General features: G+C 55.4%; 48 protein-coding genes and 1 pseudogene (1 of these 49 cut by a window edge). 34 read left to right on the plus strand and 15 right to left on the minus strand.

The features are described 5' to 3' along the window. The first annotated feature begins 85 nt into the window (after positions 1–85). From QMG90_RS08265 to QMG90_RS08295, 7 genes are all read left to right on the plus strand, one after another. Complete coding sequence (locus QMG90_RS08265) at positions 86–1,471, plus strand: efflux transporter outer membrane subunit (RefSeq protein ID WP_283283347.1); 1,386 nt, start codon at positions 86–88, stop codon at positions 1,469–1,471. A gap of 31 nt (positions 1,472–1,502) precedes the next feature. Beyond that, positions 1,503–1,862, plus strand: a complete 360-nt coding sequence (gene cusF / locus QMG90_RS08270; protein ID WP_283283348.1) for a cation efflux system protein CusF — start codon at positions 1,503–1,505, stop codon at positions 1,860–1,862. A gap of 66 nt (positions 1,863–1,928) precedes the next feature. Beyond that, positions 1,929–3,179 carry an efflux RND transporter periplasmic adaptor subunit gene (locus QMG90_RS08275; protein ID WP_283283349.1) on the plus strand — a complete coding sequence of 417 codons (1,251 nt, stop codon included), beginning with the start codon at positions 1,929–1,931 and terminating at the stop codon, positions 3,177–3,179. 10 nt (positions 3,180–3,189) lie between these two features. Continuing rightward, positions 3,190–6,357: a Cu(+)/Ag(+) efflux RND transporter permease subunit SilA gene (silA, locus tag QMG90_RS08280; RefSeq protein WP_283283350.1), complete on the plus strand. Its 3,168-nt coding sequence runs from the start codon at positions 3,190–3,192 to the stop codon at positions 6,355–6,357. Between the two features lie 188 nt (positions 6,358–6,545). Beyond that, positions 6,546–7,175 carry a MipA/OmpV family protein gene (locus QMG90_RS08285; RefSeq protein ID WP_430381676.1) on the plus strand — a complete coding sequence of 210 codons (630 nt, stop codon included), beginning with the start codon at positions 6,546–6,548 and terminating at the stop codon, positions 7,173–7,175. Next, on the plus strand, positions 7,175–7,861 hold the full coding sequence (locus QMG90_RS08290; RefSeq protein WP_283283352.1) for a response regulator transcription factor: 687 nt from the start codon (positions 7,175–7,177) through the stop codon (positions 7,859–7,861). Before QMG90_RS08285 ends, QMG90_RS08290 begins: the two co-directional genes overlap by 1 nt. Beyond that, complete coding sequence (locus QMG90_RS08295) at positions 7,830–9,191, plus strand: sensor histidine kinase (protein WP_283283353.1); 1,362 nt, start codon at positions 7,830–7,832, stop codon at positions 9,189–9,191. Before QMG90_RS08290 ends, QMG90_RS08295 begins: the two co-directional genes overlap by 32 nt. A 10-nt stretch (positions 9,192–9,201) precedes the next feature. Here QMG90_RS08295 and setB read toward each other — a convergent pair whose 3' ends face one another. Beyond that, complete coding sequence (setB, locus tag QMG90_RS08300; RefSeq protein WP_283283354.1) at positions 9,202–10,383, minus strand: sugar efflux transporter SetB; 1,182 nt, start codon at positions 10,381–10,383, stop codon at positions 9,202–9,204. 372 nt (positions 10,384–10,755) lie between these two features. Between setB and fruB the strand changes: the two genes are divergently transcribed. The 3 genes from fruB to fruA are packed head-to-tail and all read left to right on the plus strand — an operon-like array spanning position 10,756 to position 14,523. Next, the gene (fruB, locus tag QMG90_RS08305) at positions 10,756–11,886 is read left to right on the plus strand and encodes a fused PTS fructose transporter subunit IIA/HPr protein (RefSeq protein WP_283283355.1); all 1,131 of its coding nucleotides are present in this window, start codon (positions 10,756–10,758) and stop codon (positions 11,884–11,886) included. Continuing rightward, positions 11,886–12,824, plus strand: coding sequence for a 1-phosphofructokinase (gene fruK / locus QMG90_RS08310; RefSeq protein ID WP_283283356.1), 939 nt, complete (start codon positions 11,886–11,888; stop codon positions 12,822–12,824). The genes fruB and fruK overlap by 1 nt, the downstream gene beginning before the upstream one ends. A 16-nt stretch (positions 12,825–12,840) precedes the next feature. Continuing rightward, positions 12,841–14,523 (plus strand): PTS fructose transporter subunit IIBC, encoded by a 1,683-nt coding sequence (gene fruA / locus QMG90_RS08315; RefSeq protein WP_283283357.1) that lies wholly within the window; start codon positions 12,841–12,843, stop codon positions 14,521–14,523. 72 nt (positions 14,524–14,595) lie between these two features. Here fruA and nfo read toward each other — a convergent pair whose 3' ends face one another. Beyond that, positions 14,596–15,453 carry a deoxyribonuclease IV gene (gene nfo, locus QMG90_RS08320; RefSeq protein ID WP_283283358.1) on the minus strand — a complete coding sequence of 286 codons (858 nt, stop codon included), beginning with the start codon at positions 15,451–15,453 and terminating at the stop codon, positions 14,596–14,598. Positions 15,454–15,525: 72 nt separating this feature from the next. Continuing rightward, the gene (locus tag QMG90_RS08325) at positions 15,526–16,575 is read right to left on the minus strand and encodes a YeiH family protein (RefSeq protein WP_283283359.1); all 1,050 of its coding nucleotides are present in this window, start codon (positions 16,573–16,575) and stop codon (positions 15,526–15,528) included. Positions 16,576–16,677: 102 nt separating this feature from the next. Between QMG90_RS08325 and yieE the strand changes: the two genes are divergently transcribed. From yieE to cirA, 3 genes are all read left to right on the plus strand, one after another. Further along, the gene (yieE, locus tag QMG90_RS08330) at positions 16,678–17,544 is read left to right on the plus strand and encodes a DNA-binding transcriptional regulator YeiE (protein ID WP_283283360.1); all 867 of its coding nucleotides are present in this window, start codon (positions 16,678–16,680) and stop codon (positions 17,542–17,544) included. A 147-nt stretch (positions 17,545–17,691) separates the two neighbouring features. Beyond that, the gene (locus tag QMG90_RS08335; protein ID WP_283283361.1) at positions 17,692–19,161 is read left to right on the plus strand and encodes an amino acid permease; all 1,470 of its coding nucleotides are present in this window, start codon (positions 17,692–17,694) and stop codon (positions 19,159–19,161) included. 229 nt (positions 19,162–19,390) lie between these two features. Continuing rightward, positions 19,391–21,367, plus strand: coding sequence for a catecholate siderophore receptor CirA (cirA, locus tag QMG90_RS08340; RefSeq protein WP_283283362.1), 1,977 nt, complete (start codon positions 19,391–19,393; stop codon positions 21,365–21,367). A 39-nt stretch (positions 21,368–21,406) separates the two neighbouring features. On the opposite strand, the gene fghA is transcribed toward cirA, so the two are convergent. Then, positions 21,407–22,243 carry an S-formylglutathione hydrolase gene (gene fghA, locus QMG90_RS08345; protein ID WP_283283363.1) on the minus strand — a complete coding sequence of 279 codons (837 nt, stop codon included), beginning with the start codon at positions 22,241–22,243 and terminating at the stop codon, positions 21,407–21,409. Between the two features lie 139 nt (positions 22,244–22,382). Here fghA and QMG90_RS08350 point away from each other — a divergent pair. The 8 genes and pseudogenes from QMG90_RS08350 to QMG90_RS08385 all read left to right on the plus strand — a co-directional run. After that, a pseudogene (locus QMG90_RS08350) lies at positions 22,383–23,529 on the plus strand (YbfB/YjiJ family MFS transporter); the annotation flags it as partial. 103 nt (positions 23,530–23,632) lie between these two features. Next, positions 23,633–24,301, plus strand: coding sequence for a GTP cyclohydrolase I FolE (gene folE / locus QMG90_RS08355; RefSeq protein ID WP_283283365.1), 669 nt, complete (start codon positions 23,633–23,635; stop codon positions 24,299–24,301). Positions 24,302–24,316: 15 nt separating this feature from the next. Then, on the plus strand, positions 24,317–25,474 hold the full coding sequence (gene yeiB / locus QMG90_RS08360) for a DUF418 domain-containing protein YeiB (RefSeq protein WP_283283366.1): 1,158 nt from the start codon (positions 24,317–24,319) through the stop codon (positions 25,472–25,474). Between the two features lie 158 nt (positions 25,475–25,632). Further along, complete coding sequence (gene galS, locus QMG90_RS08365; RefSeq protein WP_283283367.1) at positions 25,633–26,658, plus strand: HTH-type transcriptional regulator GalS; 1,026 nt, start codon at positions 25,633–25,635, stop codon at positions 26,656–26,658. 285 nt (positions 26,659–26,943) lie between these two features. Next, complete coding sequence (gene mglB, locus QMG90_RS08370) at positions 26,944–27,939, plus strand: galactose/glucose ABC transporter substrate-binding protein MglB (RefSeq protein WP_283283368.1); 996 nt, start codon at positions 26,944–26,946, stop codon at positions 27,937–27,939. 99 nt (positions 27,940–28,038) lie between these two features. After that, positions 28,039–29,559, plus strand: coding sequence for a galactose/methyl galactoside ABC transporter ATP-binding protein MglA (gene mglA / locus QMG90_RS08375; RefSeq protein WP_283283369.1), 1,521 nt, complete (start codon positions 28,039–28,041; stop codon positions 29,557–29,559). 15 nt (positions 29,560–29,574) lie between these two features. Next, complete coding sequence (mglC, locus tag QMG90_RS08380; RefSeq protein ID WP_283283370.1) at positions 29,575–30,585, plus strand: galactose/methyl galactoside ABC transporter permease MglC; 1,011 nt, start codon at positions 29,575–29,577, stop codon at positions 30,583–30,585. 193 nt (positions 30,586–30,778) lie between these two features. Continuing rightward, positions 30,779–33,784 carry a hypothetical protein gene (locus QMG90_RS08385; RefSeq protein WP_283283371.1) on the plus strand — a complete coding sequence of 1,002 codons (3,006 nt, stop codon included), beginning with the start codon at positions 30,779–30,781 and terminating at the stop codon, positions 33,782–33,784. Between the two features lie 14 nt (positions 33,785–33,798). Here QMG90_RS08385 and QMG90_RS08390 read toward each other — a convergent pair whose 3' ends face one another. The 5 genes from QMG90_RS08390 to QMG90_RS08410 form a co-directional block, all read right to left on the minus strand. Beyond that, positions 33,799–34,716, minus strand: coding sequence for an SIR2 family protein (locus QMG90_RS08390; protein ID WP_283283372.1), 918 nt, complete (start codon positions 34,714–34,716; stop codon positions 33,799–33,801). Then, positions 34,716–35,438 (minus strand): outer membrane permeability protein SanA, encoded by a 723-nt coding sequence (gene sanA, locus QMG90_RS08395; RefSeq protein WP_283283373.1) that lies wholly within the window; start codon positions 35,436–35,438, stop codon positions 34,716–34,718. Before sanA ends, QMG90_RS08390 begins: the two co-directional genes overlap by 1 nt. Positions 35,439–35,563: 125 nt before the next feature. Next, a complete protein-coding gene (gene cdd / locus QMG90_RS08400; protein ID WP_283283374.1) occupies positions 35,564–36,448 on the minus strand; it encodes a cytidine deaminase in 885 nt (294 codons plus the stop codon). Between the two features lie 128 nt (positions 36,449–36,576). Further along, entirely contained in the window at positions 36,577–37,272 is a 696-nt protein-coding gene (locus tag QMG90_RS08405; RefSeq protein WP_283283375.1) for a CidB/LrgB family autolysis modulator, read from the minus strand. Further along, positions 37,269–37,667, minus strand: coding sequence for a CidA/LrgA family protein (locus QMG90_RS08410; RefSeq protein WP_283283376.1), 399 nt, complete (start codon positions 37,665–37,667; stop codon positions 37,269–37,271). The genes QMG90_RS08405 and QMG90_RS08410 overlap by 4 nt, the downstream gene beginning before the upstream one ends. 232 nt (positions 37,668–37,899) lie before the next feature. Here QMG90_RS08410 and dusC point away from each other — a divergent pair, with 232 nt between their 5' ends. Then, entirely contained in the window at positions 37,900–38,847 is a 948-nt protein-coding gene (gene dusC, locus QMG90_RS08415) for a tRNA dihydrouridine(16) synthase DusC (protein WP_283283377.1), read from the plus strand. Here the strand turns inward: dusC and QMG90_RS08420 are convergent. Further along, positions 38,844–39,422, minus strand: a complete 579-nt coding sequence (locus QMG90_RS08420) for a DedA family protein (RefSeq protein ID WP_283283378.1) — start codon at positions 39,420–39,422, stop codon at positions 38,844–38,846. The two genes, dusC and QMG90_RS08420, sit on opposite strands and share 4 nt — an antisense overlap. Positions 39,423–39,598: 176 nt before the next feature. Here QMG90_RS08420 and QMG90_RS08425 point away from each other — a divergent pair, with 176 nt between their 5' ends. Continuing rightward, positions 39,599–40,186: a Yip1 family protein gene (locus tag QMG90_RS08425; protein ID WP_283283379.1), complete on the plus strand. Its 588-nt coding sequence runs from the start codon at positions 39,599–39,601 to the stop codon at positions 40,184–40,186. A 163-nt stretch (positions 40,187–40,349) separates the two neighbouring features. After that, entirely contained in the window at positions 40,350–41,294 is a 945-nt protein-coding gene (gene pbpG / locus QMG90_RS08430) for a D-alanyl-D-alanine endopeptidase (RefSeq protein ID WP_283283380.1), read from the plus strand. Between the two features lie 2 nt (positions 41,295–41,296). Here the strand turns inward: pbpG and dld are convergent, their stop codons facing one another. Beyond that, the gene (gene dld / locus QMG90_RS08435) at positions 41,297–43,033 is read right to left on the minus strand and encodes a D-lactate dehydrogenase (RefSeq protein WP_283283381.1); all 1,737 of its coding nucleotides are present in this window, start codon (positions 43,031–43,033) and stop codon (positions 41,297–41,299) included. Between the two features lie 199 nt (positions 43,034–43,232). On the opposite strand from dld, the gene bglX reads away from it, so the two are divergent. The 7 genes from bglX (at position 43,233) to QMG90_RS08470 (ending at position 52,217) form a co-directional block, all read left to right on the plus strand. After that, the gene (gene bglX / locus QMG90_RS08440) at positions 43,233–45,530 is read left to right on the plus strand and encodes a beta-glucosidase BglX (RefSeq protein ID WP_283283382.1); all 2,298 of its coding nucleotides are present in this window, start codon (positions 43,233–43,235) and stop codon (positions 45,528–45,530) included. Positions 45,531–45,698: 168 nt separating this feature from the next. Beyond that, positions 45,699–47,684 (plus strand): Hcp family type VI secretion system effector, encoded by a 1,986-nt coding sequence (locus QMG90_RS08445; protein WP_283283383.1) that lies wholly within the window; start codon positions 45,699–45,701, stop codon positions 47,682–47,684. After that, on the plus strand, positions 47,681–48,361 hold the full coding sequence (locus QMG90_RS08450; protein WP_283283384.1) for a DUF2931 family protein: 681 nt from the start codon (positions 47,681–47,683) through the stop codon (positions 48,359–48,361). The genes QMG90_RS08445 and QMG90_RS08450 overlap by 4 nt, the downstream gene beginning before the upstream one ends. 112 nt (positions 48,362–48,473) lie before the next feature. Beyond that, positions 48,474–49,391 (plus strand): glycine betaine ABC transporter substrate-binding protein OsmF, encoded by a 918-nt coding sequence (osmF, locus tag QMG90_RS08455; protein WP_283283385.1) that lies wholly within the window; start codon positions 48,474–48,476, stop codon positions 49,389–49,391. 7 nt (positions 49,392–49,398) lie between these two features. After that, positions 49,399–50,556, plus strand: a complete 1,158-nt coding sequence (locus QMG90_RS08460; protein ID WP_283283386.1) for an ABC transporter permease — start codon at positions 49,399–49,401, stop codon at positions 50,554–50,556. Beyond that, a complete protein-coding gene (locus QMG90_RS08465) occupies positions 50,549–51,496 on the plus strand; it encodes an ABC transporter ATP-binding protein (RefSeq protein WP_283283387.1) in 948 nt (315 codons plus the stop codon). The genes QMG90_RS08460 and QMG90_RS08465 overlap by 8 nt, the downstream gene beginning before the upstream one ends. Beyond that, positions 51,480–52,217: an ABC transporter permease gene (locus tag QMG90_RS08470; protein ID WP_283283388.1), complete on the plus strand. Its 738-nt coding sequence runs from the start codon at positions 51,480–51,482 to the stop codon at positions 52,215–52,217. The genes QMG90_RS08465 and QMG90_RS08470 overlap by 17 nt, the downstream gene beginning before the upstream one ends. Here QMG90_RS08470 and QMG90_RS08475 read toward each other — a convergent pair. Both QMG90_RS08475 and mlrA read right to left on the minus strand, forming a co-directional pair. Next, positions 52,192–52,305, minus strand: a complete 114-nt coding sequence (locus tag QMG90_RS08475) for a protein YohO (protein ID WP_072170975.1) — start codon at positions 52,303–52,305, stop codon at positions 52,192–52,194. The genes QMG90_RS08470 and QMG90_RS08475 overlap by 26 nt on opposite strands. Positions 52,306–52,379: 74 nt before the next feature. Next, on the minus strand, positions 52,380–53,111 hold the full coding sequence (gene mlrA / locus QMG90_RS08480) for an HTH-type transcriptional regulator MlrA (protein WP_283283389.1): 732 nt from the start codon (positions 53,109–53,111) through the stop codon (positions 52,380–52,382). A gap of 226 nt (positions 53,112–53,337) precedes the next feature. On the opposite strand from mlrA, the gene QMG90_RS08485 reads away from it, so the two are divergent. The 3 genes from QMG90_RS08485 (at position 53,338) to QMG90_RS08495 (ending at position 56,308) form a co-directional block, all read left to right on the plus strand. Next, positions 53,338–55,026 carry a sensor histidine kinase gene (locus QMG90_RS08485; RefSeq protein WP_038154761.1) on the plus strand — a complete coding sequence of 563 codons (1,689 nt, stop codon included), beginning with the start codon at positions 53,338–53,340 and terminating at the stop codon, positions 55,024–55,026. Beyond that, positions 55,020–55,739 carry a two-component system response regulator BtsR gene (gene btsR, locus QMG90_RS08490; protein WP_283283390.1) on the plus strand — a complete coding sequence of 240 codons (720 nt, stop codon included), beginning with the start codon at positions 55,020–55,022 and terminating at the stop codon, positions 55,737–55,739. Before QMG90_RS08485 ends, btsR begins: the two co-directional genes overlap by 7 nt. Positions 55,740–55,843: 104 nt before the next feature. After that, positions 55,844–56,308: a YehS family protein gene (locus tag QMG90_RS08495; protein WP_283283391.1), complete on the plus strand. Its 465-nt coding sequence runs from the start codon at positions 55,844–55,846 to the stop codon at positions 56,306–56,308. A 40-nt stretch (positions 56,309–56,348) separates the two neighbouring features. Here the strand turns inward: QMG90_RS08495 and artJ are convergent, their stop codons facing one another. Together artJ and artM are read right to left on the minus strand one after the other, a co-directional pair. Further along, positions 56,349–57,080, minus strand: coding sequence for an arginine ABC transporter substrate-binding protein ArtJ (artJ, locus tag QMG90_RS08500; RefSeq protein ID WP_283283392.1), 732 nt, complete (start codon positions 57,078–57,080; stop codon positions 56,349–56,351). 192 nt (positions 57,081–57,272) lie between these two features. Then, positions 57,273–57,671: the 3' portion of an arginine ABC transporter permease ArtM gene (artM, locus tag QMG90_RS08505; protein WP_283283393.1), read on the minus strand. Its footprint extends 270 nt past the window's final position; only the last 399 of its 669 coding nucleotides appear in the window; its start codon lies beyond the right edge, outside the window; it ends in the stop codon at positions 57,273–57,275.

Genomic DNA, 57,671 nt, shown 5'->3' on the forward strand with positions numbered 1-57,671 from the left:
ACAATATTGTCATCATCCCGTCACCTGCCAAACAGAGTGCTTTCGTTACAGTACCGCTATCCATCATCCGGCAAGTGTTTGCGTTATGTTCCGATTAAAACGACTGAGCATCAGCACTATTTTCTTTCTGGCGGGCTGCGTCTCTCTGGCCCCGGACTATCAGCGTCCGCCATCGCCGGTACCACAACAATTTTCCCTGTCACATCATGGGTTGGTGCCGTCCGTTAATGGTTACCAGCAGACCGGATGGCGCACCTTCTTTGCGGATCCTGAAGTCGCCGGGCTTATCACGGAGGCGCTGAATAATAACCGGGATCTGCGGATGGCGACCCTGAAAGTGCAGGAAGCGCGGGCGCAATATAACGTCACGGATGCTGACCGCTATCCGCAACTGAACGCCGCGTCAGAAATAACTTACAGCGGCGGGCTGAAAAGTGACAAGCCAACCACACAGCAGTATGAAGCCGGCATGGATCTCAGCTTTGAGCTGGATTTTTTCGGCAAGCTGAAAAATATGAGCGACGCCGACAGGCAGAATTTTTTCGCCAGCGAGGAAGCCCGGCGTTCGGTGCAGCTCCTGCTTGTCTCGAGCGTGTCACAGAGCTATTTCAACCAGCAACTGGCTTATGCGCAGCTTAGCATTGCCAGGGAAACGCTCAGCAATTATGAGCAGTCCTACGGCTTTGTTGAGCAGCAGCTGGTGACGGGCAGCACCACTGTGCTGGCCCTCGAGCAGGCCCGTGGGCTGATTGAAAGCACCCGGGCAGATATCGCCAGAAGAGAAGGTGAGCTGGCGCAGGCGAATAATGCGCTGCAACTGGTGCTGGGTACTTACCGCGCCGCCCCGAAAAGCAGTCCTGATAAAGAAAAAGATGTGAATCCGGTGACGCTGCCGCCAGACCTGTCATCAGATATTTTATTGCAGCGTCCGGATATTATGGAGGCGGAATATCAGTTAAGGGCGGCAAATGCCAATATTGGCGCCGCGCGGGCGGCGTTTTTCCCGTCCATCTCTCTGACCAGCGGGCTGTCCACCGGCAGTACTGAGCTCTCAAATCTGTTTAGCGCGGCAGGTGGAATGTGGAATTTTATCCCGAAAATAGACATCCCTATTTTTAATGCCGGGCGTAACGAAGCCAATCTGAAACTGGCAGAGATCCGCCAGCAGCAATCTGTCGTTAATTACGAGCAAAAAATTCAAACGGCATTCAAAGAGGTGTCCGATGCCCTGGCGCTGCGCGCGAGCATTAGCCAGCAGATCGCGGCGCAACAACGCTATCTCGACTCTCTCAACATCACCCTCCAGCGCGCCCGCGGGTTATATGCGAGCGGGGCGGTCAGTTATATCGAAGTGCTTGATGCAGAGCGTTCTTTATTCTCAACCCGTCAGGCCATTCTGGACCTTAACTATTCACAACAGGTGAATGAAATTAATCTCTTCACCGCCCTGGGTGGCGGCTGGACAGAATAGTCTTCACAACTCAGATAAACAGGAAAAAAGTATGCGTAATTCAATTAATGCCGTTTTATTCGCCACGCTTTCCGTTATTTTCTCCGCTGGTGTTCAGGCGGCGGAACATCAGCATGAAAATATGAATATGGAGATGACACATGACAGCGCCGCAGAGCAGCTTGTCCAGGGAACTGGTGTGGTGAAAGCCATTGATTACGACACGAAGAAAGTCACTATTGACCATGAAGCGATCCCCGCGATTGGCTGGCCCGCGATGACCATGCGCTTCACCTTTACCGACGCAGACAGCAGCATCCGCAATTTAAAACCGGGCAGTCATGTGAACTTCTCTTTTGTACAACAAGGGAATATCTCGTTACTGAAAAGTATTGAAGAAACCCATTCCTGATTAACGACGAATTATTAATTATTCCGCCGGGTAACCCAGGGGATTAAATCATTAAGCGGGAATTTTATGGCTTCTTTAAAGATAAAGTATGCTGCAACAATCATTGGCAGCCTGATACTGGGCGGAGTGGTCTCCGTTGGCGCCTACCACTATGTCACTTCTGCACAAAAACCGGAGACCTCATCTGCGGAGCGCAAAGTGCTGTTCTGGTATGACCCAATGAAGCCGGATACTAAATTCGATAAGCCGGGGAAATCCCCGTTTATGGATATGGATTTAATCCCTAAATATGCCGATGAAGAGAGCGAAAAAAGCGACCACGGAATTCGTATTGATCCAACCCAGGTGCAGAATCTGGGGCTGAAAACAGAAAAAGTCGTCAAAGGGCACCTGAATTATTCGCAGACCATTCCGGCAAACGTCAGTTTTAACGAATACCAGTTTGTTATTGTTCAGGCGCGTTCAGACGGCTTTGTCGAAAAAGTCTATCCGCTGACTATCGGCGACAAGGTGAAAAAAGGCACACCGCTGATTGATATCACTATCCCGGAATGGGTCGAAGCACAGAGCGAATACCTTTTATTATCCAGTACCAACGGGTCGGCCACCCAGCTTAAAGGCGTGCTTGAGCGTCTTCGCCTGGCCGGTATGCCTGAAAAGGATATCCAGCGCTTGCGCTCGAGCCGCAGTATTCAGACCCGTTTTACCATCACCGCACCGATCGACGGCGTTATTACTGCCTTTGATCTGCGCAGCGGAATGAACATTTCAAAAGATAAAGTCGTTGCCCAGATCCAGGGGATGGATCCGGTCTGGATCAGCGCGGCGGTACCGGAATCTATTGCTTATCTGCTCAAAGACACCTCGCAGTTTGAAATATCGGTACCGGCTTATCCGGATAAAACGTTCAACGTTGAAAAATGGAACATTCTGCCGAGTGTGGATCAAACCACCCGTACGTTGCAGGTGCGTCTGCAGGTGACCAACCAGGATGAGCTGCTGAAACCCGGGATGAATGCGTATCTGAAACTCAATACCCGGAGTCAGGAAATGCTGCTGATCCCCTCCCAGGCGGTGATTGATACCGGCACTGAACAGCGCGTGATGACTGTCGATAGCAACGGTCGGTTTGTGCCGAAAGTGATCCACGTTCTGCATGAGTCGCAACGGCAGGCAGGAATAGGCGCCGGGCTGAACGAGGGAGATTCCGTGGTGGTCAGCGGCCTGTTTCTTATTGACTCCGAAGCCAATATCACCGGCGCGCTGGAACGGATGCGTCATGCGGAAAACGCGGCTAACGCGCATTCCGGTCACTAAGGAGACGACGATGATTGAATGGATTATCCGGCGCTCCGTGGCCAACCGCTTCCTGGTCATCATGGGCGCTCTGTTTCTAAGTGTCTGGGGAACCTGGACGATTATCAATACGCCAGTGGATGCGCTGCCCGATCTCTCTGACGTTCAGGTCATTATCAAAACCAGTTATCCCGGCCAGGCGCCGCGAATTGTGGAAGACCAGGTCACCTATCCGCTCACTACGACCATGCTGTCGGTGCCGGGCGCAAAGACGGTACGCGGGTTTTCTCAGTTTGGTGACTCCTATGTGTATGTCATTTTTGAAGACGGTACTGATCTGTACTGGGCGCGCTCGCGCGTACTGGAATACCTGAATCAGGTGCAGGGAAAACTACCGGCAGGCGTCAGCTCTGAAATAGGGCCTGATGCGACCGGGGTGGGCTGGATTTTTGAATATGCGCTGGTGGACCGCAGCGGCAAACACGACCTTGCAGAGCTTCGCTCGCTTCAGGACTGGTTTCTGAAATTTGAACTGAAAACCATCCCTAACGTCGCCGAAGTGGCGTCCGTCGGCGGTGTGGTTAAACAGTATCAGATCCAGGTGAATCCGATGAAACTGGCCCAGTACGGTGTCAGTCTGCCGGAAGTGAAGCAGGCGCTGGCGTCCTCAAACCAGGAAGCAGGCGGGTCGTCCGTTGAAATTGCTGAAGCCGAATATATGGTTCGTGCCAGCGGTTATCTGCAGACCATCGATGACTTCAATAATATCGTCCTGAAAACCGGGGAGAACGGTGTGCCGGTATATCTCCGTGACGTTGCCCGTGTGCAAACGGGGCCGGAAATGCGCCGGGGTATCGCGGAGTTTAATGGTGAAGGGGAAGTGGCTGGCGGCGTCGTGATCCTGCGCTCAGGCAAAAATGCCCGCGAGGTGATCACGGCGGTTAAAGAGAAACTGGAAACCCTGAAAAGCAGCCTGCCGGAGGGGGTGGAGGTTGTCACCACCTACGATCGCAGCCAGTTAATCGATCGCGCCATTGATAACCTGAGCCATAAGCTGCTGGAAGAGTTTATCGTGGTGGCTATCGTTTGTGCCCTGTTTCTCTGGCATGTCCGCTCGGCACTGGTCGCCATTATTTCCCTGCCGCTGGGTCTGTGTATTGCCTTCATCGTGATGCATTTTCAGGGACTGAACGCCAATATCATGTCGCTCGGCGGGATTGCCATTGCGGTGGGGGCGATGGTGGATGCCGCCATTGTGATGATAGAAAATGCCCACAAACGGCTGGAAGAGTGGGACCATCATCATCCCGGAGAGCAGATCGACAACGCCACTCGCTGGAAGGTGATCACCGATGCGTCGGTGGAGGTCGGGCCTGCGCTGTTTATCAGCCTGCTGATTATCACGCTGTCGTTTATCCCTATCTTTACCCTTGAAGGGCAGGAAGGGCGCCTGTTTGGCCCACTGGCCTTCACCAAAACCTATTCCATGGCCGGGGCCGCCGCGCTGGCGATCATCGTTATTCCTATCCTGATGGGCTTCTGGATCCGCGGGAAAATTCCGGCGGAGACCAGCAATCCGCTGAACCGCTTTTTGATACACATTTATCACCCGTTATTGCTCAAAGTGCTTCACTGGCCGAAGACCACGCTGCTGGTCGCCGCCTTATCCATCTTCACGGTCATCTGGCCGCTGAGCCGGGTTGGCGGGGAGTTTCTGCCCAAAATCAACGAGGGGGATCTGTTGTATATGCCTTCGACGTTACCCGGCATTTCACCCGGGCAGGCGTCGGTGCTGTTGCAGACCACCGACAAGCTGATCAAAACCGTCCCGGAAGTGGCAACGGTGTTTGGCAAAACCGGTAAAGCAGAAACGGCAACGGATTCCGCGCCACTCGAAATGGTCGAAACGACAATCCAGCTGAAGCCAGAAGATCAGTGGCGTCCGGGGATGACGATTGACAAGATCATTGAAGAGCTTGATGCGACGGTCCGTTTACCTGGTCTGGCAAATCTCTGGGTTCCGCCAATTCGTAACCGCATTGATATGTTATCTACCGGGATCAAGAGCCCGATTGGCATTAAGGTTTCCGGGACGGTGCTGTCCGATGTTGATGTCACGGCACAGCGCATCGAGACGGTGGCAAAAACGGTGCCTGGCGTGGTTTCTGCCCTCGCGGAACGTCTGGAAGGCGGGCGATACATTGATGTGGATATCAACCGGGAAAAAGCCTCCCGTTATGGCATGACGGTCGGTGATGTACAGCTGTTTGTGTCGTCGGCTATCGGTGGCGCCATGGTCGGGGAAACGGTGGAAGGTGTTGCGCGTTACCCGATCAACATCCGCTATCCGCAGGACTACCGTAACAGCCCGCAAGCGCTGAAGCAGATGCCGATCCTTACGCCCATGAAGCAGCAGATCACCCTCGGTGATGTTGCCGATGTGAAGGTGGTGTCCGGGCCGACCATGCTGAAAACCGAAAACGCGCGTCCGGCCAGCTGGATTTACATTGATGCCCGGGGCCGCGACATGGTGTCCGTAGTCAACGACCTCAAAACGGCGATCAGTCAACAGGTCAAGCTGAAACCCGGTACCAGTGTGGCCTTCTCCGGTCAGTTTGAATTACTGGAGCATGCCAACAAAAAACTGAAACTGATGGTGCCGATGACGGTGATGATCATTTTCATTCTGCTTTACCTTGCGTTCCGCCGCGTTGACGAAGCACTGCTTATTCTGATGAGCCTGCCGTTTGCGCTGGTGGGCGGCATATGGTTCCTCTACTGGCAGGGTTTTCATATGTCCGTGGCCACGGGGACCGGGTTTATTGCGCTGGCAGGTGTCGCGGCGGAGTTCGGTGTCGTGATGCTGATGTATCTTCGTCATGCCATCGAAGCACAACCGGCATTGTCCCGCGAGGATTCCTTCACGCCGGAAGGGCTTGATGACGCGCTTTATCAGGGGGCGGTATTGCGCGTGCGGCCAAAAGCCATGACGGTTGCGGTGATCATCGCCGGTCTGTTACCCATTCTGTGGGGAACCGGCGCAGGCTCGGAAGTGATGAGCCGGATTGCGGCACCGATGATCGGCGGAATGATTACCGCGCCGCTACTCTCGCTGTTTATTATTCCTGCCGCCTACAAGCTCATATGGTTGCGCAGACATCACGCTACAATTCGGAAAATGCCAGTAAGTACCCGGTAAGATTCGCCCCCGGATAATCGTGATTTCTTGATTATCCGGGGAATAATGACATGCCATATCGCCTGCAGGCCGGACGGATCACCGTCGCGGCTATCGCCAGCGCTTTGACGCTGGCCTCTTCTTCTGCTTTTGCCGCTGAATGGGGAATCGGCGCTGGCGTTGCCAGTACGCAAAAGCCTTACAAAGGGATGTCGCGTGATACCACGCCGTTGCCGCTGCTCTATTTTGATAATCAGTACCTGCACTTTTTCGGCACCGAAGCAGAAATAAAATTGCCTGGCGTCACGTTCAATGAAACTCAGCGGCTGAATATTGGTCTTATCGGCAGATATGACGGCTCAGGATATGAGGCTGACGACGCCGGTATTCTCGACGGCATGGCGAAGCGTAAAGGCGGTTTCTGGGGCGGCGCAAAAATGGAGTGGCAAAACCCCTGGGTCACGCTGAATGCCGACTGGACGCATGATCTCTCCGGCAACAGCAAGGGGCAGCGCGTTAAACTGGGCGCTGAACGACGCTGGCAGTGGGGCGACGTATCCCTGACGCCGCGCGTTGTCGCCAGCTGGCATGATAAAAAATATATCGACTATTACTATGGCGTGCGTGCGGACGAAGCCCGCGACTGGCGACCCGCTTATCAGGGGAAATCATCGTTGAGTGCGGAACTCGGCCTGCTGAGTATTTACCGCTTCAGCGCCCACCATTCTTTGATGCTTGATCTGGAAATCACGCCGCTCTCCTCTGAAGTGAAAGAGAGCCCGCTGGTGGACCGTTCACGCGAAGATCGCATTTTTCTGGGGTATATGTACCGTTTCTGATGGGCAGAATACTGTTAATTGAAGATCACGGGCATCTGGCGAGGCTGGTGGTGAAAGGGCTGACCAGCGCCGGAATTTCTGTCGATACTGTCGGCAGCCGGGAAGCGGCATTAAGCGCGTTGCAGATGGTGTCCTACCAGGCGCTGGTGCTGGATCGCGGTCTGCCGGACGGCGACGGGCTGCTTTTACTTCAGCAACTGCGTCAGTGCAATATCACCGTGCCCTGTCTGTTCCTCACCGCTCGTGACGCCCTGCACGATCGGGTTGAAGGACTGGAAGCGGGAGCCGACGATTATCTACCCAAACCCTTTGCCATGGCGGAGCTGGTGGCTCGCGTACGGGCGTTGCTGCGCCGTCCCGTTGTCAGCCAGACGCTTGAACCCACTTTCGGCGACATCACGCTACTGCCCGACTCGGGTGTAATGCGCTGCCGCGATGAGAGCATTACCCTCGCGCCGGCAGAAATGCAGATTATGCTAACGCTCATCCACAAGCAGGGCGGCGTGGTGCGCCGTAGCGCGATGGAGGGCGCTGGCTGGGGACTGAGCGACCCGGTGACGCCAAACGCGCTGGATGTCGCCCTGCACCGGTTGCGTCGCAAACTGGCGGCCATTGGATCCGGTCTGCATATCGTTAACCAGAGAGGGCAGGGCTATGCGCTGCGTAAAAGCGATACCGATAAATAGCCTGTCGCTTCGCATCCTGCTGGCTTACGTGGTCGGTACGTTGCTGAGTATCGGCTTGCTGGTGGCGTTTGGTGCCATTGTGAAAGAGCGCCTGCCGGGCATGGCGCTGCCCGAACGCACCCAGCTACTGGCGGAGCGGCTACAGTTCGACGCGCAGGGTAACCCGACGGGATTTATCGACAGCGACGATCATCCATTGTGGATCTACGACAGTCTGCGCCAGGAAACCGCCTGGCGGGTGCTGGACGACAAGCGTCGGGTGGTCCTGCTTTCCCCGGGCGCAACGACCTGGCCGGATCAGGACGCGATAAGGCAACAACCCGAACAACGTTTTGAATTTACCCGCGATGACGTGCTTTACGACGGGGCGAGAGAAATGCAACTGCACGATGGTCGCTCGTGGTTTGTCGAACTGGCGGTCAGCTCACGAATGGTCGATTTTCTGCATCTGAGCTTTGCGCTGCACTTTATTCGTCTGGGGGTGATCGCGTTTAGTCTGGTGCTGCTGGTGACCTTTGCCGCCTGCGTCTGCCTGAGTCTGAAATATGCGTTGCGACCACTGCGGAAGATTTCGCAGGCCGCCACGCAAATCTCTCCCCGTTCCCTCAGCAACCGGCTTGAGACAGAACATGTTCCTGCCGAACTGATCCCGCTCATCGCCAGTTTTAATCAGGCGCTCGGCAGGCTGGAAAAAAGTTTTCGCAGCCAACAGGATTTTCTCGCCACTGCTGCCCATGAGCTGAAAACGCCACTGACGCTGTTACGTGCTGAAGTGGAGCTGATGGAGGCGCGCGCGGGGGTGCGCGAGCCGTTGCTGATGCAGGTGTCGCATCTGGCGCGTCAGGTTCAGCAACTGTTACTGCTGGCCGAAGCGAGCGAGCCGTTGAGTTACCGGTTTAGCGATGTGAACGCCGGTGACGTGGTGCGCGATGCCGCCGGTTATCTGCAACGCATCGCTGATGACGCCAGCGTCAGACTCACCATTCACGGCGACGATGAGGTGGCTAAATGGCACGCCGATCGCGGGGCGCTCTTTACGCTACTGAAAAACCTGATTGAAAACGCTATTCAGCATGCGCCGGTGGGCACGATCGTCAGCGTTGATGTGCGGGCAGAGAGCCTGAGCGTGCGCGACCAGGGCGCCGGGGTTGAACCCGAAGAGATCCCGCATCTGTTTGAGCGTTTCTGGCGCGGGGCGCATCGCCGGGATACCGGTGCAGGTCTGGGGCTGGCGATTTGCCAGGAGATTTGTACGGCGCACGGCTGGACGTTGACTGCCTGTAACGGTCTGACGGGGCTGACCGTCACCGTTTACCGTATTAAGAATTAGCGGGACTGGCTTAAACGTCCTTAATGCGCAGCAAACAGCTCATTGTCAGCATGCACATGCCGAGCGCAATCCAGAACACCGTATGGTAGTTCCAGATTTCCGCGACAACCCCGGCGAGCGAGCCCGCAATAATCCAGCCCACGCGGGTGGTATTGGTATACAACGTGGTCGCCGACCCCGCCTGACCCGGCATCAGATCCTGAAAATAGAGCATGCCGATCCCCGCCAGAATGCCGATGTAAATCGCGTTCAGTAACTGCATTCCCAGCAGCAACACCGGCGTGTGCACCGTCAGCATGCCGACGTAAAACAGCAAACCTGCCACTGCGGCAATGCGCATTAAAAAACGCTTGCCGAAGCGTTTCGCATAGTAACCGGCGATCAGCATCGTCGGGATTTCCAGCCCGGCGGCGGTGCCCATCATCAGCCCCGCCAGTTTTTCCGGCAGATGTAATTCGTCAATGATAAACAGCGGCATGTTGATGATGTACAGGCTGTTGGTGCCCCACATCAGCGTGCAAATCACAAACAGCAGCAGGGCGTCCCGGCGATTGCGGCGTGGCGCTTCGATATGGCTGGTGACCGTTTTTGGCTCTTTGCGCATGCTCGGCAGAAAAAACCACACGATGGTCGCACAGGCGACAAAAGCAACGGCAGCGCAAAGGTACATCATTGTAAAGCCAAACCCCATCGCCAGCGCGTAGGCCAGCGGCGGACCGATAACCCATGCCAGCGAGACCTGCGCACGTAAGATCGAGCTGAACATCACCGCTTCGCGACCAGTGTGGTCGGCATGCTCGCGGGCAAGGGCAAACATTTGCGGGTTGGCAGTGGAGCCGAAGCTACTCAGAAAGACGCCGATAAACAGCAGAATAAAATAGTTGCGGTTCCAGGCGAACAGTACGCAGGCCAGCACACCTAGCAGACAGCAGAAGACGATCAGTGATTTGCGATCCCCTTTGCGGTCGGAACGACCAGCGAGAAACTGGCTGACCAGGATGCCAATCACCGCGCTGCCGGTAAAGAAAAAGCCTACCATCGCCGGTCGGACGTGCACCTCATTGGTCAGAAACAGGCTCAGCGTCGGCGTCTGTAAGGCACCGGCAATACCGGTCAAAAAGGCAACGAGCAGAAATGAGGACGACGTAATATCAAAACCACGGCGGGTAGCGGCAGCAGAACTGTTTTGCATGTTTCTCGATCGACAAAAAAAGGGGACGCGCGAGTGTACGTCGGTAGTCAGAAAATAAACAGTCGCTTAAATCAAATTCCGCACGAAAAAATCAAAAAGCCATTTCACTTCGCATTTGCGATAAAGCTGAACGCTGCTGAAGTGTCTGCAAAAAGGTTCGTTCAGCGTCAGCAAATGTAGCGCTGAGGCTAACGAAATGTGCTGTACATCTAACTTCTGCGATCAATTTTTCAGCTTTCCTTGCAGCTGCCTGCAGAAAGGCACACACTCCTTGAAACGTTTCAGCGTCATCTGACGGATGTCTGTAGGCACAGATGGCGCTTTTTTCTCATGCAAGCTGAAACGATTCAATCTCAGCAGGAGAGGAGAACCATGTTCCAGTTATCTGTTCAGGATATTCATCCCGGCAAGCAGGCGGGAAGTAAAGAAGAGGCTATTCGCCAGGTAGCGTCCGCACTGGTCGCAGCGGGCAACGTCGCTGACGGTTATGTCAACGGCATGCTGGCGCGTGAACAGCAGACCTCCACGTTTCTTGGCAACGGGATTGCGATCCCACACGGCACCACCGATACGCGCGACCAGGTACTGAAAACCGGTGTGCAGGTTTACCAGTTTCCGCAGGGCGTGACCTGGGGTGATGATCAGGTGGCGTACATTGCCATCGGCATTGCCGCCAGTTCCGACGAACACCTCGGTCTGTTACGTCAGTTGACCCATATTCTCAGCGACGACAACGTGGCTGAACAGCTGAAAACCGCTACCACTGCCGAAGAGCTGCGTGCGCTGCTGATGGGTGAAAAACAGGACGAAGGGCTGAAGCTTGATAACGACACGCTGACCCTGGACGTCATTGCCAGCGATCTGGTGACGCTACAGGCGCTGAACGCCGGTCGTCTGAAAGAAGCTGGTGCGGTAGATACCGCCTTTGTCTCCCGTGCGGTGAGCGATCGACCGCTGAACCTCGGGCAGGGGATCTGGCTGAACGACAGTGCTGAAGGCAACCTGAAAAGTGCGGTAGCGGTAAGCCGCGCGGCAACCGAATTCAGTGTCGAAGGGCAACCGGCGGCGCTGCTGGTGACGGTGGCGATGGCTGATGAACAACCGGTCGCGGTGCTGAACCGTCTGAGCAACCTGCTGGTGGATAACAAGGCTGAACGCCTGCTGAACGCGGACGCCGCCACCTTGCTGGCATTGCTGACCAGCGATGAGGCGATAGCTGACGATGTACTGAGTGCGGAATTTGTGGTGCGCAATGAGCATGGCTTGCATGCGCGCCCAGGGACGATGCTGGTGAATACCATTAAACAATTTAATAGCGAAATTACTGTCGCCAATCTGGATGGCAGTGGCAAACCGGCTAATGGCCGCAGTCTGATGAAAGTGGTTGCCCTTGGTGTGAAAAAAGGCCACCGCCTGCGTTTCACCGCCCAGGGTGACGATGCGAAACAGGCGCTGGAGGCGATTGGCGAGGCCATCGCGTCTGGTCTTGGGGAGGGCGCGTAATGAGCAGGCGTGTTGCTACCATTACCCTGAACCCGGCCTATGACCTGGTGGGTTTTACCCCGGATATTGAACGTGGCGAAGTGAACCTGGTGCGGACCACCGGCCTGCATGCCGCAGGAAAAGGCATTAACGTCGCAAAAGTGCTGAAAGATTTGGGCATCGACGTGACCGTTGGCGGCTTCCTCGGCAAAGACAACCAGGACGGGTTTCAGCAGTTGTTCAGCGAGCTGGGCATCGCCAACCGTTTTCAGGTGGTGCAGGGCCGTACGCGTATTAACGTCAAGCTGACGGAAAAAGACGGTGAAGTGACCGACTTTAACTTCTCTGGTTTTGACGTCACCCCGGCGGACTGGGAACGTTTTGTTAATGATTCCCTGAGCTGGCTGGGTCAGTTCGACATGGTGTGCGTCAGCGGCAGTCTGCCAGCCGGCGTCAGCCCGGAAGCGTTCACCGACTGGATGACGCGTCTGCGCAGCCAGTGCCCGTGCATTATCTTCGACAGCAGCCGTGAAGCGCTGGTCGCTGGTCTGAAAGCCGCGCCATGGCTGGTCAAACCGAACCGCCGTGAGCTGGAAATCTGGGCGGGTCGTAAGCTGCCGGAAATGAAAGATGTTATCGAGGCGGCCCATGCGCTGCGCGAGCAGGGTATCGCTCACGTGGTGATTTCATTGGGCGCAGAAGGGGCGTTGTGGGTAAACGCCTCTGGCGAATGGATCGCGAAACCGCCGTCTGTTGAGGTGGTGAGTACCGTTGGTGCAGGGGATTCCATGGTCGGCGGTCTGATTTATGGGCTGCTGATGCGTGAATCCAGTGAACATACCCTGCGTCTGGCTACCGCCGTCGCAGCACTGGCGGTGAGTCAGAGTAATGTTGGCATTACCGATCGTACCCAGTTAGCCGCGATGATGGCGCGAGTTGACTTACAACCCTTTAATTAACAGCAGGAGAGGCATAATGAAAACGCTGCTGATTATTGATGCCGGACTTGGACAGGCCCGCGCTTACATGGCGAAGACCCTGTTGAGTGCGGCGGCGCAAAAAGCACACCTCGAAATAACGGATAACCCCAACGACGCCGAACTGGTGATCGTGCTGGGAAGCGCGCTGCCGCAAGACAGCGCGCTCAACGGAAAACAGGTCTGGCTGGGCGATATTAATCGCGCAGTGGGCCACCCTGAACTGTTCCTCAGCGAAGCAAAAGCGCACGCTAAACCCTACAGCGCGCCAGCCGTCGCACCGGCTGCCGCTGCTTCGACCGGCATGAAGCGCATTGTCGCAGTCACCGCCTGCCCGACCGGCGTGGCGCATACCTTCATGGCGGCAGAAGCCATTGAAACGGAAGCAAAAAAACGCGGCTGGTGGGTGAAAGTGGAAACCCGCGGCTCCGTGGGCGCCGGTAACGCCATTACGCCGGAAGAGGTCGAGCTGGCCGATCTGGTGCTGGTGGCGGCAGATATCGAAGTGGATCTGGCGAAATTTGCCGGTAAGCCGATGTATCGCACCTCTACCGGACTGGCGCTGAAGAAAACCGCACAGGAGTTTGATAAAGCGGTGGCTGAAGCGAAACCGTTCCAGCCTTCACAAACCACCGCGAAAGAAGCGAAAAAAGAGGGCGGCGGCGCATACCGTCACCTGCTGACCGGGGTTTCTTACATGCTGCCGATGGTAGTAGCGGGCGGTCTGTGTATCGCGCTCTCCTTCGCTTTCGGGATCACGGCGTTTAAAGAAGAGGGAACGCTGGCGGCGGCGCTGATGCAAATCGGCGGCGGCTCGGCCTTTGCGCTGATGGTGCCGGTGCTGGCTGGTTACATTGCGTTCTCCATCGCTGATCGTCCTGGCCTGACGCCGGGTCTGATTGGCGGCATGCTCGCCGTGAGCACCGGATCTGGCTTCATCGGCGGGATTATCGCCGGTTTCCTCGCAGGTTACGTGGCGAAGCTGATCAGTACGAAAGTGAAACTGCCACCAAGCATGGAAGCGCTGAAACCGATTCTGATCATTCCGTTATTTTCCAGCCTGATTGTCGGTCTGGCGATGATCTACCTGATCGGTAAACCGGTTGCCGGTATCCTGGCGGGCCTGACACACTGGCTGCAGACCATGGGTACGGCGAATGCGGTTCTGCTGGGCGCGATCCTTGGCGGCATGATGTGTACCGACATGGGCGGCCCGGTGAACAAAGCGGCGTACGCGTTCGGGGTGGGGCTGTTGAGTACCCAGACCTACGCGCCGATGGCCGCAATTATGGCTGCCGGTATGGTGCCGCCGCTGGCATTAGGTCTGGCAACAATTGTCGCTCGTCGTAAATTCGACAAAGCGCAGCAGGAAGGTGGTAAAGCGGCGCTGGTGCTCGGGTTGTGCTTCATCACCGAAGGGGCCATTCCGTTCGCAGCCCGTGACCCGATGCGTGTTCTGCCCTGCTGTATTGTGGGCGGCGCGGTGACAGGGGCGATTTCCATGGCGATTGGCGCGAAACTGATGGCGCCGCACGGCGGGCTGTTCGTGCTGCTGATCCCGGGGGCGATCACCCCAGTGTTGGGTTACCTGCTGGCGATTATCGCTGGTACGCTGGTGGCAGGACTTTCTTACGCGGTGCTGAAACGCCCGGAAGCGGAAGTCGTCGCGAAAGCGGCGTAATAAAAAGCCCGGTAGCGCAATGCGTGCCGGGCCGGGAAATACGTTACAGGCCGGGGTCACTCCCGGCCTTTTTTATGCCGTGGCTTCGGCTTTCTGCTGCGCTTTCAGCCAGGCAATCTCTTCGGCCCAGATATCAGGGTTGATGGTTTCCAGAATCAGTGGGATCCCATCAAAGCGGGCATCCTGCATGATCCAGCGGAAAGCATCGTGTCCGATGTTGCCCTCGCCGAGACTGTGGTGACGGTCAACGCGACTGCCAAACGCGCTTTTCGCATCGTTGAGATGCATACCGCGCAGATACTGAAACCCGACAATGCGTTCAAATTCCGCGAACGTCTCTTCGCAGGCGGCGGTGGTGCGCAGATCATACCCGGCGGCAAACGCGTGACAGGTATCGATGCACACACCGACGCGGGATTTATCCTCCACGCCGTCGATAATGGCCGCCAGATGCTCGAATCTGAACCCCAGATTACTGCCCTGACCGGCGGTATTTTCAATCACCGCGGTTACGCCTTCGGTCTTTGCCAGCGCGATGTTAATGGATTCGGCGATGCGCGCCAGGCACTCTTCTTCGGAAATTTGCACCAGATGGCTGCCCGGGTGGAAGTTCAGCAGCGTTAAACCCAGTTGCTGGCAGCGGGACATCTCATCAATAAACGCATCGCGGGATTTCTCCAGCGCGTCGGCAACCGGGTGACCGAGGTTAATCAGGTAGCTGTCGTGCGGAAGGATCTGACCCGGCCCATAGTGGTATTTTTCACAGGCGGTTTTGAATTCGCTGATGATATCGTCGGTGAGCGGGGCGGCGCGCCACTGGCGCTGATTTTTGGTGAACAGGGCAAAAGCGGTCGCGTCAATTTCAGCAGCGCGGATTGCCGCGTTTGCCAGACCGCCAGCAGCGCTGACGTGCGCTCCAATGTATTTCATAAAAGACTCCTGTTAAGCCCGCCACGGGAAAAGGGCAAGTATAGCGGGTTAACAGGAACAGAATGTAATGGTTTATGCCATCACGCTATGCACCAGCAGGTTGATCATGCCACCGCCGACAATCAGCCAGACGAACAGCAGCAGCGCCATCAAGAGCGGTTTCGCACCCGCTTTTTTCAGCGCGCTGACGTGGGTGGTTAACCCGAGCGCCGCCATTGCCATCGCCAGCAGCACGGTATCCAGCGTCACCAGCAACTCAACTACCGCTTTCGGCAACAAATGGAACGAGTTGAAAATCGCCACCACGATGAACAGAATGGCAAACCACGGAATGGTGATTTTACTGTTCTGGCCTTTACCCGCCGGCGCCAGTTGCTTAACGCGTGCGGCCAGTAACAGCAGGAACGGCGCCAGCATCATCACGCGCAGCATTTTTGCGATCACCGCCGCGTTTTCTGCGTCCGGGCTGATGGCATGACCTGCCGCCACCACCTGCGCCACTTCATGCATTGTTGAACCGATATAAATCCCGTAGGTTTCCGGGCTGAACCAGTGGGCGACCAGCGGATACATCGCCGGATAGAGGAAAATAGCGATGGTCCCGAAAATCACCACCGTCGCGACCGCCACGGTAACTTTGCTCGATTCCGCTTTCACTACCGGTTCGGTCGCCAGTACCGCCGCCGCGCCGCAGATACTGCTGCCTGCGCCAATCAGCCAACTGGTGTGTTTATCCAGACCAAACACTTTCTGGCCAAGAAAACAGGCCAGCAGAAAGGTGCTGGCAAGCGTCAGCACATCGATGGCAATCCCGCTGACACCTACATCAGCAATTTGCGAAAACGTCAGCCGAAAGCCATAAAGGATAATGCCGAGGCGTAGCAGGTGCTGTTTGGCAAACAGCACGCCGCCGTCGCAGCGTTGCCAGATTTTCGGGTACACCGTGTTGCCAAGCACCATGCCAAGCAGGATAGCCAGCGTCAGCGCGCTGAAACCCGCGCCAGCCACCGCCGGAATACTCCCGCCCCACAGTGCGGCGCCGGTAATCAGGGCGCTCAGCGCCAGACCGGGAATGAAATGCCATAACGTATGACGATGTGTGTGGATGGTGAGTTCTGCCATATTCTTCTCCTTTCTCTGGCTAAAAGGTTACTCACCGCTGGCTTAAAAATAAAATTGATTATATATTTATAACCTATCTGAATATCAGGTAACGAGGATTTTATGCACATCACGCTACGCCAGCTTGACGTCTTCGCCGAGGTGTTAAAAAGCGGCTCTACCACTCAGGCATCGCAGATGCTGGCGCTGTCGCAATCGGCGGTGAGTGCGGCGCTGACCGATCTGGAAGGCCAGCTCGGCGTGCAACTGTTCGATCGCGTCGGCAAGCGGCTGGTGGTGAATGAGCATGGGCGGTTGCTGTATCCGCGCGCGCTGGCGTTACTGGAGCAGGCGAGCGAAATTGAACAGCTCTTTCGGGAAGATAACGGCGCGATCCGCGTGGCGGCCAGCAGCACCATTGGCAACTATATTCTGCCGGAAGTGATCGCCCGCTATCGCCGTGATTTTCCCGATCTGCCGCTCGAACTGAGCGTCGGCAACAGCCAGGATGTCGTCAACGCGGTGGCGGATTTCCGTGTGGATATCGGGCTGATTGAAGGGCCATGCCACGCCGCGGAAATTGTCGCGGAACCCTGGCTTGAAGACGAACTGGTGGTCTTTGCCGCCCCGGATTCGCCGCTACTGGAAGGGAAGGTGACACTGGCGCGGCTGGCGTCGGCGCCATGGATCCTGCGCGAAAAAGGGTCCGGCACCCGGGAGCTTGTCGATTATCTGCTGCTGTCGCAGTTGCCGGAGTTTCATCTGGGAATGGAGCTCGGTAACTCCGAGGCCATCAAACACGCGGTGCGCCACGGTCTGGGCATCAGTTGCCTCTCCCGACGGGTGATTGCTGAGCAACTGGATAACGGGACGCTGACGGAACTTTCCGTTCCATTACCCCGGCTCACGCGTACATTATGGCGAATTCATCACCGCCAGAAACATATCTCAAATGCGCTGAACCGCTTTTTGCGTTACTGTGATAGCTAATCGGGGTGGACGGACTGGTCAATAAGGACTTTACTAATAATCCCCGACCCATCATGAAGGTCTCTTATAACCGCGCATTTGAGCCGGAAAGATCGGATTTCCTCTGCTACAATCGCGCCTCATTTTTTGGATGGACAGCTTTTTCACATGGTTTCAGAAACTAAAACTACAGAAGCGCCCGCGCTACGCCGCGAACTGAAGGCGCGTCACCTGACCATGATCGCCATTGGTGGTTCAATCGGTACAGGGTTGTTTGTTGCTTCAGGGGCAACGATTTCTCAGGCGGGCCCGGGCGGCGCGCTGTTCTCTTACATTCTGATCGGTCTGATGGTCTATTTCCTGATGACCAGCCTCGGTGAACTGGCGGCCTTTATGCCGGTTTCCGGTTCGTTTGCCACCTACGGCCAGAATTATGTGGAAGAAGGTTTCGGCTTCGCGCTGGGCTGGAACTACTGGTACAACTGGGCTGTGACAATCGCCGTCGATCTGGTCGCCGCGCAGCTGGTGATGAGCTGGTGGTTCCCGGACACGCCCGGCTGGATCTGGAGTGCGGTGTTCCTCGGCCTGATCTTCCTGATGAACTACATCTCCGTGCGCGGTTTCGGCGAATCGGAGTACTGGTTCTCACTGATTAAAGTCGCGACCGTCATTATCTTTATCATCGTCGGTCTGGCGATGATCCTCGGCATTTTCAAAGGTGCACAGCCAGTCGGCTGGAGCAACTGGACGACGGGGGATGCGCCGTTCGCCGGTGGCTTTGCGGCAATGATTGGCGTGGCGATGATCGTCGGCTTCTCCTTCCAGGGAACCGAGTTGATTGGCATCGCGGCGGGCGAATCTGAAGATCCGGAAAAGAACATTCCGCGCGCGGTGCGTCAGGTGTTCTGGCGTATCCTGCTGTTCTATGTATTCGCGATTCTGATTATCAGCCTGATCATTCCGTATACCGATCCGAGCCTGCTGCGTAACGATGTCAAAGACATCAGCGTCAGCCCGTTCACCCTGGTCTTCCAGCATGCGGGTCTGCTTTCGGCGGCGGCGGTGATGAACGCGGTGATCCTGACGGCGGTACTGTCTGCGGGTAACTCCGGCATGTACGCCTCAACCCGTATGCTTTACACCCTGGCCTGCGACGGCAAAGCGCCGCGTATTTTCGCGAAGCTGTCCAAAGGCGGCGTGCCGCGTAACGCGCTGTATGCCACCACGGTGATTGCGGCGCTGTGCTTCCTGACCTCAATGTTTGGTAACCAGACCGTTTACCTGTGGCTGCTGAACACCTCCGGGATGACCGGTTTCATCGCCTGGCTGGGCATTGCGGTGAGCCATTACCGCTTCCGCCGCGGCTATGTGCTGCAGGGGCGTGATTTGAACGATCTGCCGTACCGTTCCGGGTTCTTCCCGCTGGGGCCGATCTTCGCGTTTGCGTTGTGCCTGATCATCACGCTGGGTCAGAACTACGAAGCGTTCCTCAAAGACACCATCGACTGGGGCGGTGTTGCGGCGACCTATATCGGTATCCCGCTGTTCCTGGTGATCTGGTTCGGCTATAAGCTGGTGAAAGGCACCCATTTCGTGCATTACAACGAAATGCAGTTCCCTGAACGATTCAAAAAGTAATTTCTGCTTTGCAAAACCCTCCCGTCGCGGAGGGTTTTTTTATGCCCACCAGGGTATTACGGCCTGTCACAAATTTTCACAATTTAATTGATAATTGTTCTCATTCTCTTTATCATCTCCACACAATTTAAGGATGAAGCCATTCCTCCCTGTCGCATGAAGGAGCATTCCGGGCGATAAGCGGCCAGCCACATCTGCCAGACGTTTATTTACCTCATGGAGAACTGGAATGTTTAAGCTAAACCCCTTCGTCCGGGGCGGGCTGTGTGCGTCCGCAATGTCACTGGCGCTACCGGTTATCGCCGCCGATGATGGCGAGACACTGGTGGTTACCGCCGCTGCGACCGAGCAGAGCGTGAAAGATGCGCCTGCCAGCATCAGCGTCATCACCCAGGAGGATTTGCAGCGTCGTCCGGTGAATAACCTGAAGGACGTGCTGAAAGACGTGCCGGGCGTCCAGTTGACCAACGAAGGGGATAACCGCAAGGGCATCAGCCTGCGCGGGCTGGATAGCAGCTATACGCTGATCCTCATTGATGGCAAGCGCGTCAATTCCCGCAACGTTGTCTTCCGCCATAACGATTTTGACCTCAACTGGGTCCCGGTCGATGCTATCGAACGCATCGAAGTGGTTCGCGGCCCGATGTCCTCCCTCTATGGTTCCGATGCGCTGGGTGGGGTGGTGAATATCATCACCAAAAAGGTCGGGCAGAAATGGCACGGTACGTTGAGTGCCGACACCACGTTGCAGGAACATCGTGATCGCGGCGACACCTGGAACGGCCAGTTTTACACCAGCGGGCCGCTGGTCGACGGCTTGCTGGGCATGAAAGCTTACGGCAGCGTGGCGAAGCGTGCCAAAGATGACCAACAACAGTCCGACAGCAGCTCTGATTTACCGCGCATCGAAGGGTTTACCAGCCGCGATGGCAATGTCGAATTTGCCTGGACGCCGGATGAAAACCATGATTTCAGCGCCGGATACGGGTTTGATCGTCAGGATCGCGACTCGGATTCGTTAGACCAAAACCGCCTCGAGCGGCAGAACTATTCCCTGAGCCATAACGGTCGCTGGAGCACCGGTAACAGCGAACTGCGCCTGTACGGCGAAAAAGTGGATAACAAAAACCCGGGCAATGCGGGTGAGATCACCTCAGAAAGCAACACCCTCGACGGCAAATATGTGCTGCCGCTGGGCATGATTAATCAACTGGTGACTGTTGGCGGCGAATGGCGTCACGACAAGCTGAAAGATCCGGTGAACCTGACAGGCGGCAGCAATGCGTCCACCTCGGCAAACCAGTATGCGCTGTTCCTTGAAGATGAATGGCGCATTTTCGAGCCACTGGCGCTGACCACCGGCATCCGTATGGATGATCATGAAACCTACGGCGATCACTGGAGCCCGCGCGCCTATCTGGTTTACACGGCCACCGACACAGTGACGGTGAAAGGCGGTTGGGCAACAGCGTTCAAAGCCCCGTCGCTGCTCCAGTTGAGTCCGGACTGGGCTTCTAACTCCTGCCGCGGCGGTTGCCGCATTGTGGGCAGCCAGGATCTAAAACCGGAAACCAGCGAAAGCTTCGAACTGGGGCTGTACTACAGCGGCGAAGAGGGCTGGCTCGGTGGCGTGCAGGGCAGCGTGACTGCGTTCCAGAATAACGTTGACGATATGATCAACGTTAACCGGACATCGAACGCCAGCGAAGCGCCGGGCTATCCGAATTTCGTCGGCTGGTACACCAACGCCAGCGGCAAGCGAGTGCCGGTGTTTGCTTATTACAACGTCGATAAAGCGCGGATCACCGGTCTTGAAACTGAGCTGAAAGTGCCGTTTGGCGAGGTGTGGAAACTGACGATGAACTACACCTACACCGATGGTCGCGACCTCAGCAACGGCGGTGACAAGCCGCTGAAAGAGCGTCCGTTCCACACCGCCAACAGCCGCGTGGACTGGGCGCCATGGCAGGACTGGTCGTTTTATGTCGCCGCGAACTACACCGGGCAACAACGCGCCGTCAGCGCCACATCGAAAACGCCGGGCGGTTATACCACCTGGGACATCGGCGGCGCCTGGCAGGCGACCAAAGACATTAAGCTGCGCGCGGGCGTACTGAATGTTGGCGACAAAGATTTGCAGCGAGATGATTACAGCTACAACGAAGAAGGGCGTCGCTACTTTATGGCGGTGGATTATCGCTTCTGAGTGACAGAAAACCCGGCAGCGAGCGCTGCCGGGCAGGGGTTATTTCAGCAAATATTGCGCATGGAAGCGGAGATGATCCTCAATAAAGGACGCAATAAAGTAGTAGCTGTGATCGTAGCCAGGTTGAATGCGCAGGGTCAGCGGCCAGGCCTTCTGGCGTGCGGCTTCCGCCAGCACGGCGGGCTGAAGCTGATCGGCCAGGAACTGATCGTTATCGCCCTGATCGATAAGCGTCGGGATGGCATCACTGACGTTGCTATTCAACATCAACTGGCAACTGTCCCACTCCTGCCATAATTGCTCGTCCTCGCCGAGATAGGCGGTGAACGCTTTTTTCCCCCACGGTACGCGACAGGGGGTCACAATCGGGGAAAACGCCGACACGCTGGTGTATTTGCCCGGATTTTTCAGCGCCATGATAAGCGCCCCGTGACCGCCCATCGAATGGCCGCTGATGGCACAGCGATCGCTGACCTTAAACTGCGCCTGAATCAGCGCCGGTAACTCGTCGCGAATATAGTCATACATCCGGTAATGGCTGGCCCAGGGCGCCTGACAGGCGTTGAGATAGAAACCGGCGCCTTTACCCAGATCGTAACCGTCGTCATCAGCCACCGCATCGCCGCGCGGGCTGGTGTCTGCCATTACCAGTACGATGCCAAGCTCGGCGGCCACTCGCTGCGCGCCCGCTTTGGTGGTGAAGTTTTCATCGTTACAGGTCAGCCCCGACAGCCAGTAAAGTACCGGAGGCGGGGTGGTTGCTCGCGCAGGCGGTAAAAAAATGCTGAATGTCATGGGGCAATTCAGGGTAGTGGAATCGTGCCGCCAGCGTTGTTGCCAGCCATCGAAACAGCGGTGCTCTTCTAGCATCTCCATGCGAGGCTCCTTTCGGGGATCGGGAAAATGAACATATTCATCATACAGATAATTCACAGACGGTGAGTAACTTTCACTTCCGCATTAACTTCATATGTTGCATCATAAACATAACTTTACATTAACAATCGGAGTGTGCATGGCGCTGCGAATCGCCCTGAGTGGTTTTATTGTGCTGGTGGTGGCGATGGGGATCGGGCGTTTTGCTTTCACCCCACAGGTTCCGCTGATGATTGCCGACGGTCAGATGACGCTGACCGGGGCGGGCCTGGTGGCGGCAATGAACTATCTCGGCTATCTGATTGGCGCCTGGGATGCCATGCGCGCCCATCGCGGCGTTGAAGGGCGTCTGTATGCCGGTATTTACGGTGCGGTCGCGCTGACATTACTCTCCGCGTTAGTGGATAACGCCTGGCTGCACGGCGCATTACGTCTGGTGATTGGCTGCATGAGCGGTTGGGCGCTGGTACTGACGGCGGCGTGGACCAACGAACGGCTGGCGCACGCCGGAAAACCGGGGCTCAGCGCCGCCGTGTTTGCCGGGCCGGGCGCAGGCATTGCCCTGAGCGGTTTGCTGGCGGTGTGGATCCACGCAAAAAACCTGAGTGCCACCGACGGCTGGCTGATGTACGGCCTGCTGGCGATGGTGCTGGTGGCGTTTATCGCCCGCTGGCTGCCAAAACCCGGTGAACTGCACCGCAACGGCGTAAAAACAGAACCACTGCAACTGACGCCGAATCTTAAACGACTGGTATGGAGCTACAGCCTGGCGGGCTACGGTTACATTCTGCCTGCGACGTTTTTATCGCAAATGGCGGCGCACCGTTTTCCCGACAGCGTGTTTGCTCAGTTTGTCTGGCCGATTTTTGGCGCCGCATCGGTGGTGGGCATTGCGCTCAGCATTGCGACCCGCAATCTGGGCCATAGTTATCAGCGGCTGGCGGTTGTGCTGTGGTTACAGGGCGCAGGCGTGCTGGCGGCCTGGTTGTTGCCGGGTATCTGCGGTCTGGCGGTGGGCGCGCTGCTGGTGGGCGGCGGTTTCTTGTGTGCCGTTCAGCTGTCGCTGCTCTATGGTCGCGAGCTGGCGCCGGAGCACACCCGTTATATGGCGGGGCTGCTGACCACCGGTTATGCCATCGGGCAATTGGTGGGGCCGGTGACCTCGGCGCTGTCGACATGGCTCACGCAACAGCTGGAGCCCGCGCTGGGCATTGCGGCGGTGGCGCTGCTGGTTGGCGGCGCGCTGGTGTGGCGTCCGCAGAAATAAAAGGCCACGGCAATTACAACAATTATCGTTACGACCACTGGATTATGTGCGCCACCTCACGCAAAATGAGGGACCCTTTGACCCTCAAGGGCGAAGGTCGCCATACCCGCAGGAGAAAAAAGATGTCATCACTGAGTAAAGAAGCTGCACTTGTTCATGAAGCGCTGGTCGCTCGTGGGCTGGAAACGCCACTGCGCCCGCCGGTGCACGATATGGACAACGAAACCCGCAAGCGTCTGATTGCCGGACATATGACCGAGATTATGGAGTTGCTGAATCTTGATCTGAGTGACGACAGCCTGATGGAAACGCCGCACCGCATCGCCAAAATGTATGTCGATGAGATTTTCTCGGGGCTGGATTACGCCAATTTCCCGAAAATCACCGTTATCGAAAACAAGATGAAAGTCGATGAGATGGTGACCGTGCGTGACATCACCCTGACCAGCACCTGCGAACACCATTTCGTGACCATCGACGGTAAAGCGACAGTGGCGTATATCCCGAAAGATATGGTGATTGGTCTGTCGAAGATTAACCGCATTGTGCAGTTCTTTGCCCAGCGCCCGCAGGTGCAGGAGCGACTGACACAGCAAATTTTGACCGCGCTGCAAACGCTGCTCGGCACCAACAACGTGGCGGTGTCGATTGATGCCGTGCACTACTGCGTAAAAGCCCGTGGCGTACGCGACGCAACCAGCGCCACCACCACCACCTCGCTCGGCGGCCTGTTCAAGTCCAGCCAGAACACTCGCCAGGAATTCCTGCGCGCCGTGCGCCACCTCAGCTAATTGCGGAGCCGGGAAATGGAAAGAAACGTCACGCTCGACTTTCTTCGTGGCGCCGCCATTCTCGGCATCCTGCTGCTTAATATCAGCGCCTTTGGTCTGCCAAAGGCGGCCTATCTCAACCCCGCCTGGTACGGCGATATCACCCGTAGCGATGCCTGGACGTGGGCGATCCTCGACTTGCTGGCGCAGGTAAAATTCCTCACGCTGTTTGCGCTGCTGTTCGGCGCCGGGCTTCAACTGTTGTTGCCGCGCGGGAAGATCTGGATCCAGTCGCGGCTGACGCTGTTAGCGCTGCTCGGATTTATTCATGGCCTCTTTTTCTGGGACGGTGATATCCTGCTGGCTTATGCGCTGGTCGGGCTGGTGTGCTGGCGCATGATCCGCGACGCACAGAACGTCAAATCGCTGTTTAACACTGGCGTAATGCTGTACATCACCGGCGTCGGCGTGCTGATTTTACTCGGTATCATCACCGGTGATTCGGTCAACCGTTCCTGGATGCCTGATGCCGCCCATCTGCAATATGAGCAGTTCTGGAAATTAAAAGGCGGCGCTGAGGCGGTCAGCAACCGCGCCAGCATGCTGACAGATAGTCTGCTGGCGCTGGGCGCGCAGTACGGCTGGCAACTGGCGGGCATGATGCTGATGGGCGGCGCGCTGATGCGCAGCGGCTGGCTGAAAGGGCAGTTCAGCCTGCGTCATTATCGTCGCGTCGGCGCGCTGTTAATTGCCGTCGGCTTGCTGATCAATCTGCCTGCGGTCGTCGCGCAGTGGTGGCTGAACTGGGATTATCGCTGGAGCGCATTCCTGTTACAGGCGCCGCGTGAACTCGGCGCACCGCTGCAAACCATCGGTTACGCGGCGCTGGTGTACGGCTTCTGGCCGCAAATCTGCCATTCCCGTCTGGTGGCGGCCATCGTCTGTGTGGGCCGCATGGCGCTCTCCAACTATCTGCTGCAAACGCTTATCTGCACAACGCTGTTTTATCATCTTGATCTGTTTATGAAATTTGACCGTCTGCAGCTGTTAGGTTTCATCCTTCCCATCTGGATCATCAATCTCGCGTTCTCTGTGCTCTGGCTGCGTCGGTTCCGCCAGGGGCCAGTGGAATGGTTGTGGCGGCAATTAACCGCACGTGCCTCAGGTGTTTCATTGCGCCATACATCCAGATAACGATCTGGATCACAATCATTAACAAAATGAATGTAACCGCTTCCATCCTTGTGACATTTCTCACGTAGTCCACGCCTTCGCACTGACACAATGTCTTACTTGCTGAAACAGGGGGTGACTGTGGAGTGCTGCAAATTACAACAGGGCGGTAAGTAAGAATGATCACTATTCGTGATGTGGCCCGTCAGGCGGGCGTTTCCGTCGCCACGGTCTCCAGGGTGCTGAACAACAGCCCGCTGGTGAGCCCTGACACGCGGGAAACGGTGATGAAGGCAGTGACTCTGCTGGGCTATCGCCCGAACGCCAATGCCCAGGCGCTGGCAACGCAGAGCAGCGAAACGATTGGCGTGGTGGTGATGGATGTCTCGGATTCGTTTTTTGGCGCACTGGTCAAGGCCGTCGATACGGTGGCGCAACAGCATCAAAAATATGTGCTGATCGGCAACAGCTATCATGAGGCTGAAAAAGAACGTAATGCCATCGAAGTGTTGATCCGTCAGCGCTGTAACGCCTTGATTGTCCACTCAAAAACGCTGAGCGATGAAGAACTCGGGGCATTCATGGCGCACATTCCCGGCATGGTGGTGATCAACCGTATCGTGCCGGGCTACGCGCATCGCTGCGTCGGGCTCGACAACATCAGCGGCGCGATGATGGCGACGCGGATGCTGCTCAATCACGGCCATCAGCGCATTGGCTATCTGGCTTCCAGCCACGGCATTGAAGATGACGCGCTGCGGCGTGAAGGCTGGAAACGTGCGCTGGAAGAGCAGGGCATTGCGGCGCCGGACAGCTGGATTGGCACCGGCACGCCGGATATGCAGGGCGGGGAGGCGGCGATGGTTGAGCTGCTCGGGCGCAATCTCGGGCTGACGGCGGTCTTTGCCTACAACGACAACATGGCAGCTGGCGCGCTCACCGCATTAAAAGACAACGGCGTTGCGGTGCCACAGCATCTTTCGCTGATTGGCTTCGATGATATTCCGATTGCCCGTTACACCGATCCGCAACTGACTACCGTGCGTTACCCCATCGTTTCAATGGCCAAACTGGCAACGGAGCTGGCGCTGCTGGGGGCCGCTGGCAAGCTGGATGCCGCGGCAACGCACTGCTTTATGCCGACACTGGTTCGCCGCCATTCTGTGACACAACGGCAATCTGTGGGGGCGATCACTAACTTGTGATTTGCGGTCATGTAACCGCTTCCAATCTGTGAGTAAATTCACAGTAACTTAACATTACGCTGGGCTATGATGGCAGCGTTTGTAAAGCTCTACCGCTATGTCACGGTGATTAATCACTTTTTGTATAGCTCAAAGCCGTAAACATTCAATTAAACGCACACTGGAGCGTTACCGAACACGGAAGATAGTCATTTATTTGATAAGTTAACTTCGGCGGTCAGTAACACTTTATTAACGTTGCGCCCGCCGAGATTACTACCCTGCATAATAAAAACCGGAGATACCATGAATAAGAAGGTGTTAACCCTGTCTGCTGTTATGGCAAGCATGTTGTTCGGTGCCGCTGCGCACGCTGCTGATACCCGTATCGGTGTGACTATTTATAAATACGACGACAACTTCATGTCCGTCGTCCGTAAAGCGATTGAGAGCGACGCCAAAGCGGCGCCGGACGTTCAACTGCTGATGAATGACTCGCAGAACGACCAGTCCAAACAGAACGACCAGATTGACGTTCTGCTGGCGAAAGGCGTGAAAGCGCTGGCCATCAACCTCGTTGACCCGGCGGCGGCGGGCACGGTAATTGAGAAAGCGCGTGGGCAGAATGTGCCGGTGGTTTTCTTCAACAAAGAACCTTCCCGCAAAGCGCTGGATAGCTACGACAAAGCGTTCTATGTCGGTACTGACTCTAAAGAGTCCGGCATTATCCAGGGCGACCTGATCGCGAAACACTGGCAGGCCAACCAGGGTTGGGATCTGAACAAAGATGGTCAGATTCAGTTCGTGCTGTTGAAAGGCGAGCCGGGCCACCCGGATGCTGAAGCGCGTACCACTTACGTGGTGAAAGAGCTGAACACCAAAGGCATCAAAACGCAGCAACTGGCGCTGGATACCGCAATGTGGGATACCGCTCAGGCGAAAGACAAAATGGATGCCTGGCTCTCTGGCCCGAACGCGAACAAAATCGAAGTGGTTATCGCCAACAACGACGCCATGGCAATGGGTGCAGTAGAAGCCCTGAAAGCGCACAACAAATCCAGCATTCCGGTATTTGGTGTTGACGCCCTGCCAGAAGCGCTGGCGCTGGTGAAATCCGGTGCGATGGCGGGTACCGTGCTGAACGATGCGAACAATCAGGCGAAAGCCACCTTTGACCTGGCGAAAAATCTGGCTGACGGCAAAGAACCTGCCGCGGGCACCAGCTGGAAAATCGAGAATAAAATCGTTCGCGTTCCGTACGTTGGCGTAGATAAAGACAATCTTGCAGAGTTCGTAAAATAATAATTCGGGCCGCAATCTGACGCCCGTTAACAAGTAGTACTGATACTCCCCGTGCTGAGCAATCAGCACGGGAACACACACGCGCAGCCAGGTATAACTATGGTCAGCAATAATACAGCGTCGTCAGGCGAATTCTTGTTGGAAATGAATCACATCGACAAGTCCTTTCCCGGCGTAAAGGCGCTCGATGATGTGAACTTAAAGGTGCGTCCTCATTCTATACATGCCTTAATGGGCGAGAATGGCGCTGGTAAGTCAACATTATTGAAATGTCTTTTTGGCATCTATCAAAAAGATGCCGGCAGCATTATTTTCCAGGGGAAAGAGATCGATTTCCATTCCGCAAAAGAAGCGCTGGAAAACGGGATTTCCATGGTACACCAGGAGCTCAACCTGGTATTACAACGTTCCGTGATGGATAACATGTGGCTGGGGCGTTACCCCACCAAAGGCATGTTTGTCGATCAGGACAAAATGTATCGCGATACAAAAGCCATCTTTGACGAACTGGATATCGATATTGATCCGCGCGCCCGCGTGGGGACATTATCCGTTTCGCAAATGCAGATGATTGAAATTGCGAAGGCGTTCTCCTATGACGCGAAAATCGTCATTATGGATGAGCCCACATCATCATTGACGGAAAAAGAGGTGAATCATCTCTTTACGATCATTCGCAAGCTGAAAGAGCGTGGCTGCGGCATCGTGTATATCTCGCATAAAATGGAAGAAATTTTCCAGTTGTGCGATGAAGTCACGGTACTGCGCGACGGTCAGTGGATTGCTACCCAGCCGCTGGAAGGGCTGGACATGGACAAGATCATCGCCATGATGGTCGGGCGTTCGCTTAACCAGCGTTTCCCGGATAAGCAAAATACGCCAGGCGAAGTGATCCTCGAGGTACGCAACCTGACATCACTGCGCCAGCCATCCATTCGTGATATTTCGTTTGATCTGCACAAAGGTGAAATTCTCGGCATCGCCGGGCTGGTCGGCGCGAAACGCACGGATATCGTGGAAACGTTATTTGGCATTCGCGAAAAATCGTCCGGCACCATCACCCTGCATGGTAAGAGCATCAATAACCACAGCGCCAACGAAGCCATTAATAACGGCTTTGCGCTGGTGACGGAAGAGCGCCGCTCGACCGGGATTTACGCTTACCTGGATATTGGGTTTAACTCGCTTATCTCCAATATTCGCAATTACAAAAACAAGGTGGGTTTACTGGATAACACGCGCATGAAAAGCGACACCCAATGGGTGATTGATTCCATGCGGGTAAAAACGCCAGGTCACCGTACTCAAATCGGCTCGCTGTCAGGTGGGAATCAGCAAAAAGTAGTTATCGGTCGTTGGTTATTAACCCAGCCGGAAATATTGATGCTTGATGAACCGACGCGTGGTATTGACGTTGGTGCGAAATTCGAAATTTATCAGCTGATTGCTGAACTGGCGAAAAAGAATAAAGGGATCATCATCATCTCTTCTGAAATGCCAGAACTGCTGGGAATTACCGACCGTATTCTGGTGATGAGCAATGGACTCGTCGCCGGTATTGTTGAGACCAAAACGACAACGCAAAACGAAATTTTGCGTCTTGCGTCTTTGCACCTTTAAGATCAGGGGCCACTCATGAGTGCGTTGAACAAAAAAAGTTTTCTTACCTATCTGAAAGATGGCGGTATTTACGTCGTTCTTTTAGTCTTACTGGCCATTATTATTTTCCAGGACCCCACCTTCTTAAGTCTGCTGAACTTAAGTAACATCCTGACGCAGTCTTCCGTACGTATTATTATCGCGCTGGGCGTGGCAGGTCTGATTGTCACCCAGGGGACCGACCTTTCTGCCGGTCGTCAGGTTGGGCTGGCAGCGGTTATCGCCGCAACGCTCCTCCAGTCCATTGAAAACGCAAACAAAGTATTCCCGGAAATGGCAACCATGCCGATTCCGCTGGTGATCCTGATCGTCTGTGCGATTGGTGCGGTCATTGGCCTGGTGAACGGGATTATCATCGCTTACCTGAACGTAACGCCGTTTATCACGACGCTGGGTACGATGATTATCGTTTACGGGATCAACTCCCTTTATTACGATTTCGTCGGTGCATCGCCGATTTCCGGGTTTGATTCCCACTTCTCGACCTTTGCCCAGGGGTTTGTGGCGCTGGGCAGTTTCAGGCTCTCGTATATAACCTTCTATGCGTTAATCGCGATTATTTTCGTGTGGATCCTGTGGAATAAAACCCGCTTCGGCAAAAACATTTTTGCTATCGGCGGCAACCCGGAAGCGGCGAAAGTGTCTGGTGTTAACGTCGGCCTGAACCTGCTGATGATTTATGCGCTGTCCGGCGTGTTCTACGCCTTCGGCGGGATGCTGGAAGCGGGCCGTATCGGCTCCGCGACAAACAACCTCGGCTTTATGTACGAACTGGACGCCATCGCCGCCTGCGTGGTGGGTGGGGTTTCCTTCAGCGGCGGTGTGGGTACCGTGGTGGGTGTGGTGACCGGTGTGATCATCTTCACCGTCATCAACTACGGCCTGACTTATATCGGCGTGAACCCGTACTGGCAGTACATCATTAAAGGGGCGATCATTATCTTTGCCGTCGCGCTTGACTCCCTTAAGTACGCACGCAAAAAATAACCTCTCCCGTTTTATTCAAGCCCGGCAGCGAAATAACGATGCCGGGTTTTTTATTAGTGCGCTAATTAATTTCCTGTCGTCGAACTGCAATAAAAAACAACCGATCCTATTACGGTAAAAATCATTAGCTGAACTATTGTGCAATATAAGCGAAGCCATTCCTGTGTACATTCTCTGTGTGCGTGAGGTGTCTATGCGTATTGCCCTGTATGCTCTGCTATTCATTTCCCTCTCGCTTCCCGGGGTTGCTGGTGCCAGAGAGCAACTGACCGGACCGGTAACCGCTCCTTCAGACTGGGTTCTTAACGACCGCCTGCTGTGGGATCAACAACGTCAGGCGCTGACGCCAGAACAACTAACCGCCTGGTTTTCCTCAGCGCCAAATACGTTTGTGCAGGCGGCGGATTACAACACGCGAAATTACCTGCCTGACGAATATACCGATATCCGGCAGCGACACAGTTATTATGATCTGATCTCATATTTGATTGAGCATGACGATAAAACCGCCGCACCGGTCCGCGACGTGACGTTTTTCCATGCCGTCACCGCGATCACTATTCCGGCAGAACACGGAGGGGTGGATGTCAATCAGACATTGTTCCGGCGTAATATGCGTGTCATTCAGGATCTGTTATTTCACTGGCAGGCGCCGCGGGATCCGCGTGCCATTTCGCCGAAAGAAAATATCAGCGCGCTGGATTTTGATATCTATATGGTCGATTTTGAACAGAGCACCATTTTCAGCTTTATCGACAGCAATGCGGTACCCAATGTGACTCTGAGAAACGTCAATAAAACAATTGGTACCGTGTGGCCGCTGGCGACGCTCAGACAGGTGCGTCCGTGGTTAAAAGCGGCCGGGTTTAAACAGGATGATTTTGCCGATTATCGCTGGCGCGTGGCCGTCGGGCGGGCGCAGGTGTTTCTGTTTCATCGAAAAAGCCGGGCGGACTATCTCAGCTTTATGAAGGCTAATCCGCCCGCACAGAAAACGCGTGAAAAACTCTACTCCGCCATTTTTTCGCCCGTCACTATAACGCGTGATACGGCCGGTTATTTCACCGTGCTCGGGTCGTGGAAAACGGAGCAGGGCGCGCGCCGTCATGTCGCCGAACTGCAAAGCGGGCATTTAGGGCTGGATGTCGCGGTCTTTCCCCCGTACGGCAAAAATCGCTACTGGACGGTGGTTTCGTCGTCTTATGTCGGAAAAGAAACCGCCGTTGAGCTTCAGCGTGCCGCGCGAACGGGCAGGATGGCCGCCGATGCGTTTGTGCTGCGTCACCGGGCTGTTGATCCGCAAGGGAACGCGTTTACGGTGTCACCGTCGATGCCTGAAATCATCAACCTCCCCGGTTTCCTGCGCGCCGCAACCGAAGAAAACATGCCCATTGAAGCCAGCTATCTGCTCTCGGTTTATCGCAACGCCGATGAAACGCTGGCGAAAGAAAAACGGGCGGCGCTGATGGCGCAGTACCCGACGCTTGACGTGTCGCTGCTGAAATCCGTTGCGGACAATAGCTGGCTTATCGCGCTCGCCACTTTTGCGACTCAGGCTGACATCGAGGCGGCGAAAAAAGCGGTGAATCGACTGGGGATCCCGCTGGCGGATATCACGGTGTCGACGTTTACCAGGCCAGATCAACTGGTGAAAGTCATTGATGGACGAGCCGTCAGCCAGTCCACGTGGGGCATTGTGAACCGCTGCTACTCAACGGGGCAAATCACCGTCAAACAGATGCACGATTGCAGTGGCTTCTGGCTGACGCCCTCCTCACTGACCCGCTGCATCCTGGAGAGCAACTGCCGGGTGCTTGACGACAGGCAACTTAATTCGCAGGCGCGGATCGAGGAATTTCTCTCCACGCAAAAACTGGATCTGACGACGCGGCTGGTGGGGATGCGGGAGGCGGTCCCACTGTCGAATGATGCGAAACACTTGGTGAATCAGATCCATCAGTGCCAGGAACAGTCGCAAAGCGATAAACAGAAATTTGAAACCTGCGTCTCCACGCTGGTTGGCATGACGGTCTCGCCCGCGGCTATGACGTGCGCGCAGCAAAACGTGTCCGGCAATGCGCTGCTGAAATGCGTCACGCAGGCGTCAATGACGCCCGAAATGCAGGCGGTGCAGAATTGCGTACAGGGTGATCACCCGGATCCGCTGGCAGTAACCAAATGCCTGGCCGGGCCGGAAAAAGCCGCCGCCATGACGAAAGTCGAAACTTGTCTCACCAGGGCAACCAGCCAGGAAAACGCGCTCTCGGGTTGCATCGCCGGGATTATTCCGGCTGACAGCCGTGAGAAGGTCGACTGCCTGACTGCTGCCGGGGCAAATTCAGGGAAAGCGATTCATTGTGTGGTGCCAGCGAACTCTGACGCGGGCAAGGTCACGCGTGCGCTGGCCTGCGCTAATAACCCGTCGGCTACCCGCGACGCGGCGCTGAACTGCCTGACGCCGCTGCTCGGGCCGGATGCCGGCAAAGCGCAGGCGTGCCTGGAAAACAGCACAGATAACCGCTCGCTGGTGATGTGCATGGCGGCCAATCGCCCTGAACTTCAGGCGGCGCAACGCGTCTATCAATGCGTATCGCAAGGCGCCGATGCCGCAACGCTTATCGCCAGTTGCAGCGACGGTATTCTGGATGAGCGCACTCGTCACGTTGCCGGGTGTGTCGCCACCACTGGCGGAGATAAAGGCGCGCTGGCTGGTTGCGTCGCCAGTACTTTTTTGCCGAAAGAGTACGGTCCCGCGTTGCAGTGTGCCGGCTCCAGCACCGGTGGCGTCAGTTTTGCCTTGTGCATGGCCGGGCCGTCAATGAATGAAGAGTTACGCATCACCGCCGAATGTGCAGTGCAGAGCGGGGGCACGCCACCGGCCTTCGCCGTGTGCACCGCCGGTCGGCTGACGCTACGCGAACTGGGTAAATGCCTGTCCGGGAAAATTGGCTCGGACGATGGCTGCTTTGGACCGAATAATTCGATTGTCGTCGCCTTTAAAACCGTGGGTCATGACCTGGAAAGTTGCGTGAATGGCGGTGACTGCCTCGGACGGAATAACGATATCATCAACGCCCTGGCGGAGATTGGCGGCGGCTTGCGTGATCTGGGCGAGAGTCTGCAAAGCGCCTGGGACGGGCTTTTTGGCAAAGACAGCGATATCTGCCGGGGTGATCTGACGAAAATAGTGTGCCGATAATGATTTTGCAGGCGTTATTTTTCAGCCTGCCGGATATCCGCAATAACGGCGACGTAATAGTCTTTTTCGTCGTCTTTGCTGCGCTTGAAATGCTGACCAAACTGCATATTGACGGTGACGCCAACACTCTCCAGCAGAGCGATTTTAGCGGTGGATTTCTCATTTTCCGCTAAGCCGGCGGGAAGGTAATAGACAATCTGGTTAGTGATTTCCTTGTCACTTTTTTTCAGCAACCGGCAGCGTTCGCGATAGGTTAATAACCACCAGAGATCAATCTCCACAAAATCCAGCGTCAGGCCGAAAATATAAACATTACGGCGGAAAAAATTATCGATCCAGCTGAATTCATCGCCCGGCGCGCTTAACCGTCGGATAAGCGGTTTGAGATCTTTAAATGCTTCTTTTGAATAGCTGCTGCCGGTGGCGGTGTAGTTGCGCATTGCCTGCAAATAGCCACTGTAGTGCTCATAACCCAGCGTAATTGAGTTTGCGATGTTAATGGCGCCGTGAACATGCCAGATGCGTTTGTCGTGGATCAGATGATGGCGAAAGACGTTGTATTTTTGTTCTTTGATAATGCCGTTATTTTTAATCTCAGCGAGAACGGGCAGACAGGTTTCGAACGCCAGATCATAATTGGTAGTCATGATATTTGGACAATCCAGCGCCATGATTTGATGATGAATATCATTGCTGGTGATGGTCTGAATTTTGTCGGCAATAAAGTGTTTGATCGTGTTTTCGGTGCGATTGCTGTACTGCGTTTTTAAAATATTGAAGTAGATTTCTTCGTAGGCGAGGGGAAAGGGTTTGTTGTTGGTATCGATGGTAATCCCGTATTTTTGACCGAGGCTTTGCAGGACATCAAACCAGGAATTGCCGTCGGCCAGATTATTAATCCCGTTCCCCACCAACAGCGCGTAGTTGCTCATTACTCTTTCCTTTGCTTGTCCTGTAATTCCAGCAACTGCTCAGGGGTGACCGACGGATATCCCTGCGCATCTTCCGGGACTTCGTGTTGTGATGGAATAGGTACCAGCGGCCCTAAAAAGCGCGGTTCACGCTTGAAAAGGTAGAGATCCGCCAGCGCGCCGAAGCGAGCGCCAAATTCACGCAACCGCACGCTGAGCATATCTTTAGGCGACGGCACAGCGTAGCACTGGGCCTGAATGCCCATATGCAGGGCGATAAACAGTGCGCGCTCGCAATGAAAACGTTGAGTAATGATGATGAAATCGTTGGTATCAAACACCCGGCGAGTGCGGACGATGGAATCCAGCGTGCGGAAACCCGCGTAATCCAGCACGATGTCGGTCGGGTCGACGCCGGCAGCGATCAGATCTTTACGCATCGTCACCGGTTCATTATAGCTTTGCAGGGCATTGTCGCCGCTCAACAGCAGATAATTCACTTTGCCGCTGTTATAGGCGTTGAGCGCGCCCTGAATGCGGTAGCGGTAATACTGATTGATGACGCCGGTGCGGTAATATTTGGCGGTGCCTAACACCACGCCGACCTGACGATAGGGCAGGTCCTGCAGTTCGTCATAAATGTAGGGCGCGGTTTTCCAGCTCATCCAGCGATCGAGTCCCAGCACGGTCAACAGCAGCAGGCCGATAAGGACTAACAGGCTGTATAACACGCGCTTTAACATGAACTTGACTCGATGGTAGATTTTATTTCACTCAGGCTACTGTACCCGCCCGGTAAGCGCAAGAAACAGTAAGTTAATTGGGGGGATTTTCATCAGCGCGGGCGAGAGGCCCGCGCGATGCGGGATCAGGAAAGCAGAACGCGGTCGAGACTCTGGCAGCCGAGCGCGCGAAGCGTCGCGGCGGTGGCGTCCCACTGGATCAATGGCGCGTCGGCACGTTCGGCGAGAATAGCACGCTGAATGTCCGGGTAGTTGTAACCATTGAGGCTGAGGAGATTAAGCGCGCCCTGTAATGGCGGAAGCGTCGGGTTGAATGCCGCGTTTTCGGCATAACTGCCGCTGAAAACGGTACCATCGCGGCACTCCAGCGCCACACCGGACGGCGATTTGCTATACGGCATATGGCTCTTGTTCGCGGCGGTAATCGCCGCCTGCGCCAGGGCATCACCTTCCAGTGCGTAGCCGTGATCCTGGTCATCCATCAGCAGGGTTTTGATCTCCAGATCCTTCGGCCCAAACGCGTCCGGCAGGTAATCTTTCAGCGTATGCGGCGCACGACCCGGCAGGTTTATACGCAATGCCAGGCCGCTGTTCAGTTCGTTCATAAACTGACGGCAATGACCGCACGGCGTGTAGTTGACGGTGATGGCCTGCAGCGACTTTTCACCGCGCAGCCAGGCGTGGCTGATGGCGCTCTGTTCGGCGTGTACTGTCTGCTGCATAGTCGCGCCGATGAATTCCATATTACCGCCAAAATACCAGTTGCCGCTGACGCCGCGGGCGATGGCCCCGACATTAAAATGCGAGAGATCAGCGCGGGCACAGGCCGCCGCCAGTGGCAGGAGGGCGAAAGCCAGCGCGTCTTCGTCCAGTCCTGTGGTTTTCTGTAACGCCGCGACCTGTTCCGCCGTCAGCAGTGCGGGAAAATGCTCATCCGCCAGAATCGGGGCCAGAGCTGACTGCAAATTTTCTGCAAGCTGTGCAAAAGCAGAATGAAAACGTGAATGCATGGCGTTGCCTCTCAACAATGTAATGGGAGCGTAGTTTACGGGCCTGTTACGGCTTTATATGTGATCTACTTCGCACTACCTGTGCAACTGATGAAATTCAACGAAAAAATGTGTGATGTATCGCCTTTTTAATGCAGGAGGGCCAGCAAAACCGGAAAGATAAACGGCGCCAGCAGGGAGGTAATAATCCCGCAGATCACCAGCGCCAGTGAACTGAACGCCCCTTCCTGATAATCCAGTTCAGCGCAGCGGGCGGTGCCCAGCGCGTGCGACGCGGTGCCCATCGCCAGCCCGCGTGCAGCTTTAGTATGAATGTGCATTTTATTAAGCAGAGTATGACCAAAAACGGCGCCGAGGATGCCGACAAAAATCACACAGACCGCGCTGATGGCCGGAATGCCGCCAAGACTGCCGCCGACCGCCATCGCAATTGGCGTGGTGACCGATTTCGGCAGTACGGACGCGGCAATCTCCGGCGTTGCCCCCATCAGCAGCGCTACGGCGGTGCCGGAGACCATCGCCACCAGGCTACCAATAAAGCAGATGGTGATAATGGATTTCCAGCGGGCGCGGATCTGGTGCAGTTGTTCATACAGCGGAAAGGCAAGCGCCACCACTGCCGGCTGCAGCAGATCGTTAAGGATTTTGCTGCCCTGGAAATAGCGATCGTAAGGAATGCCGGTCAACAACAGAAAAGGAATAATGACCACCAGCGCCACCAGCAGTGGGTTAAGCAGTGGCATCTTAAAGCGCGCGGCCAGCTTGCGGGCGGCAAAAAAGACCAGCAGGGTCAACGGCAACGACCACCAGATGTTTTGCATCATTCTTCGGTTCCTTTTTGCCCGACGACTTTGCGTTCACCATGAAGCAGGTGCGAGCTCCAGCTCACCACCAGAAACACCACCAGCGTACTGATGGCGCAGGAAACCACCACTGGCCCGAACTGGGCGCGTAGTAGATCGAAATATTGCATGACGCCAACGCCGATAGGCACAAACAGCAGCGCCATATAGCGGATCAGCACATAACAACCCGGATTAACCCACTTCGCGGGCAGGATTTGCAGCGCCAGCAGGACAAACAAAATCAGCATGCCGATGATGCTGCCAGGAATGACGATAGGCAGCAGGGAGGCAACAAAATTTCCCGCGTACAGACAGGCGTAGATCAGGACGAACGCCCGCAGGTACTGCCAGATGATATTGAATGATTGATTCATGGTGATTACCCTTGATGAAACGCATTCATCATACAATTAAAGTCAGAAATGTGCTACCGATCACAACATGAATTCTGAGCATACCTGCGATCCCCCTGTGGCACCTCTGGCATTCCTACAAATTTGCTGGCGAAAAGTGGTGTCATTGAGTGTAGCCTGAAGCCCTTAAAGGTGACTTCATTCCCGCCGCCATTAACGCTAAGATAGCGCCTCTTTTTCTCCAGGTAACGATATGCGTGTTTTACTGGCGCCGATGGAAGGTGTGCTCGATTCGCTGGTGCGCGAGCTGCTGACCGAGGTTAACGATTACGATCTCTGTATCACCGAATTTTTGCGGGTGGTGGATAAGCTGCTGCCGGAAAAATCGTTTTACCGCATTTGCCCGGAACTGCATCATCAGAGCCGCACGGGCGCGGGTACGCCGGTACGCATCCAGTTGTTGGGGCAATACCCGCAATGGCTGGCGGAAAATGCGGCTCGCGCCGTCGCGCTGGGTTCCTGGGGCGTGGATCTTAACTGCGGTTGCCCGTCAAAAGTGGTCAACGGCAGTGGCGGCGGGGCAACATTGCTGAAAGATCCTGACCTGATTTACCGTGGCGCAAAAGCCATACGCGAAGCGGTACCGGCCCATTTGCCGGTAACGGTAAAAGTGCGTCTGGGCTGGGACAGCGGCGACCGGCAGTTTGAAATTGCCGACGCGGTACAACAGGCGGGCGCGACGGAGCTGGTTGTGCACGGTCGCACCAAAGAAGATGGCTACAAAGCAGAACGTATCGACTGGCAGGCGATTGGCGAGATCCGCCAGCGGCTGACCATCCCGGTCATTGCCAACGGCGAAATCTGGGACTGGCAAAGCGCGCAGGCGTGCATGGCGGCGACTGGCTGCGATGCGGTGATGATCGGTCGTGGCGCGCTGAATGTGCCTAACCTGAGCCGGGTGGTGAAATATAATGAACCGCGCATGCCATGGCCTGACGTCGTGAAGCTGTTGCAGACGTACTCCCGCAAGGAGAAACAGGGTGATACCGGGCTTTATCACGTCGCCCGTATCAAACAGTGGCTGGGGTATTTACGCAAAGAATATAGCGAGGCGACGGAGCTGTTTACCCTGGTCAGGGCTTTGCAGGATTCCGCCACTATTGCACAGGCCATTGAAGCTTACGCGGCGCGACACCCTTAATCCTCCTGCGACGTGCGTTTTTTGTCGCGTCGCTTGAGCCACCAGCGGACGCCCACCACCAGACCCACCGCCAGCAGCAGCCAGATCCAGTGTTTAAGATGCTTGTCGAGGTTGTGCAGCCACGGGCCGATGACTTCCCCGCCGACATAGCCCAGCGTGGTAAACAGCAGCGACCAGATGATCGCCCCGAGAATGTTCAGCGGCAGGAATATTTTCGGCGGCAACCGGCTGGCGCCAATCAGTAACGGGCCGATCACCCGAAAACCATACATAAAACGGGTACCGATGACGAACAGGTAAGGACGGCGCTGGATCAGCCGCTGTGCCGAGCGGATTTTGGCTTTATGGCGTTTGAAGCGCCGCAGCAGGCGACCGCCAAAGCGCCGCCCCAACAGGTACAGCACCTGGTCGCCAATCATCCCGCCGAGCGCCACCGACGTAACCACCAGCCAGAATTTAAGCAATCCCTGATGCGCCGCTACCCCACCGAGCAACGTGACGGTTTCTCCTTCCGCCAGGCTACCGATGACCAGCGCGGCGTAACCATACTGTGAAACCAGATTGTTGATATCCATACGATGTAAGGACTCCCTGAACAACACCTGTGGTTAATCATATACCCTCTGACGCCCTTGCGGCGCTAAAGACGGGAAATAGCGCTAATCTGCTTTTTCAGGCTGTACATAAAATAATCTATCAGTATGTCTTATACTTGAAGGGTGATTCTACGAAGCCGTGACAAGGGGGTTTTATGAACCATGTCTGGGGACTGTTTTCACATCCCGAGCGCGAAATGCACGTTATCCGTGGCGAAAACGAAACTGTTTCGCATCACTACACTCACCATGTGTTAATCATGGCGGCGATCCCGGTGATCTGCGCCTTCATTGGTACCACGCAACTGGGCTGGAATTTTGGTGATGGTACAGTGGTTAAACTGTCACCCGTGACCGGCTTATTTATTGCCATTCTCTTTTATGCGCTGATGCTGATAGGGGTCGCGGCGATGGGGCGGGTCATCTGGTGGATGGCGCGTCACTACCCGCAACGCCCGTCACTGCGCCATTGTATGGTCTTCGCCGGATACGTCGCCACGCCGCTGTTCCTGAGTGGGATTGTCGCGCTCTATCCGCTGGTCTGGCTTTGCGCGCTGGCGGGGACGATTGCGCTGTTCTACACTGGCTATCTGCTCTATCTGGGCGTGCCGACCTTCCTCAATATCAACAAAGAAGAGGGCTTAAGCTTTTCCAGTTCGACGCTGGCGATCGGCGTGCTGGTGCTTGAGGTTCTGCTGGCGCTGACAGTGATCCTCTGGGGTTACGGTTATCGTCTGTTCTGACCGGTTTGAATTATGCACCGTCGGATTCTCCGGCGGTGCAGCATTTCCTCACGATTATCTGCTGGCGACTCAGCTGTGTGGCGAGGTATGATTCGGCTTCAGGAAATCCTGAAATAATCAGCTACATTAATCTTTTGCCGAAAAAATAACCAGAAATCTCACCATGCAGAAATGTCGAGTGTCTTTGCTCAGCCTTGCGCTGATGCTGGCAGTGCCTTTTGCGCCACAGGCGAGCGCGAAAACCGTTGCAACCGCGGCGGCCGCGCAACCGGAGATCGCATCCGGGAGTGCGATGATTGTCGACCTGAATACCAACCAAGTGATCTATTCCAGCCACCCGGATCTTGTGCGCCCGATGGCGTCGATCACCAAAGTAATGACCGCGATGGTGGTGCTGGATGCGCGCCTGCCGCTGGATGAAATGCTGACGGTGGATATCAGCCAGACACCTGAAATGAAAGGGATTTACTCGCGCGTCCGTCTGAACAGCCAGATCAGCCGCAAAAATATGTTGCTGCTGGCGCTAATGTCGTCGGAAAACCGCGCGGCAGCGAGCCTGGCGCACCATTACCCGGGGGGGTATGGCGCGTTTATCAACGCGATGAATGCCAAAGCGAAAGCGCTGGGCATGACGCATACCCGCTATGTGGAACCGACCGGGTTATCGATTCAGAACGTCTCAACGGCACGGGATTTAACTAAGCTGCTGATCGCCAGCAAGCAATATCCGCTGATAGGCCAGCTCAGCACCACGCGGGAAGACACCGCGACCTTTGCGCACCCGGCGTATTCATTGCCGTTCCGCAACACCAACCATCTGGTGTATCGCGATAACTGGAATATTCAGCTGACCAAAACCGGCTTCACCAACGCGGCGGGGCACTGCCTGATTATGCGCACGGTCATTAACAACCGTCCGGTGGCGCTGGTGGTGATGGATGCCTTTGGCAAATACACCCACTTCGCCGACGCCAGCCGCTTGCGGACATGGGTGGAAACAGGAAAAATCATGCCGGTTCCGCCTGCCGCGCTGAGCTATAAAAAACAGCGCGAGGCGCAGATGGCGAATGCCATGCTGCACGGTGAACAAATCACCCAGGCGGACTGACCTTATTCTGCCTTACTGACTGGGGTGGCGGTTTCACCCCAGTATTTCTGCTTACTGGTTTTGCCGATCCCCGGGTTCATGCTGTTGGTCGGATCATTCTGACGATAGAACTGTTTCAGACTGTCAGCCGCTTCATACAAGTGTCCGACATTATGCTCCGCCGGATACTGCGCCCCGCGTTCACGCAACAGTGCCAGCATCTGCTCCTTCAGCGCATGCACATCCCCCCCTTTTTTGACGATGTAATCCTGGTGGAAAACGTGGCACATGAAATGGCCGTAATAGAGCTTATGCACCAGTTGGTTGTCGATCTCCGGCGGCAGATGCTCAAACCATTCGGTGTCGTTACGGCGTAACGCAATATCCAGCGCCAGAATATCCTCCACTTCATCGGCATGAACTGCCTGATAGCGGATGGCGGCCCCGGCAGCGGCAAACCGGTGCAAAAATGCTTTGCTGCCTTCTTCCGGCGTACACTCGAAATAAGCGCCTTCGGCCTGCTGAAAATAGTCATTCAGCCAGCGTTTCGCCTCTTCAATACCGTCGCCAGCCATTTTCAGCAACAGATGATGCTCATACTTATCGCGCCACGCTTTCATTCGCGGCGGCAGATGATTGGGGAAAACGTGACCAATCTTTTGCATAAAGCGGTCAGTGAAATGCGGTTTGAACAGCGACACTTTTTCCAGCATCGCGTCGGTGCGTCCTTTCAGGGTAAAGAAGAACGGCATTTTGTCGGTGCCGAGTTTATCGATCATCAGGAAGGTGTCTTTACCGTACTGTCCGGCGATATCGTAAATATCGCGATGCATGTATTCCCCGGCCACCGGCAGGTTTTCAAAATTCGCCAGAATGTGACGGCGGATTTCTGTCAACACTTCCGGCTGATTGGTGCCGATGTAAAACACCTGCTGATTTTTTTCCGCCGGGAAAGTGTCGAGACGCACGGCGAACACCGCCAGTTTCCCCGCACAGCCGGAGGATTCGAACAGACGATCCGGGTCGGCATTGTAGCGAGCCGGGGTATCGGCGTTGACGTCGCGCACGCGGGTAATGTAGTCGTGATCATGCGCGTGGCGGCCGTCGTGACGCACGTCGCTCTCTTTCACGCGGTCATCGTCGAGTTTGCTTAAGATCTGCTCCGGCGTTTCACCCAGATCAATGCCGAGATGGTTAACCAGTTGCAGCTTGCCCTGTTCGTCAATACGCGCGAAGAGCGACATTTCCGTATAAGCCGGGCCGCGCTGTACCAGCGAGCCGCCGGAGTTATTGCAGATCCCGCCAATCACCGACGCGCCAATACAGGACGAGCCGATCACTGAATGTGGCTCGCGACCGAATGGCTTGAGCGCTTTTTCCAGTGAATAGAGCGTAGTGCCGGGGAAGGCGAGCACCTGTTCGCCTTTGTCGAGCAGATGCAGTTTGTCGAGGCGCAGGGTGCTGATGATGACAACCTCGCGGTCATAATCGTTGCCGTTTGGCGTGGAGCCTTCGGTGAGACCGGTGTTGGCCGCCTGCATCAGGATGATTTTGTCGGCGCTGACGCAGGCGCTCAGCACTCGCCAGAGTTCCAGCAGCGAACCGGGGAAAACCACTGCCAGCGCGTCGCCCTGACCTGAGCGAAAGCCTTTGCGATAGCGTTGCGTTTTGGCCGGATCCGTCAGCAGGTGAGCGTGACCAACCAGACGAGCGAGTTCTGCCAGAAGGGCGGTATTATCAGTTATCGTGGTGGAAGACATCTTCCCACTCCTTGTGGTGAGCAAATTTGTCGCGCTTAAGCATAGCGCTTTGTATGACAATTTGATTCGCGAATGCGGTAGAAAAATCAGAGAATAACCTTAGCATTATTCTTATCAGCCGTTTAGGCTTATGGCAAACCGCGGTTTTTTAAGTGCTTTCGCCGGGTTATCCGGCTCGAAATAGAGAGTAAAAACATACATGAAATGGCTATGTTCTGTAGGCGTTGCCGTTAGCCTGGCGCTGCAACCTGCGCTGGCTGACGACCTGTTTGGTAATCACCCGTTGACGCCCGAAGCCCGGGATGCGTTTGTCACGGAATTGCTCAAGAAAATGACCGTTGATGAAAAAATTGGGCAGTTGCGTCTTATCAGCGTTGGTCCGGATAACCCGAAAGAGGCGATTCGGGAGATGATCAAAGAGGGGCAGGTAGGTGCCATTTTCAACACCGTGACTCGTCCGGATATCCGCGCGATGCAGGATCAGGTCATGGAACTCAGCCGCCTGAAAATTCCTCTGTTCTTCGCTTATGACGTGATCCACGGTCAGCGCACCGTGTTTCCGAACAGCCTCGGTCTCGCCTCCTCATTTAATCTTGATGCGGTGAAAACCGTGGGGCGTGTGTCTGCCTTTGAAGCGGCAGATGATGGCCTGAACATGACCTGGGCGCCGATGGTCGACGTCTCCCGCGATCCGCGCTGGGGCCGCGTCTCAGAAGGCTTCGGTGAAGACACTTACCTGACGGCGATCATGGGGAAAACCATGGTCGAATCGATGCAGGGCAAAAGCCCGGCAGATCGCTATTCGGTGATGACCAGCGTCAAACACTTCGCGGCCTACGGCGCTGTTGAAGGGGGTAAAGAATACAACACCGTCGACATGAGCCCGCAGCGCCTGTTCAATGACTACATGCCACCGTACAAAGCGGCGCTGGATGCCGGCAGCGGCGGGGTGATGGTGGCCCTGAACTCGCTGAACGGCACTCCGGCGTCGTCAGATTCCTGGCTGCTGAAAGACTTGCTGCGCGATGAGTGGGGCTTTAAAGGCATCACCATCTCCGATCATGGCGCGATCAAAGAGCTGATTAAACACGGCACCGCCTCCGATCCGGAAGACGCGGTGCGTGTGGCGCTCAAGTCCGGCATCAACATGAGTATGAGCGATGAGTACTACAGCAAATATCTGCCGGGGCTGCTGAAGAGCGGCAAAGTCACGATGGCGGAGCTGGACGACGCGACCCGTCACGTGCTGAACGTGAAATACGACATGGGGCTGTTTAACGATCCCTACAGCCATCTGGGGCCGAAAGATTCTGACCCGAAAGACACCAACGCCGAAAGCCGTTTGCATCGCAAAGAGGCCCGCGAAGTGGCGCGCGAAAGCCTGGTGCTGCTGAAAAACCGCCTCGACACGCTGCCGCTGAAGAAAACCGCTACCGTGGCGGTGGTTGGTCCGCTGGCAGACAGCAAGCGCGACATGATGGGCAGCTGGTCTGCCGCCGGGGTGGCTGATCAGTCCGTCACCCTGCTGACCGGGATCAGAAACGCGGTGGGTACCCAGGGCAAAGTGATTTACGCCAAAGGGGCGAATGTCACCAGCGATAAAGGCATTGTGGATTTCCTCAATCAGTATGAGCCTGCCGTAGTGGTTGATCCACGCACGCCGGAAGCGATGATTGACGAAGCCGTTGCTGCGGCGAAACAGTCTGATGTGGTTGTGGCGGTGGTCGGCGAAGCGCAGGGAATGGCGCACGAAGCCTCCAGCCGCACTGACATCACCATCCCGCAGAGCCAGCGTGATCTGATTGCGGCGCTGAAAGCCACCGGTAAACCGCTGGTGCTGGTGCTGATGAACGGTCGCCCGCTGGCGCTGGTGAAAGAAGATCAGCAAGCCGACGCGATTCTGGAAACCTGGTTTGCCGGTACTGAAGGCGGGAACGCCATCGCCGACGTGCTGTTTGGCGATTACAACCCGTCCGGCAAACTGCCGATGTCTTTCCCGCGCTCGGTAGGGCAGATCCCGGTGTACTACAGTCATCTCAACACTGGCCGTCCGTATAACCCGGAAAAACCGAACAAGTACACTTCGCGCTACTTTGACGAAGCCAACGGGCCGCTCTATCCGTTCGGTTATGGTCTGAGCTACACCACCTTCACCGTATCCGACGTGAAAATGTCGGCGCCCGCGATGAAACGCAACGGCAAAGTGACCGCCAGCGTTGATGTCACCAACACCGGCAAACGCGAAGGCTCGACGGTTATCCAGATGTACCTGCAGGATGTCACCGCCTCAATGAGCCGCCCGGTAAAACAACTGCGCGGTTTTGAGAAGGTGAACCTCAAACCCGGTGAAACCCGGACCGTCAGTTTCCCGATCGATGTGGACGCGCTGAAGTTCTGGAACCAGCGGATGAAATATGACGCGGAGCCGGGTAAATTCAACGTCTTCATCGGCGTCGATTCCGCCCGGGTGAAACAGGGCGAGTTTGAGTTGAAATAAAACGGTTTGCCTGCCTGAAGAAGTAATATTCAGGCAGGCAATAAACAAAAAGAGCGCTCTTTTTTATTTTCATTGTATTAATTTTCCACATCCGTTTATAACGATGGCACGCATTAATGCCTTCGACATTAATTACATTGATTCAATTTATTAAACGGATGTAATTCAATGAGTGATATCATCTATTTAACCCTGCGCGGCGCGCAGCAGGGCCTTATTTCGTCCGACTGCGGCAGCGCTCATTCGGTTGGCAACCACTATCAGCAATCCCACCCTGATGAGATTTTTGTTTTTAGCCTGAGAAAAAATCTCGCGAGAACTCCGCAACAGATGGTGCCGCAAGGCCTCACCTTTTGTAAGCCTGTCGATAAAAGCTCACCATTATTGATGCAGGCAATCAATAACAATGAACGCTTAACGCTCAATTTTAGCTTTTACCGTATGAGCCCTGCAGGAAGATGGGAAGCGTATTACGCGATTAACTTGCGGGGCGCATCCATACAACAGATCCAGTGTCATTCTGTGGTTGATAATATTCATCAGGAATATATAACGGTCGGCTATGATTATATTCACTGCCGACATCTCGCTGCCGGTACAGAATATGATTATCTGGTCACCCCGGAAAATTATAATGAGATTTTCCCACCGGAAATACCACCACAGAAATCGCCACCCGCCAAAAGAAAGATGACGCTAACGTTGGGCATATTCTTCGATGGTACCGGAAATAATGCCGTGAATACCCGCAATATGCTGGCCGCCTGTACCGCGCAACATTTTGATATCAACAACCCCGATGCGGTCAGCATTCTCGAACGTAACGCGCAAATACAATTGGGGATCTCCGGTAGCGATGCCACCAGCTACAAAGGCTATTACACCAATATTCATTGGTTGCATGAGTTGTACCCCAGGCGATTTTTCGAAGAATCTAACGCTATGCAGAATAAGATTTATATCGAAGGGATCGGTACCCACGCGGGCGAAGCGGATAGTCAGATCGGGATGGGATTGGGAATTTCAGATACCGGAGTGATAGCGAAAACGGATGATGCAGTGAAGCAGATTCCATTTGCGATCAGTCGTGCACTCGATCTCTTGCAGGGAAATGCTGAAATTGCTGCCCTCCAATTTGACATATTCGGTTTTAGCCGTGGTGCCGCTGCCGCGCGACATTTTGCCAACCGTGTACAGGAAGAACATCACGCAATTATCGCCGCTATCCGGCAGGGGATGAGAGATATCACCTACAGCGGCACGCCTGCGGGTAAGACGCGTTTTATTGGCCTCTTCGATACTGTCGCGGCTATCGGTACACCATTGAATGGTCTAAATCCGCACAGTGCTGACACTGGCGAGGTCAGGAGCCGGCTGCGTCCCGGCGTAGCAGAGAAAGTTTTTCAGATCACCGCCGGGCACGAATGCCGCTTCAATTTTGCTTCAAACAGCGTCCGCCCGGCCTGGCCGGAGCTGATGTTGCCCGGCGTTCATTCTGACATCGGTGGCGGCTATCTACCACAGGAAAGAGAGGCGCTGTTCCTGACCCGGCCGCAGACTGAAACGGTACCGCTCAACCGGCCAGGAGAGCAAACCCGGGCGTATCGGCTGACGATGGCGCAACTACGGATAATGGAGGCCTCCCCGGCGATTGCACCGATCATCCGCAATAATCCCATTACCCCGGAAGTCTGGGCTGATGAACGAATGCCCACTGATCGGTACGGACAGATGCAAAAGCGCAGTTTCGCTGCACTGACGCTCCGCCAGCGGATCGTGCGCAATGACTGGTCGAAGGTCACTCTGCGGGTAATGATTGCCGCCGCTGAAGCTGCGGGCGTGGTGTTCGATGATGTCGATTCAGGGCGTCCCGCGCTGGTTTTACCCGCGGAGTTACAGGTTCTTGCGAAAAAAGCGCTCGCCCAGGGGGAAAAAGCCCGTCGTTATGACGCCGTTTCCGGGTTTACCTCTGAGGAGCTGGACTTGCTGGCATCGCGTTATATCCACTGCTCCGCCTCCTGGAATGCCATTGAAATCAATAAACAGGGCGATATTGAAGGTGGCGCGGCACCAGCGGAAATCGTGAGTTTTGTAAACCGCCCGGATGAGGGCTGGATCCGCACTGTCTATAACATGGATGGAAAAAAAGCATGAAAAAGAAAATATTTGCTATTTTTTTACTCTTTACCGTAATGACCGGTTGTCACAATCCCGCTTCGCAACCCCTGCAGTCACGTCAGGCAGCGGAGGGTGACTGGACGTTGCCCTACAAAGAATGGCGTTTCGATTTCTTCACCCCCTTTGCACTTTATGCCACGGTCACTTACGTCCAGATTATTGATGTCGAGGGTTACCTCAATCAATTTTTTACCCTGGATTCAGCCGAAGATGATCCCAATGTGCAGGGAACATGGAGCCAGACGACTGGCTCGGCATATCTTAGTTTCAATAAGGTAAAAAGCCTGCCGCAATATATGCTGTTTTGCTGGGATTCAGTCATTGACAAGAAAACGTACGAAACCAGTATTCTCTTCTCGCCGGAGACCTGGCAGCGGATGAAAACGCCAGCCGATCATACTAGCTATGCGGGCCATACCGTCTGGTATGACACGCTGCTGATTGGCCTTGCTCCCGAGGGCAAAGTGCGACTCTGGCTCGACGATGTCAATCGTTACCCCAATATCCCGGTGACACCCGTCCAGATGATCACCCGCAGCGGCAAAGAGATGAAGTTTTGCCAGGGCATCACAGAGCACCCCAACGGATATGTCTATTTCGGTGATACCCCGGAATTTATTAAGGGTAAAACCTATCCGTACGGGAGCTGGTAAAAAGGGTTGTGCTCACTCAGATAATCACGCATTCTCCGGTTAAACGAGCCGTTTTCGTCTACGCTTTTCATTCAAGACTATGAAAAAGAGCATAAATCACGAGGAAAATCGCATGACAATGACAAAGGGGTGGGCGGCGACGATGGCGCTCGTGGCGGCATTCAGTCTGCCGCTCCAGGCCGCGGAGCCGGTCAAAGTCGGATCGAAAATAGATACCGAAGGGGCACTGCTCGGCAATATCATTTTGCAGGTGCTGGAAAGCCATGGTGTCAAAACGGTCAATAAAGTCCAGCTCGGCACAACGCCTGTCGTGCGGGGTGCTATCACCTCGGGTGCGCTGGATATCTATCCGGAATATACCGGCAATGGTGCGTTTTTCTTCAAAGAAGAGAACGATCCCGCCTGGAAAAATGCTCAGCAAGGCTATGAAAAAGTTAAAAAACTGGACGCTGAGCAGAACAAGCTGGTCTGGCTGACGCCTGCGCCTGCCAATAACACCTGGACAATCGCGGTCCGTCAGTCACTGGCGAAGGAAAACCAACTTGCGTCGCTTGCGGATCTCAGCCGTTACCTGAAAGAAGGTGGTAAATTTAAACTGGCGGCATCGGCTGAGTTCATCGAGCGAACGGATGCGCTGCCCGCGTTTGAGAAAGCCTACGGCTTCAAACTGAATCAGGATCAGTTGCTGTCGCTGGCTGGAGGGGATACTGCAGTGACCATCAAAGCGGCGGCGCAGCAGACCTCCGGGGTCAATGCCGCGATGGCCTATGGTACTGACGGTCCGGTGGCCGCACTGGGGTTACAAACCCTGAGCGATCCGAAAGGCGTACAGCCAATTTACGCTCCTACGCCGGTGGTACGAGAGGCGGTATTGAAAGCATATCCGCAGATCGGCGAATGGCTGAAACCTGTCTTCGAGAGTCTCGATGAAAAAACACTGCAACAGCTGAATGCCAGCATTGCCGTGGAAGGGCTGGATGCCAAAAAAGTGGCGGCTGACTATCTGAAACAAAAAGGGCTGGTGAAGTAACGGAACCGTGTCGATTCAATGTCATAACCGGGTCGTGCTGCTGCTGGTGCTGATAGCGCTGGCAGCAGCGATGCTCCCCTTTATCAATTATGCGCCCAACCGGCTGATGTCGGGTGAGGGGCGGCAACTCTGGCAGATTAGCGCTTTCTCTACCTACTGGCTGCTGGTGCTGCCGGCGGCGTTTATTGTGCTCACCCTGCTGCCCGGCAGATTCCCGTTGTGGGCAACGTTTCTCCTCGCACAACTCGCATTCATCACGCTGTTCTGGTCTGCCGGTCATGCCGCAACGCTGCTGGCGACCAGTGAAAGCCCGCTGGCAAGAACGTCACCGGGCAGCGGATTATGGCTGTGGCTGGCGCTGTCACTGCTGATTTGCAGCGACACCGCGAGGCGGTTGACCCGCCGTTCCGCCTGGCGCTGGTTGCTCAACGCACAGATCTGGATCCTTCCCTGTGTGCTGCTGTGGCTGGGGAAGCTGGATGATCTCTCATTGCTGAAGGAATACAACAATCGCCAGGAAGTGTTTAATGATGCGCTGGTGCAACACCTGACGTTGCTGTTCGGCACCCTGCTGCCGGGGCTGGTGATTGGCATTCCGCTCGGCCTGTGGTGTTACCGCCATGATTCGCGTCAGACGTCCGTTTTTACCACCCTGAACATTATTCAGACTATCCCTTCCGTCGCGCTGTTTGGGCTGCTGATTGCGCCGCTGGCCGGGCTGGTGCAACAGTTCCCGGTGCTGGCAAACATTGGTATTGCGGGTACGGGGCTGGCGCCTGCGTTGATTGCGCTGGTGCTCTATGCGCTACTGCCGCTGGTACGCGGCGTGGTGGCGGGCATGCGACAGGTGCCGCCGGAGATTCTCGAAAGCGCGATAGCTATGGGCATGAGCCCGCGCCAGCGTTTCTGGCAGGTTCAGCTCCCGCTGGCGATGCCGGTACTGCTGCGCAGCCTGCGGGTGGTAGTGGTGCAAACGGTGGGTATGGCGGTGATCGCTGCATTGATTGGCGCAGGCGGCTTTGGTGCGCTGGTGTTCCAGGGGCTGCTGAGTAGCGCACTGGATCTGGTTCTGCTGGGCGTGATCCCGACAATTGTGCTGGCGGTGGTGCTGGATGCGCTGTTTGGCTTGTGGATAGCCCTGCTGAAAGGGGAGCGAAATGATTGAATTTGAGCATGTGAGCAAAAGCTTCTCTGGCCTGGAGGCGGTAAAAGATCTCTCTCTGAATCTGCGTGAAGGCGCATTTTCGGTGCTGGTTGGCACTTCCGGCTCCGGGAAATCGACCACCCTGAAGATGATTAATCGGCTGGTGGAGCATGACAGCGGCATCATCCGATTCGCCGGGGAAGAAATTCGCCAGCAGCCCGTGCTCGAAATGCGTCGGCGGATGGGCTATGCCATTCAGTCGATCGGGCTTTTTCCTCACTGGACGGTGGCGCAGAACATCGCCACGGTTCCGCAGCTGCAAAAATGGTCGCGTGGCAAAATCGACCAGCGCATTGAGGAACTGATGGCGCTGCTCGGTCTGGAACCCGCATTGCGCGAGCGTTACCCGCACCAGTTGTCGGGCGGCCAGCAGCAGCGCGTTGGCGTGGCGCGGGCGCTAGCGGCGAACCCGGAAGTGCTGCTGATGGATGAACCCTTCGGCGCGCTCGACCCGGTGACCCGTACCGCGCTCCAGCAGGAGATGAGCCGCATTCATCGCCTGCTCGGGCGAACGATTGTGCTGGTCACCCATGACATCGACGAAGCGCTGCGCCTTGCCGATCATCTGGTGGTCATGGACGGCGGCGAAGTGATCCAGCAGGGTACGCCGCTGGAGATCTTAAGCCATCCACGCAACGAGTTTGTCCGTACTTTTTTCGGTAGCAGTGAACTGGGCGTGCGGCTGCTGTCGCTGCGCGAAGTGGGGCATTACCTGCGCCATGATGAACACGCTGAGGGCGAACCGCTGCAGGAAGCCATGAGCCTGCGCGAAGCGCTGTCGGCATTTGTGGCGCAGCAGCGACTCAGTTTGCCGGTGGTTAACGCGCAGGGCGAGCCGTGCGGCGTGTTGCACTTTGCCGATCTGTTGCGTGAGGAGGCAAACAGTGCAACGGTTTCGTGACCCGCTTCTGTGGCTGATTGCGCTGTTTATCGCGCTGCTGTGGCTGTTGCCGCGCAGCGGCCCGTTGTTTCATGCGCTGTTCCCGCAACTGCCGCGTCCGCTCTATCAGCAGGAGAGTTTCCTGATGCTGACGCTGGCGCATCTCTGGCTGGTGGGCGTGTCGAGCCTGGCCGCAGTGGTGCTGGGTGTAGGCGCGGGAATACTGGTGACGCGTCCGGCCGGGCGCGAGTTCCGCACGCTGGTCGAAACCATAGCCGCCATGGGGCAGACTTTTCCGCCGGTGGCGGTGCTGGCGATTGCGGTTCCGGTGATAGGGTTTGGTCGTGAACCTGCCATTATCGCGCTGATCCTCTACGGCATTCTGCCGGTATTACAGGGAACGCTGGCAGGGCTGGCCGCAGTGCCGGAAAGCGTCAGCAGCGTGGCGAAAGGAATGGGGATGAATGGCTGGCAGCGGCTGACGAAAGTGGAATTGCCGCTGGCGGCGCCGGTGATTCTGGCGGGGATCCGCACTTCGGTCATCATCAACATTGGCACCGCGGCCATTGCCTCAACGGTGGGGGCCAATACGCTCGGCACGCCGATTATCATCGGGCTGAGCGGGTTTAATACGGCGTATGTGCTTCAGGGGGCGATTCTGGTGGCGCTGGCGGCCATTATTATTGACCGCGGCTTTGAGCGGCTGAACCGCTGGCTCAGCCGACACCGCCACGAACAATAAACGAATATCCCGCGAGCATCACACCGCTGATGCCGCCGATAGCCATCAGCGTGAAGAGAGTAATAACAGCAATTTTGGCGGGTTTCATAGCAGGCTCCTGTGTTAACACCGTTATTCTACTATGAAACCGTGTTGTTATTAAACGAATGCGTAGACGTTACACTATGCGCCGAGGGAGACTATCTCGTATCCCGCTTCCCGCCAGCGTGCCAGCTGTTGTGTCTGCAACGAGGACGGCGATTCGCCACACCACACCAGCAGCGTTTTGCCTTCGAAAATTTCCGGCCGCAGTTGGGTCAGCGAATGGGCGAGAATATCTACGCGCCAGCCTTGTTCTGAGGCCATCCAGCCCTCCAGCCACAGGCGGGTGGTGTCATGAATGTTCCAGCCGACCACCAGCGCCTCTTTCCCCGCTTTGCGGTGACTGCTGAGCAGGCAATGCGAAATATGGTTGATTAAGATGCCGTCCAGCATGCTTAATAGCATGTGCAGGGCCGCCTGCTGGCTTTGCAGACGTCGACGGAGCGGAATGAACAGATAGGTTACCAGCGTCTGGGCGGGGTAATCGCGAGCACGCTCTTTGATCCACAGCCGTAGCCGGTTCAGATTGCCGTTTTGCAGGTAGCTGAGCAGCATCTCCTGTTGCTCCAGCCAGCCAGTCTGCTGCGCGCTGGTCTTTTCACACAGCAGCGATTTAACTTTGCCGACCTGAACGCCGGTGTCAATCCAGCGTTTGATCTCCCGAATACGATCGATATCTTCGTCATTGAATAAGCGGTGTCCGCCGTCCGTGCGTTGTGGTTTTAGCAATCCATAGCGGCGCTGCCAGGCGCGTAGCGTTACAGGATTGATGTCACAAAGCAGAGCCACTTCACCGATGCTGTAAAGCGCCATGTTTTCACCTTTGCCACTAGCTTCCCATTATAACTGTAGTCACTAAATCCCGAACCAGGTAAATTTGTTCGTTTTTTGTTCGTTTCTCAGTCAGGACTGGTGAAAAAAGGGTAATAAAAGCGTGATCTTAAGCGCGTTTTTTCGTTTTTATGCCTCGCTTCAAAGAAAGTTTTTCCCACGCAGGGTAGATTACGCTCATTCAGGCGTTGTATGGCTTAGGTCGGGTATGTACGAGTTTAATCTGGTGTTGCTGCTGCTTCAGCAGATGTGTGTTTTTCTGGTCATCGCCTGGCTGATGAGCAAAACCCGGCTCTTTATTCCGCTAATGCAGGTCACTGTGCGTCTGCCGCACAAACTCCTCTGTTACGTCACCTTCTCTATTTTCTGCATTATGGGGACCTATTTTGGTCTGCATATCGAAGATTCCATTGCCAATACCCGCGCGATCGGCGCCGTGATGGGCGGGCTGTTGGGCGGCCCGGTGGTAGGGGGTCTGGTCGGGTTGACGGGGGGGCTTCACCGCTATTCGATGGGAGGCATGACGGCGCTGAGCTGCATGATTTCGACCATCGTCGAAGGGCTGCTTGGCGGACTGGTGCACAGTGTATTGATTCGTCGTGGCCGCCCCGACAAAGTGTTCAGCCCGCTGACCGCCGGGGCGATTACCTGTTTTGCCGAGCTGGTTCAAATGCTGATTATTCTGGCAATTGCGCGACCCTTTAACGATGCGCTGCATCTGGTGCAAAGCATTGCCGCGCCGATGATGGTTACGAATACCGTTGGTGCGGCGTTGTTTATGCGTATTCTGCTCGATAAGCGGGCGATGTTTGAGAAATACACCTCGGCGTTTTCCGCGACGGCGCTAAAGGTGGCGGCGTCGACAGAAGGGATTTTGCGCCAGGGTTTTAACGAAGAGAACAGCATGAAGGTGGCGCAGGTGCTGATCCAGGAGCTGGATATCGGCGCGGTGGCGATCACTGATCGCGATAAGCTGCTGGCTTTCACCGGTATTGGCGACGATCATCATCTGCCAGGCAAACCGATCTCGTCATCGTACACGCAAAAGGCGATTGATACCGGCGATGTGGTCTATGCCGACGGCAATGAAGTGCCGTACCGCTGCTCTATTCACCCGAACTGCAAGCTCGGCTCGACGCTGGTGATCCCGCTCCGCGGTGAGAATCAGCGCGTGATTGGCACCATTAAGCTTTATGAAGCGAAAAACCGCCTGTTCAGTTCAATTAACCGCACACTGGGCGAGGGGATCGCGCAATTGCTGTCGGCGCAGATCCTTGCCGGGCAGTACGAACGGCAAAAGGCGTTGCTGACGCAATCGGAAATCAAGCTACTGCATGCGCAGGTGAATCCGCATTTCCTGTTTAACGCGCTGAATACGCTGATGGCGGTGATCCGCCGCGACAGTGATCAGGCGGGGCAACTGGTGCAATATCTGTCGACCTTCTTTCGTAAAAACCTGAAGCGGCCGTCGGAAGTGGTGACGCTGGCGGATGAAATCGAGCACGTGAACGCCTATCTGCAAATCGAAAAGGCACGTTTTCAGTCTCGTTTACAGGTGACGCTGTTTGTCCCGGAATCGCTGTCGCATCATCAACTGCCTGCGTTTACGCTACAACCTATTGTGGAGAACGCGATTAAACACGGTACATCACAACATCTCGGTGTGGGCGAGATCTCCATTCAGGCAAGCCAGCATGGTCAGTACCTGCAACTGGATATCGAAGACAACGCCGGCTTGTATCAACCCAGGGAAAACGCCAGCGGACTGGGCATGAATCTGGTGGATAAACGACTTCGCGCCCGCTTTGGCGACAACTGCGGCATCACGGTGACCTGTGAACCGGAACGGTTTACCCGTATCACCCTGAGACTGCCCCTGGAGGAGACGGCATGCTAAATGTGCTGATTGTCGATGATGAACCCCTGGCACGAGAGAATCTGCGCATTCTGCTACAGGAACAAAATGATATTGAAATCGTCGGTGAGTGTTCAAATGCGGTCGAAGGCATTGGCGCTGTGCATCGTCTGCGCCCGGACGTGTTGTTTCTCGACATCCAGATGCCGCGCATCAGCGGGCTGGAGATGGTCGGCATGCTCGACCCGGAACACCGGCCATATATCGTTTTTCTCACCGCCTTTGACGAATACGCGGTAAAAGCCTTCGAAGAGCATGCGTTTGACTACCTGCTCAAACCCATTGAAGCGAAGCGGCTGGAGAAAACCCTGACGCGCCTGCGCCAGGAGCGCACTCTGCAGGATGTCTCCGTCCTCGGCGAAAACCAGCAGGTGCTGAAGTACATTCCTTGTACCGGCCATAGCCGGATCTACCTGTTGCAAATGGAAGATGTGGCGTTTGTCAGCAGCCGGATGAGCGGCGTGTACGTCACCAGCCATGAAGGCAAAGAAGGGTTCACGGAATTAACGCTGCGCACGCTGGAGAGCCGCACGCCACTGGTGCGCTGCCATCGTCAGCATATGGTCAATCTGGCGCATGTCAAAGAGATCCGCCTTGAGGAAAATGGTCAGGCTGAGTTACTGCTGCGCGCCGGGCAAACCGTGCCGGTCAGCCGTCGCTACCTGAAAAGCCTGAAAGAGGCGATTGGGTTGTAGCCCGGTTGCGGTTACACTACGGGTTTGCGCCCGATTCCAGCCATCGTTTTTTTGCCCGGCGGTTTGTGCTTGTCGGGTCAACATCTTAATTTTCTGAAGGCAACATGCTGAATAATGATATTTTACGTAGCCTGCGCTACGCCCTGAAAACTAACAACCAGGGTCTGGTGCGGCTGATTGCGCTCGGCGAAACGGACGTGGTGGAAGCGCAGATTGCGCCATGGTTGCGAAAAGAAGAAGAAGAGGGGTATGAACGTTGCCCTGACATCGTGCTGTCCGCGTTGCTGAACGGCCTGATTTACGACAAACGTGGTCGTGATGAAGACGCGCCGCCGCTGGCGCTTGAGCGCAGACTGAATAATAACATCGTGCTGAAGAAGCTGCGCATCGCCTTTTCCCTGAAAACGGATGATATTCTGGCGATCCTCACTGAACAAAAATTCCGCGTATCAATGCCAGAAATTACCGCCATGATGCGTGCCCCGGAACACAAAAATTTCCGCGAGTGCGGGGATCAGTTCATGCGTTATTTCCTGCGCGGCCTGACGGTGCGTCTGCATCAGGCATAAAAAAAGCCGGATTTCTCCGGCTTGATTCGATTTTCCTGGCTTAGCCCGGGAACCACTGGTCGCTGATTTTCTGATAGGTGCCATCGGCTTTGATGGCTTTCAGCGCGCTGTTCAGTTTCTCTACCAGCGCGTTGTTGTCCGGACGAACCGCGATGCCAAGACCGGTGCCGAAGTATTGCGGATCGGTCACTTTCGGCGTGGCGGTACCCAGCTGCGGGTTGGTTTTCAGCCACTCATTCACTACCGCGGTATCACCAAATACGCCGTCGATACGGCCGTTTTTCAGGTCGATGATGGCGTTCTGGTAGCTGTCATACGCCACAGTTTTCACTTCCGGGTGCTTATCCTGCAAATATTTCTGGTGGGTGGTACCGTTTTCCATGCCGATGCGTTTGCCTTTCAGATCGTCGAATGTCTTATACGCGTCTTTCTTCGCAATCACCACCGCCGAGTTGGCATAGTACGGGTCGGTAAAGGTGACCTGTTTGCTACGCTCCGGGGTGATATCCATGCCGGAAATCACTGCATCGTATTTCTTAAACTTCAGCGACGGGATCAGGCTGTCAAAGGCGTGGTTGGTGAAGGTGCATTCTGCCTGCATTTGTTTGCACAGTGCTTTCGCCAGATCAATATCAAAACCCACAATCTGGTTGCTGGCATCCAGCGATTCAAAAGGGGGATAGGTGGCGGAAACGCCAAAGCTGATTTTATCCGCGGCGACTGCGCTAGTGGCAAAAGTGGCAAACATTGCGGCCAGAAGTAATTTTTTCATGCGAAAGCTCCCGTCTGTCAATCTTATGATGTAGTGCCGTTTGCGGCATGACGTAACGATGCCACCAAATGAATTTGTATGCAATAAAAATGAGTAAATATTTTTATGTGAATAAAAAAAGACGGGAAGTAAAGGTACTTGCCCGTCTGGATGATACAAAACTATGCAATGTCTGGTAATAACACCGGCAGGTTATTTTCGCGTTTCAAAGGCCAGTGCTTTGCGTTCTATAAGGCGCATCATCAATGTCAGCAAACCGTTGACGATGAGGTAAATCACTCCCGCTGCGCCGAATACCATAACATCATAAGTCCGCCCGTAGAGCAACTGTCCGTGACCCATAACTTCCATTAATGTGATGGTGTACGCCAGAGACGTGCTCTTGAAGATCAGCACCACTTCGTTGGAGTAGGAGGAAAGGGCGCGCTTAAACGCATACGGCAACAGGATCGCCAGCGTGTCTTTCTTGCTCATTCCCAGTGCGCCGCAGGATTGCCATTGCCCTTCCGGGATAGCGCGAACGGCACCGTAAAACAGCTGGGTGGTGTAGGCCGCACTGTTGAGCGACAGCGCGATAAGCGCGCACAGCCA

This window comes from Trabulsiella odontotermitis, assembly GCF_030053895.1.
Taxonomy (GTDB): Bacteria; Pseudomonadota; Gammaproteobacteria; order Enterobacterales; family Enterobacteriaceae; genus Trabulsiella; species Trabulsiella odontotermitis_C.

Coding starts and splice junctions, on each gene's coding strand:
- QMG90_RS08265 (WP_283283347.1), top strand. CDS start 86: ATGTTCCGATTAAAACGACTGAGCATCAGCACTATTTTCTTTCTGGCG.
- cusF (WP_283283348.1), top strand. CDS start 1,503: ATGCGTAATTCAATTAATGCCGTTTTATTCGCCACGCTTTCCGTTATT.
- QMG90_RS08275 (WP_283283349.1), top strand. CDS start 1,929: ATGGCTTCTTTAAAGATAAAGTATGCTGCAACAATCATTGGCAGCCTG.
- silA (WP_283283350.1), top strand. CDS start 3,190: ATGATTGAATGGATTATCCGGCGCTCCGTGGCCAACCGCTTCCTGGTC.
- QMG90_RS08285 (WP_430381676.1), top strand. CDS start 6,546: ATGTCGCGTGATACCACGCCGTTGCCGCTGCTCTATTTTGATAATCAG.
- QMG90_RS08290 (WP_283283352.1), top strand. CDS start 7,175: ATGGGCAGAATACTGTTAATTGAAGATCACGGGCATCTGGCGAGGCTG.
- QMG90_RS08295 (WP_283283353.1), top strand. CDS start 7,830: ATGCGCTGCGTAAAAGCGATACCGATAAATAGCCTGTCGCTTCGCATC.
- setB (WP_283283354.1), bottom strand. CDS start 10,383: ATGCAAAACAGTTCTGCTGCCGCTACCCGCCGTGGTTTTGATATTACG.
- fruB (WP_283283355.1), top strand. CDS start 10,756: ATGTTCCAGTTATCTGTTCAGGATATTCATCCCGGCAAGCAGGCGGGA.
- fruK (WP_283283356.1), top strand. CDS start 11,886: ATGAGCAGGCGTGTTGCTACCATTACCCTGAACCCGGCCTATGACCTG.
- fruA (WP_283283357.1), top strand. CDS start 12,841: ATGAAAACGCTGCTGATTATTGATGCCGGACTTGGACAGGCCCGCGCT.
- nfo (WP_283283358.1), bottom strand. CDS start 15,453: ATGAAATACATTGGAGCGCACGTCAGCGCTGCTGGCGGTCTGGCAAAC.
- QMG90_RS08325 (WP_283283359.1), bottom strand. CDS start 16,575: ATGGCAGAACTCACCATCCACACACATCGTCATACGTTATGGCATTTC.
- yieE (WP_283283360.1), top strand. CDS start 16,678: ATGCACATCACGCTACGCCAGCTTGACGTCTTCGCCGAGGTGTTAAAA.
- QMG90_RS08335 (WP_283283361.1), top strand. CDS start 17,692: ATGGTTTCAGAAACTAAAACTACAGAAGCGCCCGCGCTACGCCGCGAA.
- cirA (WP_283283362.1), top strand. CDS start 19,391: ATGTTTAAGCTAAACCCCTTCGTCCGGGGCGGGCTGTGTGCGTCCGCA.
- fghA (WP_283283363.1), bottom strand. CDS start 22,243: ATGGAGATGCTAGAAGAGCACCGCTGTTTCGATGGCTGGCAACAACGC.
- folE (WP_283283365.1), top strand. CDS start 23,633: ATGTCATCACTGAGTAAAGAAGCTGCACTTGTTCATGAAGCGCTGGTC.
- yeiB (WP_283283366.1), top strand. CDS start 24,317: ATGGAAAGAAACGTCACGCTCGACTTTCTTCGTGGCGCCGCCATTCTC.
- galS (WP_283283367.1), top strand. CDS start 25,633: ATGATCACTATTCGTGATGTGGCCCGTCAGGCGGGCGTTTCCGTCGCC.
- mglB (WP_283283368.1), top strand. CDS start 26,944: ATGAATAAGAAGGTGTTAACCCTGTCTGCTGTTATGGCAAGCATGTTG.
- mglA (WP_283283369.1), top strand. CDS start 28,039: ATGGTCAGCAATAATACAGCGTCGTCAGGCGAATTCTTGTTGGAAATG.
- mglC (WP_283283370.1), top strand. CDS start 29,575: ATGAGTGCGTTGAACAAAAAAAGTTTTCTTACCTATCTGAAAGATGGC.
- QMG90_RS08385 (WP_283283371.1), top strand. CDS start 30,779: ATGCGTATTGCCCTGTATGCTCTGCTATTCATTTCCCTCTCGCTTCCC.
- QMG90_RS08390 (WP_283283372.1), bottom strand. CDS start 34,716: ATGAGCAACTACGCGCTGTTGGTGGGGAACGGGATTAATAATCTGGCC.
- sanA (WP_283283373.1), bottom strand. CDS start 35,438: ATGTTAAAGCGCGTGTTATACAGCCTGTTAGTCCTTATCGGCCTGCTG.
- cdd (WP_283283374.1), bottom strand. CDS start 36,448: ATGCATTCACGTTTTCATTCTGCTTTTGCACAGCTTGCAGAAAATTTG.
- QMG90_RS08405 (WP_283283375.1), bottom strand. CDS start 37,272: ATGATGCAAAACATCTGGTGGTCGTTGCCGTTGACCCTGCTGGTCTTT.
- QMG90_RS08410 (WP_283283376.1), bottom strand. CDS start 37,667: ATGAATCAATCATTCAATATCATCTGGCAGTACCTGCGGGCGTTCGTC.
- dusC (WP_283283377.1), top strand. CDS start 37,900: ATGCGTGTTTTACTGGCGCCGATGGAAGGTGTGCTCGATTCGCTGGTG.
- QMG90_RS08420 (WP_283283378.1), bottom strand. CDS start 39,422: ATGGATATCAACAATCTGGTTTCACAGTATGGTTACGCCGCGCTGGTC.
- QMG90_RS08425 (WP_283283379.1), top strand. CDS start 39,599: ATGAACCATGTCTGGGGACTGTTTTCACATCCCGAGCGCGAAATGCAC.
- pbpG (WP_283283380.1), top strand. CDS start 40,350: ATGCAGAAATGTCGAGTGTCTTTGCTCAGCCTTGCGCTGATGCTGGCA.
- dld (WP_283283381.1), bottom strand. CDS start 43,033: ATGTCTTCCACCACGATAACTGATAATACCGCCCTTCTGGCAGAACTC.
- bglX (WP_283283382.1), top strand. CDS start 43,233: ATGAAATGGCTATGTTCTGTAGGCGTTGCCGTTAGCCTGGCGCTGCAA.
- QMG90_RS08445 (WP_283283383.1), top strand. CDS start 45,699: ATGAGTGATATCATCTATTTAACCCTGCGCGGCGCGCAGCAGGGCCTT.
- QMG90_RS08450 (WP_283283384.1), top strand. CDS start 47,681: ATGAAAAAGAAAATATTTGCTATTTTTTTACTCTTTACCGTAATGACC.
- osmF (WP_283283385.1), top strand. CDS start 48,474: ATGACAATGACAAAGGGGTGGGCGGCGACGATGGCGCTCGTGGCGGCA.
- QMG90_RS08465 (WP_283283387.1), top strand. CDS start 50,549: ATGATTGAATTTGAGCATGTGAGCAAAAGCTTCTCTGGCCTGGAGGCG.
- QMG90_RS08475 (WP_072170975.1), bottom strand. CDS start 52,305: ATGAAACCCGCCAAAATTGCTGTTATTACTCTCTTCACGCTGATGGCT.
- mlrA (WP_283283389.1), bottom strand. CDS start 53,111: ATGGCGCTTTACAGCATCGGTGAAGTGGCTCTGCTTTGTGACATCAAT.
- QMG90_RS08485 (WP_038154761.1), top strand. CDS start 53,338: ATGTACGAGTTTAATCTGGTGTTGCTGCTGCTTCAGCAGATGTGTGTT.
- btsR (WP_283283390.1), top strand. CDS start 55,020: ATGCTAAATGTGCTGATTGTCGATGATGAACCCCTGGCACGAGAGAAT.
- QMG90_RS08495 (WP_283283391.1), top strand. CDS start 55,844: ATGCTGAATAATGATATTTTACGTAGCCTGCGCTACGCCCTGAAAACT.
- artJ (WP_283283392.1), bottom strand. CDS start 57,080: ATGAAAAAATTACTTCTGGCCGCAATGTTTGCCACTTTTGCCACTAGC.